This window comes from Viridibacillus sp. d25.2, from assembly GCF_055456015.2.
This window is the reverse complement of record NZ_CM196652.1, coordinates 4,324,945-4,382,615: the sequence shown is the minus strand read 5'-3', so window position 1 is coordinate 4,382,615 and position 57,671 is coordinate 4,324,945. Positions and strand designations below refer to the sequence as shown.

The window sequence follows — 57,671 nt, the reverse complement described above, 5'->3', positions numbered from 1 at the left end:
ATGTTTGTTTATCCAGCTGGTGTGTATTTGAATCCCGTTATTTATGAGGATTTAGGATTAAAAGTTCCTGAATTAATTACTAAAACTGCTGCTCAAGAAGAAATCTCAATTGAAACTTTGGCTGATATTAATCCTGATATTATTTTCTTGCAATTCGAGAAAAGTGAAAATGATGGAAAAACTGTTGCATTAGATGATGTATTAAAAAACCCTATCTTCAAGAGTACTAAAGCTGCTAAAAACGACAAAGTATTTGTGAATGTAGTAGAACCTATGGCACAAGGTGGTACAGCTTGGAGTAAAGAAAAATTCTTAAATGCAGCTGTTGAAAATCTATCGAAATAATGAGTAAATCTATGATTAATAAAATGAAGAAACCTAAATCTGTACCAATCCTAATCATGAGTACCGCACCTTTCTTCATCGTATTTACAATTGCATTATCGATCTTATATGGCACAAAGGATATTGATGTTACTACAATTTGGCTGGCGATTACACAATTTGATTCGGGAAATGTGGACCATAATATAATAATGCAATCCCGTTTGCCACGTGTCTTAGCTGCTCTACTTGTAGGGGCTTTTCTCGCAATATCAGGTGCTATTATGCAGGGGATGACAAGAAACTATCTTGCTTCCCCTTCTATTATGGGTGTAACGGATGGTTCAGCATTTGTAATAACAATTTGTATGATTTTTTATCCTGGCATGTCTAATTTTAATCTAATCATATTCTCTATGGTTGGTTCAGCTGTTGGAGCGGGGATTGTATTTGGTTTTGGTTCACTAATGAGAAATGGGCTATCTCCCGTAAGGTTGGCAATTATCGGTACAGTTATTGGAACCTTTTTAAGCAGTATATCAGCAGCACTTTCTACATACTTTCAAGTTTCACAAGATATGAGTTTTTGGTATAACGCCAAAATTCATAAGGTTGACCCCGATATACTTTTACTTGCTTTACCATTTGGTTTAGTTGGTCTTTTACTTGCATTATACATTGCTAAATCAATTACTATTTTATCAATTGGCGAGGATATTTCGATTAGTCTTGGTCAGCGTACAAAATGGGTTAAGGCTATTAGTATATTAATAGTCGTTTGTTTAACCGGGACTGCAGTGGCTCTTGTAGGGAAAATCGGTTTTGTAGGATTAATTATTCCACATATTACGAGATTTCTTGTAGGTGTTGATTATCGCTTTATCATCCCTTGTTCCGCAATTATCGGTGGTGTCTTTTTAGCGCTGTGCGACGTTGGTAGTCGATTTATTAATTATCCTTTTGAAACGCCAGTTGGTGTCGTTACATCCTTAATTGGTGTGCCTTTCTTTCTCTATTTAATTCGTACGAGAGGGGGAGAACATCGTGCATAAACAATATCGTACAAGCTTTATGATGAAGATTATTGTCGCGATCTCGTTTATTTTTATTGCTATGTACATCCATATTACAAATGGCACTTTCGATATGTCGATTAAAGATGTTGTCACAACATTGTTGCGAATTAATCCAAACAATGATTTTGATCTAGTTATCTTTCATTTCCGGCTTCCTCGAATTGTTATTGCCGCCCTTGTAGGTCTAGGGTTAGGAATTGCGGGTACAGTTATTCAAGGAATCACAAGAAATGGCTTAGCTGATCCAGGGATATTAGGTATCAACGCTGGCGCCGGTACTTCTATTGTAGTGTTCATGTTTCTTTTTCAGATGCAGTTAGTTGCATCTGGTAGCTCTAATTGGTTATCAATCTTATTGATGCCTTTGTTTGGGTTTGTTGGTGGGATAATTGCAGCAATTATTATATATAGTTTTTCGTGGAAGAATGGAAAGCTAGATACGCAACGTCTGATTTTGACGGGTATTGCCATCAGTTCAGGATTCGGAGCTCTTTCAATTTTTATCTCACTAAAAATGCGTGAAAGTGATTTTGAAATGGCGACGGTTTGGATGACTGGAAGTATCTATAATGCAAACTGGATTTTCATCGTTGCAATGCTACCTTGGCTTCTGATTTTGGTACCTATAATCTACAGAAAAGCTTATTTATTGGACTATTTACAGCTTGAAGAAGCAACAGTTAAAAGTCTAGGTATTGAAATTGAAAAAGAAAAATCGATATTGCTTTTATGTAGCATCGGTGTGATTAGCGCATGTGTTGCAGTATCAGGGAGTATATCCTTTATTGGATTAATGGCTCCTCATATTGCAAGACAACTTGTAGGTATACAACATCGGTATGTTATTCCTATGAGTGCTGCAGTAGGAATGCTACTAGTCATCTTCTCTGATTATATTGCAAAAACAGTATTCGCCCCTGCGGAAATTCCTGTAGGCATCATAGTAGCAATTTTAGGTGTGCCTTATTTTTTATATTTATTAGTTAAATCAAAAGCGTAAAAGGAGAACCGATAAATGGTGACAAGTGTTATTAGAGCGAAACAATTGACGGCAGGATATGAAAAAGTGACGGTTTTTTCAGATTTGAATACGACAATTAAAGAAGGACAAATAACAACAATTATCGGTCCAAATGGATGTGGTAAATCAACTTTATTAAAAACAATTGGACGAATCTTAAAACAACAAAGTGGTAATGTATTTTTACAAGAGCAAGACATGAAGACGATTTCGACAAAGGAGATTGCAAAGCAACTGGCACTCTTATCTCAAAATCCAGAAGCACCTTTACAATTAAAAGTAGAGGAGCTTATTTCTTACGGTCGCTTCCCGCATCGAAAAAATGTAGGTACTTTATCAAATAAAGATATTGAAGTGATTGAATGGGCTATGGATATAACGAAAACGACTTCTTTTCGTGATCGAGAAATCGCCCAACTTTCAGGTGGTCAACGCCAAAAAGTATGGCTAGCAATGGCTCTTGCACAAGAGACAAGTATTTTGCTGTTGGATGAACCAACGACTTATTTAGATCTTGCGCACCAACTTGAAGTACTGAAGATTGTAGAGCGTTTAAATAAAGAGCATCATTGTACCGTAATAATGGTATTACATGATATCAATCATGCTGCACGTTTTTCTCATGAAATCATCGCAATGAAGGATGGAGAAATTATTACTGTTGGTACGCCAAAGGAAATTTTAGAAAAGGACATTCTAAAGCAAGTGTTCAATATTGATGCACGCATAATGATTGATCCTGATAATGGGGCACCAGTGTGTTTTGGATATGATACTTTCTTAGAGCAGGAATAGGGGGAAACACCATGAAAGCAATAAATAAAGTTACGCAAGACAATACAGAACAATGGCTATACTATTCTGATGAAATGGATTATTCATATGATATAAAAGTATCATTACCTAGTTCACCCCCACCTGTCGATGGCTACCCTGTTATTTATATGTTAGATGGAAATTCATACTTCCAATTTGCTCAAGGTATTGTAAGTTTACAGTCTAGGAATGCCCCGAAAACTTTAGTAAATGAGGCCATTATAGTAGGTATTGGACATATAGATGAAGGTAAAGATACTTCCAAACGTAGATTTTACGACTTTACTGCACCAGCAGAAAAGTATGTTTATCCAGATCGCCTAAAGGATTTTGATGTTGGGATCCACGGAGGAGCACTTAAATTTCTTGATTTTGTCGAGTTAGAGTTAAAACCTAAAATAGAAAGACGCTATTCTATTAATAAGGAAAAGCAAGCTCTGTTTGGACATTCACTCAGTGGTCTTTTTACATTATGGACGCTTTTTACAAAACCAAAAGCCTTTCAAACTTATCTAGCTTTAAGTCCATCAATCTGGTGGAATGATCAAGAAATTTTAACATACATGGAACGATTTCTGAAACAATCGGAAGAGTATGGGAAGAAGAACCTTTACATTGCAGTAGGTGAGTGTGAAGGCTTTATGGTCGACGATGCAAAACAGTTGTTCAGCCAATTAAGCGTCGATCAACAAAATTATGTGGAATGTGAATTCTACTGTGCTCCAGAAGAAAATCATGCATCTGTTGTGCCTACAGTCATGAGTAGAGCAATTCGTTTTGCAAATAAATACTAGTAAAGACTTTGAATTAACTGCGATTTGGACATGAATTATTAACATTGGTCTGTAGCATGTCAGTTAAGTTAGGGTATTCTATTAGGGTGATTTTGGCGAAACCTCACCTTGGAATTCGTGTTTGAATGGTGGGTAAATCGAAGAAGTTTGCATACCTTGTCCTATTTTCAGTACTATGCGCATTGTGTAAAAATACAACTTTTCAATGGGGCTATCTCTAAGTCTATTTTTGACTTAGAGATAGCCCCATTTATTTTTTAAACGAAGATATCTCCGTGATTCTTGTCCATGTGTTTTTTAAAAGCATAAAATAAAATTAATGAACATTTTGAGTATTTTGAAATAGTATGAGAGATTAATGCAACACTAGTAATTCATTTTATAAATAAATACACTATTTTACATTTAGTCATATATAATTAATTCGTTGTTACATGTGCATATATAGTCGACTTATAAGAAATTGTAGGTGATTATGTTGTGAACAACGTCAAAGAATACAGAGAAGTGAAGCGATTAACACAATTAGAGTTGGCTAAAAAGGTGGGAGTTGCAGGACAAACAATTAATCTTATTGAGAATAATAAGTATAATCCGTCGTTAGTTTTATGTATTGAAATAGCAAAAGTCTTAAAAACAGATTTAAATACATTATTTTGGGAGATATAAAAATGGAAAAAGGAATAAAAAAGCAATTATATAATAATTTTATTGGAGCAATAGATGATCGAGATGAATATCAAAAACAAGAAATTAATAGGGAATTAGCAGTTGCTGGTATGGGGTTATTTTCCTTTGTTATAATATTTATGTTTATTTTATTGATAATAGATACAATTAATAATACTTTATCAGTTGGTACAATAGGTCTATTTGTAATTATATATTTATATTCACTATACATTATTATAAAGCTACGTAAAAATAAATTAAATGATACAGAATGTAGTAGTGAACAGAATTATAAATTAATGAAAAAATCTTTAAAAAAGCAAGGTGTAAAAGCCGGTTTTATGTGGGGTTTTTTCATGTTGGTAACAAATAGCTATTTATTACCTTTCTTAGATACAGGAAATTCAAATGCCTCTTGGTTTGATTTTATTTTATGGAGCGTAATGGGATCCCTTTTTGGAATTATTATGTACTTATTTGCTATTTCAAAATTACAAAAAGTTTATTGAATTTTTAAATTAGAGAGAATGCAGTTAGGGGTACTAACCAAATTGAGCATAAGGAATTTCTTAAATGTTAATTCAAAGTTAATTTTTAGTGATGAAAGATGAATGAAGTACTCAATAGAAGAACGAATACAAAAGAGTTATCCGCTAGTATGGCGGATAGCTCTTTTTAACTTCTTTCAGCGGGTGTCCAAACACTCGCTGAAAGAAGTTAAAGCCTCCGGCGGATGTCACGGAATCGGAAAGGAGTTCTTTGTGCAAGCACAAAGCCGATTCCGGACGCAATTATGCCGAGGCATAATTGATTTTTATGTGGTCTTTGTAAAAAAATTTCAAACATCTGCTTATTTTTTGTTATTTAATTTCATATCGTAATAACACGGAAAATCAAAAAAAATACAAGGGTGTTGTCATGATAGATGAGTATTTCAATCAAATAATTCAAAAAAAACTACTTCCAGGAGCAGTTATTAGTGTACATCAGGATTCGAAGCGATTAATGACTAAGAGTTACGGATATTACACAGGGAAGGATGCACAATTGTATGCAGTCACAGAAGATACCCTTTTTGATTTAGCATCTTTAACAAAGGTTGTTGCTACACTTCCAGCTACCTTATATTTACTTAGCAGAAATGAACTTCAATTAGATCGAAAGGTGTCGGAAATTATACCGGCATTTCGTTTTCGAGAAGTGACAATTCGACATTTATTACAGCATAGCTCAGGATTACCTGCAGGATTATTGCCAAAAGTAGAGAGACATCATAACAGGAATATAATGAGTGAAATAATGGCATCCAATTTAATTTATAGTCCAGGTCAAACTGTCGCTTATAGCGATCTAGGTATGATTTTATTAGGCAAAATAATAGAAATAGTGACGGGAGAATCGTTAAATCAATTTGTACAATGCCATCTATTTAATGCGTGGAATATGCCTAATACGCAATTTCTATTACCAAAAAGTCATACGCATAAAGTGGCATCTACTGAACTGGTAAGAGGGCAATATGTTCAAGGAGAGGTACATGATGAGAAGGCGCTTTTGCTAGGCGGTGTATCTGGAAGTGCAGGCTTATTTTCAAGTGTGAATGATTTAGTTTTGTATTCAGAGTATTGGTTAGGTATTCGACAACAGTCGGTTATTCCATTCAATTGGATGGAGTCAGCATATAAGAATACGTTTTTAGGAAGGGGTCTTGGGTTTGAAGTGCGGACTGATGATGAGTTCTCAGTATCCTTTGGAGAGAGGGTGAGCGTAGGGTCTTTCGGACATACAGGATTTACGGGCACTAGTATTTGCATGGATCATGAAAAAAAAACTTCTATCGTTTTATTAACAAATGCCGTGCATTATGGAAGAAATAATTCGATGAGAGAAATCAGAAGACAGATTCACGACCTGATCTATGAGGAATTATTTAACTAATTTTGGAGTGGAGGAACAGACGTGAAGTTATTGAATAAGTGGTTCTTTTTGTTTGTACTTTTGTTGACAATCATATTGGCTGGATGTAGCTCAAAAGATAAATCTGCTGACACTAGCAAGGGAGATAATGGTTTAGACTCATTAAAAGAAGTGTCACTAACAATCGGTAGCTGGCGTACAGAAGATGTAGCAAAATACGAAAAAGTAATCGCCTTATTCAACAAAGAACATTCAGATATTAAAGTAACATTCAGTCCTACAAAAAACACCGAATATAATACGGTATTAAATACGTCGTTACAAGCAGGAGAAGGCCCGGATATTATTCATTTACGCCCATATGCTGCCGGATTAAAATTAGCAGAATCAGGATTTATAGGAAAAATTAACGATTTGAATGGATTAAATGTATTTTCCGATGAAGCACTACAAGCTTCTCGAGATGCGGAAGGTAATCAGTATGGGGTACCAATTAATTTTAGTTCTACTCAATTCTTCTATAATAAGAAGATTTTCAAAGAACAAGGCTTAGAAGTACCGAATACATGGGATGAATTCATTCAATTAAATGACAAACTTCTAGCAAAAGGAATCACACCTATTGCGATGGGTACAAAGGAGAGTTGGTTATTATCTCTACTCCACGGCATTATCGGTCCAGGTGTATATGAAGGCAATGATTTCTATAAATCAGTTTTAGCTGGAGAAAGGGATTTCACAGATGCAAAGTTTAAAGAATCCATTCAAATTATGAATGATCTAAAGAAATACTTCCCTAAAAACTCGGAGGGCCTAGGGATGGATGATATCCGTACAGAGTTCGCATTAGAAAAAGCTGCCATGTTCCCATTAGGTAGCTGGGAAATCCCAGTTGTTTCTGAAATGAATCCAGATTTAGATTTCGGATTTTTCCCAATGCCATCTAAAGAAGGCAATAAGACTGTGACAACATGGGTTGATGGTTCATTTGCAATAAATGCCAATTCAAAAAATAAAGAGGAAGCAAAGGTATTTTTAGAATTTTTAACTACTAAAGAATTTGGAGAACTATTTGTAAAAGAATTCTCAATGATTAGTGCAATGCCTGGAATTTCTTCAGATCAAGCTTTATTGGGTGAACTTAGTAAAGCAGTGGAGTCTAATGCAACACCTTATTTGTGGGTGACTAATTTTACAGGAGGAGACCCAACAACAAAAACAGTACTTGAAACTGAACTCCAAGGAATGTATTTAGGTGATGTAAAAGTAGATGATGTGGCGAAAAAAGTGCAAGAAAATGCAAAGACGTGGTTTAAACCATTTCAATAAATAATAATAGCCCTCACTGAAAAGAGGTGAGGGTATATTGTTTCAATTAAAGGAGGCTTTGGTATATGACAAAAGCGACAGTTCCATCGATAAAAAAGAAACGGAGTTGGGCAAAGTGGACAATTCACTTATTCCCTATACCTGCATTAATCATTTATGGAATGTTTGTGTTATATCCAATAATGGCAGCCCTATCCTATAGTTTTTTTGAATTTAAAGGAATGAATAGAGGGAATTTTGTTGGCCTTCAAAACTTCGTTACACTTTTTACAAAAGAGCCTTACGGATCTATGTTTTGGAATGCGTTTAAGCATAATGGACTTTATTTTATTATACAGATGATTGTGATGAATGGACTTGCCTTCTTTTTAGCTTTTATCATCTATAAAAGAATTCGAGGTTCAGAGTTTTTCAAAGCTGCCTTCTTTTTACCAAGGGTACTCTCGGTTATTGTAGTCGGTTTTTTATGGAAACTTATTTTAAATCCGAATTATGGCACAGTTAATGTTTTGCTTGAAAAGCTTGGGCTAGAAAGTTTACAAAGAGCCTGGTTAGGCGATCCGGATACAGCCCTAATTGTTATTATTTTAGTGAATTGTTGGTTTGGTATTGGATTTGGTGTCCTGATTTTCTTAGCCGGCTTTCAAGGAATTTCAAGTGAACTTATTGAAGCAGCCAGATTAGATGGAGCAAAGGGCTTTAAGATGATGTCTAAAATCTATTTGCCATTAATGATTCCTTCCATTATGATCATGGGCGTTTTGACGTTCATCCAATCATTTGAAGCCTTTGAACTTATATACGCTATGCAGGGGTCGATGGGTGAACCCTATTATTCTACAGATACATTAGCAGTGTTCTTTTACAGACTAGCATTTGGTAGTTCAACTGCATCCGGTTCAACGTCTATTGGCTTAGGCTCAGCTTTAGCGACATGTTTATTCTGTTTCATTTTAATATGTACTACAGTTTTCTTACGCTTGATGAATAAAAAAGATGTTGAGATGTGAGAGGTGAGAAAATGAAGCAAGGCACTATTTGGACTAAACCCTTCTATTATATTGTCGTTTTTATTGCAGCGACAATTAGCTTGTATCCAATTTTGTTAATGATTCTTTCTTCATTCAAAACGAGTGCAGAAATTTTTAAAGATCCTTTAGGATTACCAACAAGTCTTAGCTTAGATACTTATCGGACGTTATTATCAAAAGTTCCTTTTACTACTTATTTTATGAATAGTGTCATAGTAAGTTTTGTATCCGTAGCGCTGATTGTCATTGTATGTTCTTTAGCAGCTTATTATATTGCACGTTTTAAATTTTCATGGACTAATGCCATATTCTTTATTTTCTTATTAGGGATGATGATTCCGATTAAGCTAGGTATTGTACCATTATTTATTTTGATGAGAGATTTAGGATTGATTAATTCGCTTTGGTCATTAATTTTCATGAATGTTGCAACAGGTATTCCGTTAACGATGCTTATTTTGACAGGCTTTTTCCGCACTATGCCAACAGAATTAGAGGAAGCCGCTCGAATGGATGGGGCGGGAAATATAAGAATACTCTGGTATGTGTTATTACCCATTATGCGACCAGCTTTAGGTACTGTAATTATCATTAATTTTATATCTGCATGGAATGATTTTTTCTTCCCTCTAATTTTTATAACTGAAAAAGCGAAAATGACTATTCCAGTAGGCATGATGTCATTATTTGGTGAACATTCAGCGGATTGGGGATCGCTTTTTGCAGGTTTAACTCTAGCGTCATTGCCAATGATTTTACTTTTTTTCATTGCTTCAAAGCAGTTTATGGAAGGACTGACGGCAGGTGCAATTAAATAATCGTTATATTATTGGAATAGATGGTGGCGGTACTAAAACTCAAGCAGTGATTGGCACTAGTGAGGGCGAAATTCTGGCTGTTGTAACTGGTGGCGGTTCGAATATAAAATCCATTCCAAAAGCGAAAGTAGAAGTTCAAATAGGTGTTTTATTAGAGCAATTGTTAAAAAAGGCAGCTATTCATAAAACAGAGGTCAATTCAATTTTTGTATGTACAGCAGGTGGTGATCGTGAAGAAGACATACTCTGCTGGAATAAATGGATACAAGATTTTTTTCAATCGTACCCTTGTAAAATTCAAGTTAAGAATGATGCAGTAGCAGCATTAGTGAGTGGCACATTTCAAGTTGACGGGTTAGTTTTAATAGCTGGCACCGGCTCTATTGCTTATTTAATGCAAGATAATGGTCGTAAAATTCATCGAGCAGGGGGATGGGGTTATCTCTTTGGTGATGAAGGAAGTGGTTATTATATGGGGATTCAAGCGTTACGTTATATTTCACAGCTTAACGACTTACAGGGAGAACTAGATGAATTTGCAGTGGAGGTTCTCAATTATCTTCAACTCAAGAATCCTGTAGAAATTATTACGAAAATATATGAACAAGATCAACCACGTTTGATTGTGGCATCTATTGCAATGCCTATTTTGGAACTAGCAGAGCGTGGTAATGATGTTGCTTGTCGAATTGTATTTGACGCTGTTAATCAATTGGTACACCTATTAGGAGTTATATACTCGAGAGAAGAAAGTGCTAAAACATTACCAATTGTTGTTTGTGGTGGATTATTTGAAAATGAGTATTTCTTTCAACAATTTGAGCAGACTTTAAGCTTGACCTCTAGTGATAATGTATTAATTAAACCGTCTGTGTCACCAGTAGTTGGTGCATTTATTTTAGCCCTTCTTGATATGTCCATCCCCATTACTAAGAAATTGAAAGTCGATTTGTTACAGACATGGATGAAAGTTGATCTTGAAAATAAGATTAGGAGGGATTGAACTTCTATGGAGCGAAATCCAAAACTTAAGACAGAAGCGCATCATAGGGAGACAACAAACTTAGATTTAATGTCTGTAGCTGAAATTATAAAATTAATGAACCAGGATGACCTTAAAATTCCACAAGCTATTGAAAGGGTACTACCTGAGATAGAAAAGACGATAAAGGTTGTCCATCATTCGTTAGAAAAAGGTGGTCGATTATTCTATGTTGGAGCTGGAACAAGCGGCCGAATTGGTTTGTTAGACGCGGTGGAATGTCCTCCTACATTTAGTACATCACCAGAAGTAGTACAGGCAATATTAGCAGGTGGGATTGATGCAGTTGTCTTAGCCATAGAAGGCGCAGAAGATGATGAACACTGGGGACAATCCAGTCTAAAAGAACATGGTTTAACAGAACATGATGTGGTAATCGGTATTGCGGCAAGCGGTAGTACCCCCTTTGTAAAAGGTGCTTTAGTATATGCACGCTCTATTGGTGCGAAAACAATGAGTTTAACGAGTAATCCAAAATCAATCATTAGTGAATATACTGATATCGCCATTGAGGTAGATACAGGTCCAGAGATCTTAACTGGATCCACAAGATTGAAGGCTGCATCTGCACATAAAATGGTATTAAACATGATTTCTACAGCTACTATGGTTCAATTAGGTAAAGTATATAAAAATTTAATGGTTGACTTGCATGCCAGTAATAACAAATTAAAAGAACGTGCAAAAAGAATTGTTTGTGAGGCTACTGAAGTCACATACGAACAAGCGGAGCAGGTATTAGTTAAAACAGGTTACGAAGTGAAACCTGCGATAGTTATGCTATTAACACAGTCAACTTTGAATGAGGCGAAACAATTTTTAGAAAAATCAAAAGGGCATGTTCGTGCAGCAATTCAACAGAAGGATCTCTAGTTAAAGGAAATAAAATAATGGATCTTCTTAAATATTGAATAGAGAAGCAGGGGGAATGACAATAGAGAAGATGAATTCTGGATTGCTAATACTTGCTGAAATGGAAGCTAGCTTGCCGCCTTCTGAGCGGAAAATTGCACAATATATTTTAAAGTACCCTGCTAAAGCAATTAAAATGACGGCTGTAGATATTGGCAAACAGAGTCATACTAGCAGTGCTGCAGTCATTCGCTTATGTAAATCATTAAATTTAAGTGGCATACAAGAATTGAAACTAAGAATTGCAGGTGATTTACAACGTGAAAAAATAGACATTCGTGATATTGAACCGAATGAACCGTTAGAGTTAACAATCGATAAAATTACAAAGCATAGTATGCAAATCTTGCATGAGACTGCAGATTTAATCGACCAAAAAGAGCTAATGCATGCTGCAGAAGCAATGTTAAATGCTAAGAGAATTTTCTTTTTTGGTGTTGGAGCATCAGCAATTGCCGCAATGGATGCGTATCAAAAGTTTTTACGTATCAATAAATACTGTATGTTTTTAACGGATTTACATTTGGGAGCTACAGCGGTTGTTAATGCTGATGAGGGAGATGTTGTTGTAGGCATTTCATTTTCAGGAGAAACGCATGAGGTAGCTAAAGTATTAGAGATTGCAAATAATGTAAATGCTACAACAATTAGTCTAACAAGATACGGAAATTCACTCGTCTCTAGTTTGGCAGATATTTGTTTATATACTTCACCTAAAGTGGAAGCCACATTAAGAAGTGGTGCTACTTCCTCACGTTTAGCTCAGCTGCATGTCTTAGATATATTATTTATGTGCGTGGCAACGAGTACATATAATGATACGATAGAGTATTTAGATCATACTAGAACAGCCATTAACAACTTGCATGAAAAAGTAGGTAAACGTAAAGATAGCTATTTGTAAAAAAGAAGTACTAGTTCATTAAACTGTAGCTGGCACTTCTTTTTTAATTCGAGCGAGGACAAGATGCAGGCTTTGGAAAAAGCGTTGCAAACGTTCTAAATTTATAGGAAATAACGAGGTGTTTAAAGAGCTACAGTTGTGGCTCTTTTTATTTTTGATAAATTAAAAATTTTACTTAATTTCTTCGAAATCTAGCCGATAGGACTAAAGAACCTTATGGGGTTTTGGTGTATATAGTTCAAAGATAACTTTTTATAGTATATTATAGATAATGTAAAGAAAAATTTTCCATTTTAAGAACAGAGGGGGAAGTTCAGAATGAAGGGAATGTCTAAGTTAAGCAATAAAGTTTTTGTGTTTGTTGTTATTGCTGTCGTATTAATAATTGCAGCTTTTTCAATAACTCTGTATTCAAATACAAATAAATCTGTTGAAGAGACGATAGGGAATCAGACTGTACACATTGGTGAAAATGTTGCAGCCCAGTTAGATGCTGAGAAATTTAAAGATATACTAGATCATCCAGAAGAATCGGAATTGTATTGGAAACTACGTGATGAATTAAATGATATTCGTGTAAAGAATGGTGTCCAGTATTTATATACTATGACAGTGGTAGAAAAAGGTGGAACAGCGAAAATGTTAGTTGACGGTTCGCCTAAAGATGTAGATGATTCGCCGATTGGTTCAGAAGCATCAACAATTAATGATGACATTATGAAGGCTATTAATAAGGATGGTTATTATCATTCGGGAATAGAAAATTTTGAGGGCTATGGTGATTTACTATCTGCAATTGTTCCTATGAAGAATGCCGATGGTAAGATAATCGGACTTATTGGTGTTGATGTTGATGCCGGTGATGTAAAAGAAGTAAAGTCGCAGATATTACGATCGATTTTGCCAATTGTAATAGGTATTACTTTAATAATCGGAGTGGTTTCAATATTCCTTATTCGCCGTTTTACAAATCTTACTCTTCAGCCATTGACTGTTTTACAGGAGGCAGCTGTACAGTTTGCTGATGGTGATATTGTTGGCGCTGAGCAGAAACTAGAATCTGTAAAATTTAAAGGAAACAATGAAATTACTCGTTTTGAAGTAGCGTTTTCAGAATCATTGACAAAGTTAAAGGGTACTTTTACAGAGGTGCTGCATACATCCGAAGAATTGAAAAATGTTATTGATCAAATTAGTGCATCTACACAAACGGTACATACGTCAAATAACGAAATTGCCGATAGCATTTTACATATTGCATCTGGAAGTGAACAGCAAAAGGTCAATAATGGTGAAGTGATGAATGCAATGGAAGAAATGGTTGTCGGGATTCAAAGAATGGCTGATTCCACATCAAATATTTCACAAGCATCCATTGACATGACCACTCTAGTTGAATCAGGAGTGAAGGAATCAGAAATGGTTGTTGAACAAATCAAAAATGTAGAGCAGTCAGTATTAGGAACAGCAGACCATGTCACAGAAATGGCCGAAAAATTCCGCTCAATTGAAGAAATGGTTGAAGTGATTACAAGTATCGCTGATCAAACAAATTTACTAGCTTTAAATGCCGCAATTGAAGCCGCAAGAGCAGGCGAGTCAGGTAAAGGCTTTGCAGTTGTAGCAGACGAAGTGCGTAAACTTGCTGAAATGTCTCGCAATTCTGCTGAGGATATTCGTGAACATCTCCAAAACTTTAGTAGCACGGCAGAAAGTGTAGTAAAAGAAATGAATGAGAGCTCACATGAAGTGAAAGAGGGTAGCGTAGCAGTCAGCTCAATAGGCAAAAAATTAAATGCTATTTTACAATCCGTACAGCATGTGAATGAAGAAATTCAAGAAGATTCCGCTGTCGTGGAACAAATGTCTGCAAGCTCAGAGGAGGTTCTTGCTTCTACTGAGCAAATGAATGGCATCGTAGTAAACAATGCAAAACGTGCTACAAGAGTCGCAAGTGCATCAGATCAGCAAGTACAAATCATCGAGGAGTTAAGCAATATTAGTGAATATTTGGCTAGTAATGCTGATGAAATGATGACATTGATCAAACAGTTTAAAGTGAAGTGAAAATAAGAGAAAGAGTCGTTAAATTTAGAGCACTGAAAAAGTCCATAAAATGAATTTTAGCCATGGTGGGAACGATTAATCGTTCCCACCATGGCTTTTTCTTCTATGCCGTTAATTTCCGTTTCGGCGGACGCTTTCCTAGGGCGAACCTTGAGCCTCCTCGTAGCTAACGCTCCTGCGGGGTCTCAAGATGTTCGCTGTTTCCCAAGGAGCCGCCGCCTGAACTCCAATCATCTAGTTTATCTTTTTTCTGAGTTTTCCATTCTTTCCGATTCACACCTAACTCTTTATAATGAAAGGACTAATTTAGGGGAAAGTATTTCAGTGAATTAAACAAAATATTTTAGAATAGAAGGTTAATTAAATCTAGGGGAAGTTCTTAGTGAAAAATAAAACCGCAGTCTGATGACTGCGGTTATAAATATTATTTATTTAGTTTTTTTATAAACACAACTTTTAAATAGTTGAACTCAGGGAAGTCGCGGTTTGCGCGGAAATCCTTTGGTAATGAGGATTGTTCAACAATTTTATAGCGAGTGTTTGAATCTTTAAATGCTTTATCGATAAATGTCTTGAACTTTTTCATACCGAAGCTTGCGTTGTTTGTTGAAGCGACAATAATACCATTTTTCTCCGTAATAGCAATTGCGTCCATTAGCAATTTTGGATAGTCTTTAGCTGTACTAAATGTCATTTTTTTCGAACGTGCAAAGCTAGGAGGATCAAGTACTACTAAATCATACTTCATGTTGTGGCGAACGGCATATTTGAAGTAATCAAATACATCCATTACTTTAATATTCTGCGCTTCATAATCGATACCATTAACGCTCAATTGTTCAATCGTTTTAGCTAAGCTACGTTTTGCAAGGTCAACACTTGTTGTTTCTTTAGCGCCACCAAGAGCAGCAGCAACTGAGAATGCACCAGTGTAAGAGAAAGTGTTCAGCATATTTGTATCTTCTGCGTAATAGTCACGGATTGTACGGCGTACATCGCGTTGATCAAGGAAAATCCCAGTCATAGCACCATCATTTAGATTTACTGCGAAATTCATACCATTTTCTTTAATAATGATAGGGAAATCCCCAGGTTCACCCATTACAAAATCATCTTGTTCAATATATTGACCTTTCGTATCAAAACGTTTTTTCTCATAAATAGCTTTGAATTCAACTAATTCGGCAAGTGCATCATAAATATATTGTTTGAAGCTATATATCCCATCACTATACCAACTAACCATATAATAGCCATCAAAATAATCGATTGTTAGACCGCCAATGCCGTCCCCTTCACCGTTAAATACACGGAATGCCGTTGTTTGGCTATCCTCGAAAAAGTCAGCACGGTGATCTAGTGCAGTTTTCAATTTAGTTTTGAAAAATGCCTCATCAATCTCTTCATGTTCTTTTGTCGTAAGGACCCAACCAATTCCTTTATTTTGATTACCATAATAGCCGGTTGCTAAATAGCGATTAGCGCGGTCTACAAGACGGATTAGTTCCCCTTCTTCACGTAGCATATCTGTATTAACTACAGCTTCTTTTAAAATTAATGGATAGCCTCTTTTTAAATCTGCAAGAAAGCTTTGATCCACTCTAAGTGTTATCATTTTTGTCATCATGTCATCCTTAATATTCGTTTTCATCATTATCGCATTTTTCGCCAAAAATTGCGAAATTAATGGGAAAGTTTAAGTTAAGTCCAATCAATAAAAGAGGCATTTTAGCAATAAAAGCAATCGTATCCCAATAATCTAAAAATTCATAGTAAAATAATAATAATGAGTACCAAGGGGGCAATGAAGATGCATTATGATGTGATTGTTGTTGGAGCAGGTTCCATGGGAATGGCTGCGGGCTATTTTCTTTCAAAGAGTGGGAAAAAGACTTTACTATTAGATGCATTTAATCCGCCGCATGATAAAGGAAGTCACCATGGTGAAACACGTATTATTCGTTACGCATATGGTGAAGGAGCGGAGTATGTACCACTCGCATTACGTGCACGTGATCTATGGCAAGATCTTGCACAGCAAACAGGCAAGGAGATTTTCCTTCAAACCGGCGTTATCAATGTTGGGAAAAAAAATATTCCTTTCATAAAAAACGTGATTGAGAGTGCTAAAAAATTTAATCTGCCACTCGAAGTCATGACGGCAACTGAAGTGAATGAAAAGTGGAAGGGTATGCAACTACCAATAAATTTCCTCGGTTGTTTTGAACCTACTTCAGGGGTACTGAGAGTAGAATCATGTGTAGAAGCTTATAAAGAATTAGCGATAAATGAAGGAGCAACTATTCGTACAAATAGCCGTGTTGTTAAAGTTGATCCACAACTTGAGAAAGTTATAATTTATACAGAAGATGGTGTAACGTTCACTGCAAACTCGGTAATAATTTCTGCTGGTGCTTGGGCTGGAGATTTATTAACTCAGCTGGATTTAGAACTTCCGTTAAATCCAATCCGCAAAACATTTGCTTGGTACGACGTAGACGAGAAATTCTACAATCAAAACGATTTTCCTGCTTTTACTTTCGAGCTTGAGGATAGTATTTACTATGGCTTTCCGAGTATCGATGGCGCAGGATTAAAAGTTGGCAGGCACGATGGAGGAGAGACTATTAATCCAGATGAGGACAAACTTGCATTCGGTGAGGTAACGGGGGATGCAAAAGATTTAACTGAGTTCCTAGATGAATTTATGCCGAGAGAACATGATTTGAAATTCGGCAAAACGTGTATGTACACAATGACGCCGGATGAAGATTTCATCATAGATGTCCATCCAAAACATCAAAATATCGCCATCGCAGCTGGTTTCTCTGGACATGGTTTCAAATTTGCTAGTGCTGTCGGGGAAGTATTGAGTGATCTTGTTACAAAAGGTTCAACAGAATTAGATATAGGACCGTTTTCTATTAAACGGTTTAAATAAATTAAAGCAACGAATTATGAATACTATTAGAGCTCCGCAGAGAATAGCTGCGGGGCTCTTTATATTTCAAAAGCGAAATGAACGTCTGTCTTCTTTACGCACATATTAAAAATATGATAAATTCCATGCATTTTGTTTTATTAGTAATAATTTGTAATGGCATTGTAAATGAAATACCGTTGTTTCTCCAGATTAATTACCCTAAAATTAATAACAGATTTAACAAATAAGTGACAATATCGAAGGATAAGAGATTAAATTATCATATAGATACTAAAACGAATCGGGAGGAATAACATTAATATGACTAAAAACAAAGCATGGAAAACCATAACAGTAAGTGTATTAACATTAACTATAGGAATAGGATCTCTAGTAGGTGGTCATTTCTCAGAACAACAAGAGGTAAAAAATGTTAACAATAAACAATTTGTTGGGGAAAATATTACATTAGTCTCTAGTGCAAAAGCAAAAAAAGTAAGTGGTACATATAAAACAAAAGCAGCACTAAATATGAGAAAAGGTGCATCAACTAAATATAAAAAAATAACAACAGTTAAAAAGGGTGCCAAAGTAAAAGCTAAATACAAGAAAAAAGTAGGAAGTACAACTTGGTATAAAGTGACCTATAAAGGAAAAAGCGGCTGGATGTCTGGGGCATATTTGAAAAAGTATAAAAAAACATCAAAAGTTTCTAATTCAAATTCTGCAATCCGTAACAAAGTTATTAGTGCGGGTAGTCAATATCTAGGGGTGCCTTATGTATGGGGAGGCATGTCGCCATCAGGGTTTGATTGCTCAGGTTTTACAGCTTATGCGTACAAAAAAGCCGGATACGGTACACTGCCACATAATAGTCGTTCTCAACGTTCTGTTACTAAAAACGTAAGTAGTCCAGAAGTGGGAGATTTAATCTTCTTCACTGCTTCGCCAGGAGGTAGCACGATTACACATGTTGGCCTATATGCAGGAAACAACAAAGTATTACATGCAGCAGGTGATAAAGTTCAATACCAAAGTGTTGCAAAAGGGAGTTATTGGGAACCTCGTATCGTAGGCTACGGTTCATTAGACTAATATTATAAACTTTAAAAGGCTCTAACTGGAGATTTGTAACTTCAGCTAGAGCCTTTCTTATTGAATAAAAGTTTAAGCTTGAGATGCTTCGATACGTGAAACGATTTCAGCAATTACAATTTGGCTACCAAGCATTGGAGATTCTTTTGGAGCTTCACCTGGTTTCGCCTCTGGACGTTTGTGAGATGCTTTGAATGCATCACTTTCGCGCCATGCTTTAAAGCCATCGAGTGTCTCCCAGTACATATTAACGCTCATTTCATCGTATTCCTCAAAATCTTTACATACAGCTACCTCAACTTTGACAAAACCTTCAAATGATTGAAGTGCACCTGGACGAGTGAAGTTAGGAGCCATTTTTTCAGCGAAGCCTTTTTTCGTTTTAATACGGTTTGTTACTACGAACATAAACAATCTCTCCTTTTTTAGAACATTGGCATATCAGAAACCTATGCCTTTTAAGAAATCGTATACCATGTTGAAACCTCAATGCAAATAAGAACCTATCTTTCTTTTGAAAACGATTAAAATAAGTTTCTCAATGCCAGGAAGGTTCATTCATATATGGTTAAAATATGCTTCTTTTAATAAGTATGTTTTAATATAAAAACAAAGCGCTTTGGAAATTGAGAGAAATTATGTAGTAATGAATATATAATTCACACTATAGTAATGTTATTATCAAATGATGATGATATAATATTCCTTGTCTAGAATGTAGCATAAGACCACTACTTTAAAAATAGAGGTGATTAAAATGGCACGGGAGAGAAAGTTTTCATCCGATGAAATATTTAATACAACCAAGATACTTTTATTAAAGTATGGATATGAAGGTTATACATTTAGCTTGCTAGCAGATGCTTTAAAGGTTTCAAGAGCAGCAATTTATAAATATTATCTAAATAAAGAAGAACTCATTTTTGATTATTTAGCTTCAGCATTGAAGAAAATACATATAGACTTAGAGTTAATTGATCAACAAGAGCCTTTCACAGAGCAGTTAGATGAATTAGTTTCGAAACTGTATAAATATAAAGATTTGCAACAAATTTTATTGAAATCAAAAGAAATACAGGAAAACGGTTCTGAAGTACTCATACATAAAAAGGAATTAATACAGCATTTACAATTAGGTATGTATACCATAATAAAAACAATAATAGAGAAAGGAAAAAAAGAGCATTTTCTGGATAAAGAAATGCCGAATGATATCATATTAATGTTTATTCTCCACAGTGTGGCTACTCCAAATAGTAATGGAATTGCTCAGGAATTGTGGTTTTTTTATATCAAGAAACTAATTTGCTGTGGAATTTCAGGCAAAAAAGTAATTGTAGATGTTTAATAATCACTTTCATTTAATTAATGATGAGAAGTAAACCACACATTCGTACACCTAAAGAGAAAATGATTGTAAATAGCCATAGACCACCTGAGTAAATCTCAACTCTGAAAGAAAATTAATGTTAACTAAGGCTCCTTTGATTCACTAAATAGGTGAATTTAAAGGAGCTTTTTATATGAAGTTAGTATTCCTAATAAGACAGAAATCGAGCTTTGATATGGTCCTAATTAGAATTTATATAAATTTTAGTGTATAATGATAGTAGGAACGAAAGAATATCATCGAAAAAAATATTGGAATTTCAAGAATGTCAGTACGAAGATTAAGGGGTTGATCGTATGTTGGACAAGTTATTGAGGTTTTTAGGTATTAAAATAGATGATGTAGATGAAGATTTTGACGATACTATACACTGTTTCGACAATGCAGATTCTATTTTCAACCATTCTAGAGATAAAGAGTAGTAAGGGAAATGCCTTACAAGTAATTTATATTAATAATTATATAATTTGGATAAATCGCAATTAGGTCAAAAGACCTAATTGCGTTTTTTTATTTTGTGTGAAAAGGTAATGAATTAAACATTAAATGGTAAATTAATGTGTTTTTAAAAAGTCTAATATGTTACCATTTTACTTAATGTATTGTATAGAGTTATTTGAGAGAAATAGGTAGGGGTATATGAAAAAAATTAAATTGAAATTACACCATTTAATTATTGGTGTAGCTGTTTTGGCATTTTTTTTAACAATTGCTAGTAGTTTGTGGAGTAGTTATCGAACGAATACACAATCTTTAAAAGAAAGGAAAGTACTCTTGAAACAAATCATGCGTATGCGCAAAAACTAGCAATGACGGCTAATGGTTATTTTAAAGAAACAATACAAATGCTTAATGTAAGTTCTGCGGAAATCTCAGCTATTTTTGATAATGAGGGTAAATTATTACATGAAGCAGATCGCGTAAAAAATCAGACAAATACTTTCAATTCTGTTGCGATTGTAGATGGATATGGAGAAGTACTTGCAACAGCTCCTCAATCGTTAGATTTAATAGGAAAGACATTAACTTCGGATGCTATAAAAGATGCGATAACTCAAAAAAAGCCATTAATATCAAAAGCTTATAAAGGAATAACAGATCGTTTGCTCATCTTCATTTCAGTTCCAGTTTTCGCTAAGGATAGTTCATATTTAGGACTTATAGGTGGAACTATTTATTTGAAAGAAAATAATGTATTAAACGAGGTTCTAGGGGAGCATTTTAATAAGGACGGCTCTTACGTGTATGTAGTAGATAACGATGGACGTATAATTTATCATCAGGATAAGTCACGTATTAATGATTTCGTATTTGACGATAAAGTTGTGAGCGAAATGCTTGAAAAACATAGTACCGGTGCAGCTCGTGTGATTAATTCTAAAGGTAAGGAAATGTTGGCAGGATATTCATATATTTCAATTGCCGATTGGGGAGTTGTGGCACAACGCTCAACTAAAATGGCTTTGAAGCCTGCAACAAACATGGTAAAGCAGATGTTGTATGTCGCATTACCTTTATTGCTCGTTTCACTTATTATCATTTTATGGGCTTCCCTTAAAATTGCACGTCCACTACAGCAATTAGCGACATTAACGGAAAGTAGTATGAAAGCTAACGAAGAAAAGAACCTTGCTCAAGTACCGGGCTGGTATTATGAAGTTATACAGCTAAAAAAAGCATTAATTCAAAGCCTGTCTTTTTTACATGGACAAGTAAGCTTCTTTATGGACCAGTCAGCGACAGATCCATTAACTGGACTGACAAACCGTCGTACATTAAATGAGCGTATGCAAAAATGGACAAATGAAAATACACGATATTCAATTATTATGATCGATATCGATCATTTCAAGTCAGTGAATGATACATATGGTCACGGTGTTGGGGATGAAGTTTTGAAATTTCTAACATTGAAAATGAAAAAGGTAACACGAGCACATGATTTATGTTGCCGTTATGGTGGAGAAGAGTTTATCATCTTGCTGCCAAATACATCTGCAACTGATGCTTGTCTAATAGCGGAGCAGTTACGCACAGATATAGAGCAAGCAGTAAGTCCTATTGGTAAAAGTATTACAATTTCAGGGGGGGTGCAGAATATCCCTTAATGGGAAATGAGCCTGGAGCAATAATTGGATTAGCAGATCAATGCCTATATGAGGCGAAAGAAAAAGGTAGAAATCGAGTTGTGGTGGCAAAAGAGATATCAATTGTTCTGTAATCCAATTCTGAATTGAAATTTCCCATTTTTCATTTAATAGTATAAAATTACACTAAAAGAAACAAGTGGGGTTGATGAGCTTGGATAAAGAACAAATCATTAGTATCACTACTGAGAAATTTAAGTTAGTACGTACAGAAAATAACTATACTCAGGATAAAATGGCTGAAGTACTAGGTATATCTAAAAAAACGCTTGTTCAAATAGAAAAGCAGAGAATACCATGCGGTTGGACAACAACAGTTGCACTATGTGCCCTTTTTAGGGAAAGTTCAATTTTGCAAAATGCAATGGGTGGCGATCCGATGGAAGTAGTAGAACTAACAGCACATGATGTCATTGCACGCTCAAAGGAAAAAACTATGGGTGGGTATATTTGGTGGCGTACAGTACAAGAGGATAAAGGATATCGTTTGCAACAAAATATTTTAAGCAACCATTATCGAATTTTAGATTCTGAATCTTATCGATGGTTTAGTACGATGGATGAAAAGGCAGTGCTAGAGGAATTTACTCGTATCTTAGAAGAAAGTCATTCTAAATAATTAATGAAAATGATAGTTCGGTTTCAGGCATTCACGTAATAAGTGAATGTCTTTTTTGAGATATGGTACATAAAAAATACATGATGTTGAATCTGCAGAATCTACTCAAACTGTGCTAATAATTTTACTTATAAATGTATTACAGTAACAGATGTAGTATATAGGCCATGCTTTAAATAAAAGTATAAAGAAAAATGAATTAAAACTGTTGTCTTAAATCAAAAAGCAACTTGTCTAAGTGGAGAGTTGTTGATTTGTGGATAACTGATTAATAAAAAAGGTACTATCCACAACGTACACAGAGTTATACACTAATTTTGTTGATAAGTATATAAAAAATTCAGAATAATTAAGTAAAATGTGGATAAGTGGTTAAAAAGCCTCGATTAGCATGAGTAGCTAAACGAGGCTTCGTTATATTAACGGTATTGAATTTCTTTGTTAACATCAATATCGTTGATGTCGATACCCATTGCTTTAGCAACACCTGTACCATAAGCTGGATCTGCTTTGTAGCAGTGAATGATGTGACGTTCTTTAATGAAGAACTCAACGCCTTCCATGTTACGAGCAGTATTTTCGAATAAACGTTGTTGCTCTTCTGAGCTCATGATGTTGAATAATTTACCTGGTTGCTCAAAGTAATTGTCATCATCTTCGCGGAAGTCATAGATATCAGCTGGTCCATCGAGCGTTAATGCAGGGTCTTTATATGATGGTTGTTCTTGCCATTGGCCGTAGCTGTTTGGCTCATAGTGTAATGTGCTTCCTAAGTTTCCATCTACACGCATTTGTCCATCGCGGTGGAAGTTGTGTACTGGGCATTTTGGTGCATTAACTGGGATAGATGTATTGTTTACACCTAAACGGTAACGAGCAGCATCCGCATAAGAGAATAAACGAGCTTGTAGCATACGGTCTGGTGAGAAGCTAATACCAGGTACTACGTTAGAAGGTGCAAAAGAAGCTTGTTCTACTTCAGCAAAATAGTTAGCCGGATTTCGGTTTAATTCAAATTCACCGACAGGGATTAATGGGAATTCAGATTTGTACCATACTTTTGTTAAATCAAATGGGTTGTAACGGTGGTTACGAGCTTCTTCTTCTGTCATCACTTGGATAGACATTTTCCAATTAGGGATGTCGCCTTTTTGGATTGATTCTAATAGGTCACGTTGTGATGATTCACGGTCGTGTGCAACTACGTTAGCAGCTTCTTGGTCTGTGTAGTTTTTAATACCCTGTTGTGAAGTGAAGTGGAATTTCACATATACGCGTTCGTTATCAGCGTTGATCATTGAATAAGTATGTGAACCGAATCCGTGCATATGACGGTAGTCAGTTGGGATACCACGGTCACCCATAACATAAGTTACTTGGTGCAACGATTCAGGTAAATTTGTCCAGAAGTCCCAGTTGTTATTGGCTGAACGCATGTTAGTATATGGGTCACGTTTAACAGCATGGTTTAAGTCAGGGAAGTGCATTGCATCACGGAAGAAGAACACCGGTGTGTTGTTACCAACTAAGTCCCAGTTACCTTGTTCTGTGTAGAATTTTAATGCGAATCCGCGGATATCACGTTCAGCATCAGCAGCGCCACGTTCACCAGCTACAGTTGAGAAACGAGCGAACATTTCTGTTTTTTTACCTACTTCAGAGAAGATTGCCGCTTTTGTATATTTAGTAATATCGTGAGTTACTGTAAAAGTCCCGAATGCACCAGAACCTTTAGCATGCATACGACGCTCCGGAATAACTTCACGGTTAAAGTTAGCTAATTTTTCAATCAACCATACGTCTTGCAGTAAAAGGGGTCCACGTTTACCTGCAGACATAGAGTTTGTATTACTAACGACTGGTGCGCCTGCAGCAGTTGTTAACTTTTTATTATTATCATTTGTCATAATGTTGTGCCTCCTATTTTTAAACTGAATCGTGCTCTTCAAAAACTAATATAACAGATTGATAGATGAAAGTAAATTATAATGATTATCTTTAAGGAATTCATATCTTAAAGTATATTGTATAAATAATGTCGATTAATTTATTAATTTAAAGTGTTTCAAAAGAATAATTCATTTTCTAAATAAATTATTAAAGGAATAAAAAAGGGGGGTGAAATAGCATTAATAGTACTGAATATATTAAAGAATCAAAGGGAATATGAATTAGACAAAATAAAGATCTTTTAAAGAACTTACTCATTAACTAAAATCAAGAATAAATTGTACATAATAATAATTATTATTATCATTTTGATGGATTAAATAAGAATAATTGATAATGTTTTAATGATATTTGGATCTTAGTTTTTATGATTAGTAGATTGGCTTTAAGAAAGGCGGGTCCGGAGTTTAAATTTTGCACAACTTTTTGCATTTATAAAATATACTAAAGTGAATGTTCTTGAAACTATTTAACAAATTAAGCATCTTGTGGTTTATTCATTTACAATAGATTTATAGGAATTGAAAAATAGAAATGAATTAATAATAGTTACTTACATACATTTTTAACTTGGCAAAGAGGTGTGTTATGAAGAGAAAGTTGTTCATCGCCGTTTGTATCGGTATTTTTTTGTTCACAATTATTAGTAGTTTCAATTATTTTAATATTTTCCAACCGAATGGACCGGATGCAAAAAATGGTGTATTAGATTTGAGTAATTGGGATTTTGAAAGAGATGGGAATGTAAATTTAAATGGTGAATGGCAATTTTACGCCGGAGATTTAATAACGCCTGACAATAACCCTCATACTTATGATGAATATACTCAAAAGCTGACAACTATTAATGTTCCAGGAAATTGGAATAACCAATATACAGAGCAATATGGTACATACCGTTTGCTTATTAAGTTGCCAAATAACGAGAAGTACGGATTCAAAATGGATACGATTCGATCTTCTAGCCGATTGTTTATAAATGGGGTAGAGGCTGGTGCAAAAGGCGACCCTTCAAAAAATATGAAAATACATCAGTTTAGTGATGAGAAGTATGTGGCGTATGGAACTGGTGAAGACCTAGAAATAGAGGTCGTCATTCAAGTAGCCAATCTAGATTACTATGTTGCTGGCATTATTTCTCCACTAAAATTTGGAGCTTCAAAGGACATTGAAATATCAAAAACAATGGATGTGATGTTGGAAACGGCTCTTTTTGCAGGTTATTTCTTATTGTTTATTATGTATTTAGTAACTTACTTGCAACGAAAACGAAATTTATATGAATTGTACTTTAGCTTATTTTGCTTCTTTCAGGGATTTTATATTACTACGTTAAATGAGCAGTTATTTTTTATAAAAATGCCGAATTTATCTTTGCTTGATAGGTCGTATTTCCAATTTTCATTTTTTCATCTAGCTGTTTTATTCTTTCTGTTATTTATATATGAATTTTTTAAACAATATACAAATAAAAAAGTTGTTATATTTTTATGTAGCTTATTAATTTTTGTGGTGTTTATAGAGGGAACGCCAAATCCTATATTGTTGTTAGTAGCTCCTCCTATTATGGTCGAGAAAGTAGTAATGGTTTTCATTTTAGGGTTAAGCTATGGATACGTCGTATATATATTACTAAAGGTTTTAATAAAAAAAGCAGAAGGTTCTGAGTATATATTAATGATAGTTACATCTTTTGCGTGTTATGGAACATTAATTGCATTAAACTTTTTATTTGAAATAAGAGTTAAATATGAGCCCGTTTTTCTGTTTTTAACAATGGTAATTGGCTTATCTTCTTTAATAGGTTTCCGTCAGCAGCGTGCTTTTACTGAAATAGAGCGTTTATCTAAAGAATTACTTCATTTTGATGAAATGAAGGACGAATTTTTAGTGAAAAGTTCTCACGAATTAAGAACACCTTTACACGGTATTATTAATTTATCTAAATCATTAATGGAAGGTAATGAGGGAGCATTAAAAAAAGAGCAACAGGAAGTTGTTGTTTTAATTCACACAGTGGGTAAGCGATTAGCAAGATTAGTAGAGGATTTATTATATGCTGGGAATATCAAGCGCGGCGAAATTAATATGGTTCCTACTTTAATCAATGTTCATATTGTAGAGGAGGTCATTGCTGAACTATTTTATCTAATACCAACTAAGTATAATTTAAAATTAGTCAATAATATCCCCACAAATCTACCACTTATTTATGTAGATGAGAACAAGTTAAAGCAAATTTTATTTAACCTTATTTATAATGCCATTAAGTATACTAAATTTGGTGAGATTACCGTTTCGGCGAAAGTACAGAATGGGGAGATGGCAATCTCTGTTGCCGATACAGGTGATGGTATTGGAAAAGAAAATCTAGATCGAATTTTTGCATCTTTCTATCAAGTGAATGGGGGGAAATCAGAGGGGCTAGGACTTGGTTTAAGTATCACGAAACAATTAGTAGAGGCGTCTGGTGGTAGAATTTGGGTCACTTCAGAAATGAACAAAGGATCTTGTTTTACATTTACACTACCACTAGCCACGGAATCTCAATTGAAGGGAAATTTAGGTGCTGAGTATGTACCGAAAGAAAGTGGTGAGCATTTAGCAACAAACGAGATAGATGATCCAATGCCATTCTTGCGAGTGCCCATGAAAATTGAAGGTAAACGCAATTCTACGATTTTGGTTGTAGATGATGAACATTCTAATTTAAAAATATTAATCAATTTCATCCGATTTTTGGAGTACACTGTGATTGCAGTAGATAACGGTGAAGATGCAATAGAAATTATGAAGAATCAATCAGTAGATTTAGTTTTATTAGATTTAATGATGCCGACAATGTCAGGCTTTGAAGTTTGTAAAATTATGAGGAAAGAACATAGTTTAAGTGAGTTGCCAATTGTAATTTTAACGGCTGCTGGGCAGTCATCAGATATGGTCGCATCCTTCAAAGAAGGAGCAAATGATTTTTTGCAAAAACCTATTAATCTTGAAGAATTACAAGTACGTATTGAATCATTATTATTAATGAAAGCATCTTCACAAGAGGCCATAGAAAATGAATTAAACTTTTTATCTGCACAAATTACACCACATTTTTTATACAATACGTTCAATACAATTATTGGATTAAGTTACAAGGATGAAGAGAAAACTCGTGAAGCGCTACACCATTTGTCCACGTATTTTCGTGCAAAGCTAGATTTTCAAGGTCAAAACAATTTAATTCCATTAGAAAATGAAATTGAATTAGTGCAAGCATATCTATCTATCGAAAAAATGCGTTTCGGTGATCGCTTAAATATTGAATATGATATAGATGAAACGTTAGAAATGTTCATTCCTGCTATGACCATTCAACCACTTGTAGAAAATGCAGTGCAGCATGGTATCGCGAAAAAACCTAATGGCGGAACGGTAAAAGTAGTAATAAAAGAAACATCACTAGGTGTGAAAATTATTGTTGAAGATGATGGATTAGGAATTCCCATCCAAAAGCAAAAAGAGTTGATGAATGAACGAAGTACACGAATTGGCTTTTTGAATCCAATGAAAAAAGTGAAACTTATTAAAAATGCTGAATTTTCATTGGAAAGTGAAGATGGAAAAGGTACAAAAATAACAATAACTTTACCAGGGGTAGATAATAATGAAAGTATTATTAATCGATGATGAAGAAATCGCTTTAGAAGTACTAGAAATCATGGTAAGTAAAATTGAAGGAATCGAAGTTGTTGGTAAATATACAAGTCCACTATTGGCATTTCAAAAATTGAATGAAATGCGAGTAGATGTTATTTTCCTTGATATGGAGATGCCGGGTATACATGGAATTGAATTCGCTGGAAAAATAAAGGAGGAATACAACCATATAGAAGTCCTCTTTGTAACGGCACATCCTAAGTTTGCGTTAGAAGCATTTGAAGTGAATGCGACAGATTATCTATTGAAACCCGTTGGCGCGTCGCGCTTAAGAAAGGCAGTTAAAAAAGTTGAAGAAAGAATTACTTTATATAAATCTAGAGAAGATCTTTCTGAGCAAACGCACAAAGTTTTGTATGCTCGCTTCATGAGTAGCTTTGCACTACTAGATTATCAACAAAATGAAGTGAAATGGCGTACGAGGAAAGTAAAGGAATTATTTATTTTCTTATGGCACAATAGAGAAACTCCGATCCATAAGGCGAATGTCGTTGAGGTATTATGGCCAGAAATGGACGCTGCAAAAGCTGTGACGTTATTACATACAACTGTTTACCAGTTGAGAAAAGCTATAAAAGATATTGGTGTGGAAAATTCCATTACATTAGTCAATGAGCATTATAAACTGTCCGTGCCCCTCACAAGTGATGTCCTTGAACTACTGCAAATAGTACAAACAGAGGACATGCACCCTTTAAAGGTAGAAAGGGTACTCGAACTTTATAGTGGAGATTATTTAGAGGGTGACGTTTACCCATGGTCAATCCAATACCAACAATGGATAAAACAGGCCGTTCTATTATATCTCGAAAAATTTATAACGAGTACAGAAAATAAAATAGATCAAAATGCATTAGTGGAAAAGTGTCTAGAAAAAATGCTGATTTTAGATATGTATAATGAAACGATTATGCACCAGTTGATGAAACATTATCAACAATCAAACAATACGCAAAAGATAAAAGCGCTTTACGAAACAATTACGAATAATCTCGTAGATGAATTAGGCATTAAAATACCTAGGGAAATTGTAGAATTATATAATGAATGTTTTTCTCATTAAGAGGGGCTGTCTCACAAGTCATTTTAGACTTGGAGACAGCTCTTTTATTATTGTGAAGAATTGTTTGGAAAGTGTTTCCTGGTTTTTTAGAAATATGTGGATTCATGATCAAAAACTAAATTTATACCTTTTTTCTGCTTAGTTAAATCCAATTAAATATTAAAATTTTTTCGTTTAAATCAATAATATGTTATATTAAATGTTTCTTTATAAAACTTAAGTCCTATTAATTTATTTAGTTCAGAATTTGTTCAGAATAAGGGGTTAAAATGGCATAGAACATTCCTAAATTAGAGAAATTCTACGAATTAGTCCTAAAAAGAACGAGTTAATAAGAAGTAAATTAGAGGTAGAAGGGGAGGAAGATGGATTATTCGGGAAATAGATAGTATAAATGCATGAAATATAAGGTAAGTTGAATACCTTTTTATTATCAGGTATACCCCTAACTCATTCTTGTCTAGTGAAAAAGGAATGTTAAACCCGAGCAGAAAGTTAGTTGAAACCTTTAGATGATAAGGTGATATCGGGAAAATTGAAATGGTGCAGAAAAATGATCAGGTTAAATAATAGGGAGGTAAGTATGAAAAAGATTAGTTTCATAACAATGATGATTCTATTACTCGTGAATAGTTTTTTAACTCCAATTGCTGCAACTGCAAATGGTAATAACGAGCAATTATTTATTTTAGGAACCCCAGAAATAATCAAAGGTTCAAAAGAAGAATCGACAGCGACGGTTAAGTATAATTGGCATTTTAATGCTGGCAATAATAAAGAGGCAGCGGTATACGATTTCCAATTACCTGAAGGGGTAAAGGTGGTGTCAACTCAAACAAATAAACTACTAATTGATGGGACAGAAATTGGCTCGTACACAGTTTCGGGTAGCCAAATTCAAGTGAAAATCTTACAGAACCAGACACAAAGTGGTTCTGGTACGATAGAAATCGTTGGCGAACAGGAAATCGCTGTTAATCAACCTGAAGCCGATTCAACAGAAGAGGCAGTGGAGAATAAAAAAGTTGCAAATGGAAAAAAGGTAGAATCACTTAAAGAAGTTGAGGGAATCCCTTCTGAAGAAGATGGAAAACCAACAGAAGAAGACAATGCGGATGATTCAAAAGGAAAAGAAGAAAGTACGGATGATTCAAAAGGAAAAGAAGAAAATAATAAAACGACAAACACAGATATACAAGAAAATATCTTAACGAGTGCAAATTTGACCTTTGAAAATAAGGTAGGTCAGGAAATAGGGAGGGTCGATCGCGAATCCATTATTACAGTAGATTACGAATATGTACTTCCAAATAAGCATGGCTACACAGATGGTGCAATATTTAAATTTAATTTGCCAGAAGAACTAAAAGTTTATGAAGAAGTGAAAGATGCACCACTTAGGTTCGATGGGGAAGTCATTGGGGTCTTTTCAGTTAATGTGGACGGGGAAGCTACTGTTACTTTCAATGAATTCATAGAAAACCATTCAGACATTAAGGGTACACTACAAGTATTATCAAGAATAAGTGAAACAGTAGTGGTTACTAATGAAAAAATAGTTACAGTAACACCTATTATTGGCGAAGCTTCCATTGATATCCCTATTGAATACAAACCAATAGGTTCTACTATTGATAAAAAGGGTACTCCAGATAAAAAATATAATGCAAATACGATTGTTTGGACGATTGACTTCAATAAAAATCTTGATTCTATTGAAAATGCTGTGCTTAGTGATCCAATCCAAGAAGGACAATTATTGCAAGTTGATTCTGTAAGGATAAATAAACTAATAACGCATTTAGATGGAAGTGTTGAGCTAGGGGAAGAAGTTACAACTGGAGATACCCTTGGAAAAACATTGGAAGGTAAAGATTTCCAATTAAAATTAGGGGACATCAAATCTGCTTATCGTGTAGTATACACAACGAAAATCATAGATTCTGATGGGACGAAGTATCAAAACAAAGCAACATTATCAGGTGACGAATTTAGTGAGCAACCGGCTAGTGCAACAGTAAGTGTTGGACGAGGGAAAACGTTAGAAAAAAAATCAATGGGGTACGACCCAGAAACACAAACAATCACGTGGGAAATCAAGTATAACTACAATGAAAAAACAATTCCTGCAGAGAAGGCAATTCTAACAGACTTTTTTAACGATACACAGGAGTTTGTAACAGATTCCCTTAAAGTTGAAAAAGTAACCATTGGTGAAGATGGTAATGAAAAAGGATCTGAAGCAGTATCAGATGGTTATAAATTTGCATTAGAATCTGAAAAGGGGAAAAATGGGTTTAAATTACAGTTTAATCAGGAAATAAATGCTGCATATAAAATTGTCTATAAAACAACAGCGAATAATCGTGTATATGATGGCGAGAAAATCACAAATGATGTGACAGCTGGTGGTGGTGAAAAAGGAACAGGAACACAGACCATTAACCAACAAATACTAGAAAAAAATTATGTAAATTCTAATTATAAAGATAAAACAGCAAAGTGGAAGATTTCCATAAACAAAGATAGTCATCTAATGAAAAACGTTAAACTTGTAGACTCGTTTACAAATAAAGGGTTAACGTTACTTCCAAAGACACTTATAATCACAACAGGTAAAACAGTTCTGATAGAAGATGTAGATTACAAATTAACCCACGATGGTAATGGCTTCACAATTGAATTTACAAAAGAAATTAATAAACCACATGTATTTGAATATGAGACAACATTTAACTACGAAAATCGTGAAAAAGAATCTTTGAACTATTTAGAAAATAAAGTCGTTCTTACATGGACTGCTGAAGATGGTGAAGATAAATCAAAAGAAGCAACGGATAAATTTACACCAGATACTTACACACAATCTAATGGTTTTAAAAACGGCTCGTACAATGCTGTAGACAAAGAAATAACATGGAATATTGGTGTTAATTACAACCTTAAAACACTATCAAAGGCTTATGTAGAAGATTTCATTTCAGACAATCAAAAACTTGTTGAAGATTCATTGAAAGTATATAAAATGTCTTTAACAGGTGGAGAAAATGGCACGAAAACAGAAGAGTTAGTGCTAGGTGAGGATTATACAGTTGAGTGGAATCCTGGTGATAAACAAGGTTTTAAAGTGATTTTTAATAAGGAAATTAATGAACCTTATTTAATTTCATATAAAACAAGTTTGAAAGATTCATTGATTGAAAAGGAATATAAGAACACTGCAACTCTATATAATGACGGGAAAAAAGTAACCGATCTTTCTGCAAGTGTATCCGTGCAACATGGAGGTGAATATACTAAAAAATCAGGAGCACAGAAAGGTAAAATTATTGATTGGAAGGTTAATATTAACTTCGGGCAATCAAGCATTTCGAATGTAAAATTAACGGATAATCCAAGTAGTAACCAATCTATACTTGAAAACTCCTTCCATCTATACACTACTACTGTTGATGGAAAAGGAAACGTTACTAAAGGAGAAGAATTAAAAAAAGATAAATACAATATTGAATTTAAAAAGGGAGAGAACGATAAGGAGTTCTTTGAGCTTACCTTTACCAATTCAATTGATACCCCATATATTCTAGAATATCAGTCACTTATTTTAGATAAAGTGGGAGCTAAGATTAGTAACGATATTACATTGACAGGCGATCAAATTTCAGAAACAACAACTAAATCTGAAGCATCTGTTATAGTTAAAAAAACAACAGGTTCGGGAACAGGGGAAGGTAAAGTTGGAAGTCTAGAAGTAAAGAAATTGGCTGCTGATGATAAAACAAAACCCCTTGGAGGAGCTGTATTCTCACTAATCGATGAGGACAGTGGTGTAGTCATCAAAACATTGACTACAGGGGAAGATGGTACGGTGAAGTTTGAAAAATTACTTTACGGAAACTATTTATTAAAAGAGGATCATGCCCCTGAAGGATATGTTGTAGGTATTAATGATACAAAAACAATAAAGATTGATGGCGATAACGAAGAACCTATTTACAATGAAAGAATCATTCAAGCTGTCGAGCTAATAAAAGTTGATAAGGAAAATCCCACCACGACACTGCAAGGTGCGATATTCGAACTTCAACAAAAGCAAGGTACTGAATACAAGACAATTGATACGCGTACAACGGATGAAAGTGGCAAAATTATTGTAAATAATCTTGAACCTGGTGAGTATCAATTTGTTGAAACAAAGGCACCTGAACATTATTTGCTAGACGAAGAGCCAGTTGAATTCAAGATTGTAAAAGATCAAACTAAAGTAGAAGTAGTAAAAAAAGCAAATGTTAGAGGTAAAGGTAAACTTTCAATTATTAAGGTGGACGCAGCAGATACTAGTAAAGTGTTAGCAGATGCAGTATTTGAACTTTACGACAGTAAAGAAGCATTAGTCGATACAAAAACTACTGATGAAAAAGGTAAGATAGTATTTGAAAACTTACCTTATGATAAATACACATTAAAAGAAATCACTGCTCCAAAAGAATATGCAATTGATGCGAAGGAAGGTAATGTGGTTGTTAATCTAAATCAATTAGATAAAGAAATAACAATTAAAAACAACAAAATTATTCGAGCATTTAAATTGAAAAAAGTAGATGCAAGTAATCCTAAAATCGTATTAAAAGATGCAGAATTTAAATTGATGTATAAAAAGCTAGAGACAGATGAGTATACTATTGTTGGTGGAAAAGAAAAACTAATAACAGATAAAAATGGTGAAATTTATGAAGAGAATCTTGATGAAGGATACTATCAACTCATTGAAACAAAGGCTCCAGCTGGTTATATACTAGATAGCAAGCCAATAGAATTTACTATCCAAAAAGAACAAATTGAAATACTGGACTTAACAAAAACAAATGTGCATATACCTCCAGTAATCGATCCAATTGATCCAACCAAACCAATTGATCCAACCAAACCAGTTGATCCAACTAAACCAGTTGACCCGAACAACCCGGGTAAACCAGGTAAACCAGGTGATTCAAACAATCCTGGAAAGCCAAACAAACCAAATAACCCTGGAGGACCAAATAATTCAGGTAATCCTAGCAAACCGGGAAAACCAAGTAATCCAAGTAATCCAGGAGAACCGAATAAATCTGGAAACAAGAAAAAAGAAGATATTCCAAGTGATTCAGATGGTTTAAAAGAAAGTAAATTGCTCCCTCAAACGGGTGAAGAGTATCTAGTAGGAACCCTATTTGCCGGTATCGTAGCTATCCTATTTGGTTTATGGATTCTATTTAACAGAAGAGGAACAAAGGTATAAAGAGAGAGGACTATTAAGTGGGTATTTCCCACTGATAGTCCTCTTTTATTTTTAGGTAGGATAAAAAGAAGGGGCATTTAATGAATCGAAGGTCCTTAATTTATATAATATTATTTTAAATTTAGGTATATAATTCTACATTCTGAATGCATTAAATAGGGGCTATATAACTAACGTAGGATGCTCATTTAGAATCATATTTGTTATAATGAAAGAAAAGATAAGGTTAGGACTGATATAGTTGAAACAGTTAATGAAGTTAATTATAGCAATTATATTAATGGTAAGTATCTTTCCTCTGCAAACCTTGGCAAAGAGCACTTTTTCAACAAAAAATTTAAGTAATGAAGAACAAAATGCATATAATAATATTCTCAAAAGTTTGCTAAATGTAGAAGCAAGTGCAAGCTTTAATTCTAAAGAATTAAGTATTGAAGAAATAGGGCCAATTATCAATAGGGTAGTTAAGGATCATCCGGAAATTTTTTATTATAATGGGGCAACTGCATTTTCAACCGGAAAGATCAATTTTAAATTCGATGATAGTAAACAAACAATTCTTAAAAAGAAAAATAAAATCGATACTGAAGTAAAACATATTTTAAAAGAAAATGTTAAGAAAAATATGAGTGATATAGAAAAAATAAAAGCAATTCATGATTATCTAGTTTTATCAGTAAAATATGATGCAATTTCCAAGGATTCTTATGAAGTTTATGGTGCTTTGATTAATAAGGTTGCTGTTTGTGATGGGTATTCAAAATCAATGCAACTACTATTAAATAAAGTAGGAGTGGACACAATCATTGTTACAGGGAGTAGCAAAGGCCAGAGTCACTCTTGGAACATGGTGAAAATTAATGGTGGGTACTATCATGTTGATACGACTTGGGATGATCCAATTCCAAATAAAACTGGAGTTGTCAATTATCATTATTTTTTACTAAGCAATGAGCAATTGAAAAAAGACCATAAATGGAAAGAAGAAGAGTTTCCGAATGCAAGTAGTGAAAAATACAGCTATTTTCATAGAATGAGCAATATGATTGAAAAAAATGGAGCGTTTTATTATTCAAATAACACAAATGATCTACTTTATAAAATGGATAAAAAAAGTAATAAGCATTTGAAAGTAGTCACAGATAGAGCACCTTTCTTAGCCATACATGGCCAATGGATCTACTATAGTAATTATTCTAATAGTGGCCATTTGTATAAAGTGAAGTTAAACGGTAAAGATAAAACAAAAATAAAATCTACTCATGTTATAGATCTATACGTTAAAGGCAAAGTACTTCATTATAAAGAAAGTAAATCAGGTAATAAGCGTCAATTATCTCTAGCAAATGCTAAATAAACATGATTCAGTAGCTGCAAGCTACTGTAACAAACCTTAATTTCTCTGGAAATTAGGGTTTTATTATTTCTTCGTATGTTGTTCAGAATTTGTTTGAAATTGATGGTAAATATTACCGAATAAATATTCAAAATTAGTGTCAATCTGAGCAATGATCTTAAATTGTATTCTTCATGAGTGTCGAAGAGATGAAGGATTATTGACATAAATGTGTTCATCTATCTATAGTTGTTTTTTGCAATTGTTACTATGAGATGTGGGTGTTGTTGAGTTTAGGGCTATGAAATAGATGGCTTTATTTTATATACACTTAAAGATAAATTATCAGCTTTCTTTTTTGTATTATATGTTAAAAAGAAACGTAAAATCATTATATTATAGCAAAATAGACATAAGCCACAAAATCAACACAAATTTTAAGTCTTTTATCTTGTTTGTTGGAAAACGTTTCTTCTATGATGGTAGATAGGAAGTCAAGTGGTGACAGGAGGAACTATGGCGATGCTGAATGAGGCAATTGAATTTATGAAGATGTATTATTCGGAAACAGGACAATCTGAAGAGGCGTTAGTGGGTCGCATAGCTGAAGTAGAGCATGAGATTCATGAGAATGGTTTTTATGAACATACATTAGATGAGCTGAAGTTTGGTGCACAAGTAGGTTGGCGCAATAGTAATAAGTGTATTGGTCGCTTATTTTGGCAAACGATGCAATTACTTGACCAGCGCAAATTAAGAGATGAGCAGGATATTTTCCACGCACTTTTAGAGCATATTGAATTTGCGACAAATGGTGGTCGTATTCGTCCAACGATTACGGTTTTCTCTCAACGTGATGTACGAGTTTGGAACCATCAATTAATTCGCTATGCTGGTTATGAAACAGTGGATGGTATTGTAGGTGATCCAGATTCAGTGGCGTTTACGAAAAAATGTGAGCAACTTGGCTGGCAAGGACAGGGTGGCCGTTTTGATGTGCTACCACTTGTTATTCAAGTAGAGGATAGAGCCCCACAAATATTCGATATTCCAGCTGAATATATATTAGAAGTACCGATTCGTCATCCAGAGTTTGAATGGTTTGAAGAGCTTGAGTTGAAATGGTATGCAGTGCCGATGATTTCGAATATGAAACTGGAAGTGGGTGGCATCACGTATGCAGCGGCTCCTTTTAACGGTTGGTATATGGGAACAGAAATTGGTGCGCGTAATTTAGCGGATGATTATCGTTATAATATGCTTCCAATAATTGCAGAGAAAATGGGTCTAAATACAGTATCTAATTCTACCTTATGGAAAGACCGCGCATTAGTTGAATTGAATGCAGCAGTTTTATATTCGTATAAAGAAGATGACGTGAGCATTGTAGATCACCATACAGCAGCACAACAATTCAAGCGCTTCGAAACTAATGAGCAAATTGCAGGGCGTGACGTAAAGGGAAATTGGACATGGCTTATTCCACCATTATCACCGGCTACAACTCATGTTTTCCATAAACCATATGACAATGAACGTAAAACGCCGAACTATTTTTATCAAAAAGCACCATATTAATTTAGAGAATCACAGGAAATATATTGCAATTCTTAATGGCTTGACGTATTATGATTTTTAAATACTACTAATTCAATAGGTTTTCTTATCGAGAGAGATGGAGGGACTGGCCCTGTGACATCTCAGCAACCGCTATTATAGCAAGGTGCTAATTCCTGCAAGTTGATTGAAAAGCTTGATAGATGAGGAGGGACTTATATACAAAGTCGATTTCTTGGAGTGAAATATAGAAGTCGGCTTTTTATTATCATGAAATAAACATGTAATACATATAATGAAAAGTTAAGAAAAAAATTTAGCTTTAATTCATAGTAAACTAATTTGAATTGAAGGGATAAATCGAATGGAGGAATATTGAGTGAGTGCGATTACGCAAAAAGAACTTTTAACTACAATTTATGAAGAAATAGATCAAGGCTTTGATGAAATTGTTGGATGGAGAAGATATTTGCATGAGCATCCTGAGCTATCTTTTGAAGAATATGAAACAGCAAAGTTTATTGCAGAAAAACTTGAGGGTTTTGGTTTAGAAGTGAAAAAAGGGATTGGTGGAAATGGTTTAATAGGTATCTTAAAAGGGGAGCAGTCTGGTAAGACAATTGCTTTAAGAGCCGATTTTGATGCACTACCAATTACAGATTTAAAAGAAGTTACTTATAAATCCAAAAAAGAAGGCGTCATGCATGCATGTGGACATGATGGGCATACAACCGCATTACTAGCGACAGCAAAAACGCTCAGTCATTACCGCAAGTATCTACATGGTAACATCATTTTCATCTTCCAGCATGCGGAGGAAAAACCACCAGGTGGTGCAAAATTCATGATTGCTGAAGATGTATTAAAAGATGTGGATTATGTTTTCGGTGCACATTTAGATTCAGGTGTTCCAGTTGGAAAAGTATCTGTTGGTGATGGCTATAGAATGGCAGCAGTAGATAAATTCGCGATTAAAGTTCAAGGGCTTGGTGGACACGGTGCAAAACCACAGCAATCCATCGATTCAATCGTAATCGGTAGTGAAATAGTAAGTTCATTACAGAAAATAGTCAGTCGTCGCTTAAACCCTTTTGATGCAGCGGTAGTGACAGTAGGGGTTTTCCATGCAGGTAGTGCTTTTAACATTATCGCAGATTCGGCGATTATTGAAGGAACAGTGCGTACAATGACAGAAGATGTTCGGAGTAAGGTGAAAGAGGAAATTTATGCAATTGTAAAAGGGACTACTGAATCAGCGCATGCAACATATGAAATTGATTATTTACGTGGCTACCCAGCGCTTTATAATCATCCAGTCGAAACTGCGCTTGTAAAAGAGTTATTTGAAAATGAGTTCGGTGTAGAATCTGTAATAGATATCGAGCCTTCAATGGGTGCAGAAGACTTTGCCTACTTTTTAAATGAAAAGCCAGGCACTTACTTCAAAGTAGGCTCTCAAAATGAAGATGAACGCACACAATTCCCGCATCATCATCCGAAATTTGATTTTGATGAAAGGGCGTTATTAACAATCGAGAAATCGTTTGTGAAAATCGTTTCACATTATCTATTTAAATAAGGGGACTTGAACATGACATTATCGTTTGATCATTTAGTACATTTTGTAGATGAACCAAAAGAAGTAATTAAGCCACTACAAAGTCAGGGGATCCATGCTGTTGAAGGTGGCGTACATGAAGGACGCGGAACATATAATGCACTTAGCTACTTTGATCTAAGCTATATCGAGTATCTCGGTACATACGACAGAGCTCTAGTAGCTGAGACAGAGCATTTACATCACAGTCTTATTGAAACAGTAGTAAATAATGATTTCAAAGAAGGCTTCGTAAGATTTGCAGCACGTACATCGGATATTGAGAGGGTAGCAGAGCGTTTGAAAGAGCAAGGTCTATCAGTAAATGGACCAGTGCCGATGTACAGAAAACGACCAGATGGCAGTATTATTAATTGGCAATTACTTTATGCTGGAGAAGAAAATAACGCACTTCAACTACCATTCATTATTCAATGGGATGATAATGACGATAAGCGTAGAAAGGAGCAAGTTGAAAAGGGCGTCATTGGAAATCAACCAGAAAAGTTGGACTTTGCAGGCGTTACTTTTGCAGTAATAGATGCTGAAAAAACGGCTAGAAAATGGTCTCGATATTTAGGGTTAGAGGTTGCAGAAGCGTATGTCGATCAAGAGTTGAACGCTATTGTCCAGGTTCTTACGTTAGCCGGCGGTGACTTATACTTTGCTAGTCCAATTGGAGATGGTGTTGTAGCAAAAGTAATAACAGAACGAGGCGAATGTCCGTTCCAAGTTAATTTCTCGGGAGCTAAGGAACCTGTCACACTCGAATTATTTAACGGTCGCTATCATTTTGAGAAATAATTTATTTAGATGGCACTTCTTTGTATGGCTTTAAGAAAATAGTAAATATAAAGACAGTGTAATTAAAAGCTATTATGTAGTGTTTGAAACTATGCACTGACCTAAAAATATGAGACAAATAAAAACACCTTTCGTTGAAAAAATGGGTATCCTACCTTTAAAAACCAACGCGGAGGTGTTTTTTCTATGGGGACAAGAGTCAGTTATCCAGTAGAAATTAAAATGAAGGCAATTGAGATGAGATTAGCTGGGATTCCTGTAAAGCAAGTATTAGAAGAGTTGAATATTCGTAATCACAGTCAATTAAAAACATGGTTGAAATGGTATCGAAATGGCGAATTACATCGGCTTGAACAGCCAGTGGGTAAACAATATACCTTTGGTAAAGGACCTGAATATGAAAGTGAAACCGCAAAGTTACAAGCTGAAAATCGTTATCTAAAACAACAGATTGAAGTATTAAAAAAGTACGTAGAATTGGAGAGGAAGTGGTTTCAAGAGTTGTAGTTCAATTAGTGGAGGAATTAAAAGGAAGTATGTCAATTAGTGAAATCTGTCTTCATTTAGGAGTTGGCCGTTCGTCTTACTATCGTTGGAAAGCAAAAGTTCATACGCAAACATCAAAGGAGCTTCGAGACAAACAAATTGGTAACTTGTGCAAGCTACACAAATTTAGATACGGTTATCGAAAAATCACAAAATTATTAACAGGTATTAGTGAGAAAACGGTGCAACGTGTTATGCAAAAATATAACTGGCAGTGCCGTGTAAAAGTAAAGAAACGTAAACGTACGGGCCAACCAGCCTACATCGCTCCAAATTTATTAGCTCGCGATTTTAGTGCAACAAAACCATTAGAGAAGCTCGTAACAGATATTACCTACTTGCCTTTTGGACAAACCATGATGTATCTTTCAAGTATATTAGATCTGTTTAATGGCGAGATTATTGCACAAACTATTGGGTCTAAGCAAGATACAGCCTTTGTTTTAGATACGCTCAATCAATTACCTAATTTACCAGAGGGCTGCATTCTGCATAGTGATCAAGGATCTGTATATACATCTTATGTATATCAAAAAACAATCAAAGAAAAGGGAATTACCATGAGCATGTCTTGTAAAGGCACGCCCGTTGATAATTCCCCAATCGAAACGTTTCACTCCTCGCTAAAGTCTGAAACGTTCTACCTCGACGAAATTTACCGCACGACAAATGCACGCGTAATAAATATGGTCGAAGAATACATTTATTATTATAACAATATCCGGATTAAAACGAAATTAAACAGCCAGTCGCCGGTACAATACCGTCAACTGGCTGCAAAATAAGGTGTTTTCTTATTGTCTCAAAAACGATACTCAGTGCCACTACATAATAGCTTTTTTCTATGACTCATTTTACTGGGAGTGCAAGATTACACATGCATAACTTCTATTATTAATACTAAAAAACTCCGAGCTATTTTAAGCTCGGAGTATACGCTATCTTTCGGGAGAAACATAACCTTCTTTTGCAGCATGCATACCAGCGGTCATTAATAACATAACTGTAATAATGAATAGGATGATAGCTGTTGTCCAGCTATTTGTAATATCGTGAACATAACCAAATAACACAGGACCTATTGCAGCTAATAAATAACCAAATGATTGAGCGGTACCCGATAATTCTGCCGCTTCATGAGCTGTACGCGTACGAAGTGAGAAAAACATCATTGCTAAACTAAATGATGCACCACCCGCAAGTCCAAGTAAAATCATCCATAACACTGTCAATGAAGTCCAGCCAGCTAAAATACCTCCGAAGCCTGCTAGATAAAGAACACCGTATACAACAACAAGAGGACGTTGGTCTTTTCTTCGTCCTGCAATAATCGGAATCACGAACGTTGCAGGCAATTGTGAAAACTGCATAAAGGAGAACATCCATCCAGCTGTATTAGCACTCATACCTTGTGACTGCAACATTTCTGGAATCCAAGCAGCAGTAGTATAGAAAATAAGAGATTGGAAACCCAGTGATAATGTAACTGTCCAAGTTATAGGTGATTTCCAAAGCGAGACATGTTCTTTATTAGTGTGGGAGCCATTATTCAATTCGGACTTAGGTTTACGAATTTGTGGGAGCCAAACAATTAGGGCGATAATTACTAAAACAAACCAAATACCAAGTGTAATTCTCCATCCGAGTTCTCCGCTAGCAAGAGGATAACTAATCCCAGCTGCTAAACTTGCAGAGAGATTCATAGAAACTGTGAAAATACCTGTTAATAATCCAACCTGTAATGGGAATTTCAACTTAATCAAACTTGGTAGCAATACATTTCCAAAAGCAATTGCCACACCGATTAGCGATGTACCTAATAACAGAGTAAAGGTTGTACCGAAAGATCGAGTAAGAATTCCAACTGCAAGTAATGCTGTTGAGAATAGTAATGTACGTTCTATACCAAAACGCTTTGAAAATTTTGGAGCTATAGGAGAAATAATAGCAAAGGCAAGTAAGGGAATTGTTGTGATAAATCCTGCCAATACATTTGAAATGTGTAAGCCTTCGCGAATAAATGAGATGATTGGACCTACAGCTGTTAGAGGTGAACGTAATGTAGAAGCGATGAAAACAATTCCAATTACAAGTAACCAAGCGTCGCGGTTCCATTTAAGCTTTTTGCTATTTTGAACAGCTGGATTTGTTGCCAATTGTAGCGCCTCCTATATATATTCATGAATTTCCTGGTTTTACAAACCCACTATTTGACAAAGGTTAATTATATCAAAGAAAATGGATATAATTAAGAGGACTCAAAATAAATTTATCGAATTGAAATGGAGGAATTGGTGATGAGAACAGCGCAACAAATGATGGATTTAATCATAAATGTAGCGAATAATGATGAACGTGTTCGAGCCGTTTGTATGAATGGTTCGAGAACAAATATAAATGTGAAAGAAGACCCTTTTCAAGATTTTGATATTGTCTATATTGTTACTGATATTAAATCATTTACTAACAATCCTCATTGGGTAGATATTTTTGGAGAGAGAATCATTATGCAAACACCAGAGGATATGGTGTTATTTCCTCCGGAGCTTGGTGGACGCTATACATACTTAATGCAATTTTCGGATGGAAACCGAATTGATTTGATGCTTATCTCTATTGAAGAACAAGAAGCATATTGTAAAGAGGATAGTTTAACTACAATCTTGTTAGATAAAGATCGATCACTTCCAAAACTCACTAAACCGACAGATGTCGACTATTGGGTGCAATGCCCAACAGAAGAACATTATAAGGATTGTTGTAATGAATTTTGGTGGGTTGCTACATATATAGCGAAAGGCTTATGGAGAAAAGAAATGCTCTATGTACAAGAACATTTTAATAATACACGCAACATGCTTATTCAAATGCTTTCATGGCATGTTGGAGTAAAAACAGACTTTTCTAGAAGCGTTGGTAAAAATGGTAAGGACCTAGAGTATCTATTATCAAAAGAAGTGTGGGAGCAGTTACTCGCAACATATAATAACGCTAGTTATGATTCTGCGTGGCAAGCGCTATTTACTATGTGTAATTTATTCCAAAGTTCAGCAACAAATGTTGCTAGTCTTCTTTCATTCCGCAGTTATGAAGAAAGTACTAAAGTGCTTGGTTATTTAAAGCATATTCATACGCTTCCGAGGGATGCTAAAGCGATATTTTGAAGAATTATTTAGAATTAAACTCAAATTGTTTTAATATTCAAGAAAATTTACATCTTGAATATACAATTCTCTTGTATTATAATTGGGGCATATTAAATTAATATATTGCAATGCCTCATCCATTCGATGAGGTAGAGGTCGCGGTGTTAAAAAGTAAAATGGATGAGGCGAAAAGCGTCAGTGATTCTATTTGAAAGGGAATATCGCCGAAGTGTTTATAAGCTTCTTCTTATAAATATTGGGGCTGTTGCCGAAAGGTGCAGAACTGTCACGTCTTAGCAGGCGTGTTGAGCTATCTTTATCAAGGTTGATGGGCATGTTTTGATACCATCGCATATTCCTTGTGATGGTATTTTTTATGACATCAAGTTAACCTTCTTGCAATGAAAAATGGAAAGAGGAGATTCTTAATGAGTAATAAAAATAATGGCCAAGGCGTTGAAACGCAAGGTCTTAATAGAGGATTGAATAGTCGTCATGTGACGATGATTTCACTTGGAGGAACAATTGGTACCGGGTTGTTCTTAGCAAGTGGTGGAGCCATCCATGAGGCTGGTCCAGGCGGAGCACTATTAGCATATTCTCTAATTGGTATTATGGTGTTTTTCTTAATGACAAGTTTAGGTGAGATGGCTGCGTTTATGCCTGTATCTGGTTCATTTAGTACTTACGCATCTAAATTCGTTGACCCAGCATTAGGTTTTGCTCTAGGTTGGAACTATTGGTATAACTGGGCAATTACGATTGCAGCTGAAATCGCAGCTGTATCATTAATCATGAAATTTTGGTTCCCGGATGTATCGTCATTCTACTGGACAGCAGGGTTTTTAGTCATCATCTTCACATTAAATATCTTATCAATTAAAAGCTTTGGTGAAAGCGAATATTGGTTTTCTCTTATAAAAGTCGTAACAATTATTGTCTTTATCATTGTTAGTTTCTTGATGGTATTTGGTTTGATGGGTGGACAAGACCCAGTAGGATTCAAAAACTTCTTCATTGAAGATGGTCCATTCCATGGTGGTTTCTTCGCAATGTTCGGTATTTTCCTAGCTGCAGGTTTCTCGTTCCAAGGTACAGAACTACTAGGGATTACTGCTGGTGAAACAGATGATCCAGGAAAAAATATTCCGAAAGCTGTTCGTCAAGTTTTCTGGCGTATTTTGTTATTTTACATTTTAGCAATTTTAGCGATTGGTTTATTAATCCCATTCACAGATACACGTTTAGCAAGTAGCGATATTACAGTAAGCCCGTTTACATTAGTATTTGAAAATGCAGGAATTGCGTTTGCTGCGTCAGTAATGAATGCGATTATTTTAACAGCGATTTTATCTTCAGGTAACTCTGGATTATATGCATCATCACGTATGCTTTGGGAGCTTGCAAAAGACGGTAAAGCACCTAAAATGTTCACTAAATTAAACAAACGTGGTATTCCGGTGGCTGCATTAGTAGCAACTTGTTTAGTTGCTTGTGTATCATTTATTGCATCATTCTTCGGTGATGGTGTTGTCTACATTTGGTTGTTAAATGCTTCAGGTATGTGTGGATTTATAGCTTGGCTTGGAATTGCAGTAAGTCATTACCGATTCCGTAAAGCTTATATTGTTCAAGGTCGTGATTTAAACGAATTGCCTTATAAAGCAAAATGGTTCCCATTCGGTCCAATCTTTGCCTTCGTACTTTGTGCAATTGTCGTTGTTGGTCAAAACTATACAGCATTCACAGGTGAACATATCGACTGGTATGGTATGCTTGTTTCATACATCGGATTGCCAATTTTCTTAGCGATCTGGTTTGGATACAAAATCGTTCATAAAACAAAAATCGTAAAATTAAAAGACTGTGACTTTGATAGTCACCGTTAACTTAAAAAACTACCTAGCTATTGAGCTAATAGTTTCAGGCTGTAGACAAACTCGAAGAAATTCGGTTTATCTACAGTCTTTTTTATTTTAAAATACCCTCGAAGCGGCTTGGCAACTGCCTCGGAAATCGTTCATCGTAGAAGAAAACAACGGTCATATCAGTAGGATCTAAAATAACCATGTTATCTAAAAATAACAAAAGACATTCAGTGTGTGACCATTCTGAATGCTTTTTGTTAAATTAATTCATATACATTTACATAAAACTATAAATTTAGTTAAGTTATCTGAATGAGTTATTCTAAAATTTTTGGCTCAGAAACATAGAGGGATTCAATATATCCACAATTATTACAGTACTCAGCCGATACAGGTGAAGATTTGCCTTTGGGTTTATTCGCTGAAACCATTTGAAGCATTACAGCGCCACTGTGAAGTAACCCCTTTCTCATAACGTTAGCTTTCATACATTTAGGACATTTAATCATTCCCCATCCACAACTCCTTGAAATTGTATTTTATGTAAAACATTAAGAATAATTATAGCATAAGCTCTACTTTTGTAGAGTAAATGAAAAGAGGTTGTTTAAATAGAAGGAACTAGTTAAATACCACATAGTCCCTTTTGTTTTAGGTCATTAAAAATGTAAAAAAGATTGAATAGTCTATCATTATTAGTAAGGATTGAAATTCAAAATTTCAGTGCTATAATAGGAACATTCTATAACGAAAATCTTAATAGCATTCACTCATATAATAGCGAGAATAAGGCTCGTAAGTTTCTACCGGTTTGCCGTAAACAAACTGACTATGAGAGGCAATGATGTAGAAAAAGTAAATGTCTAATGACATTATTTTTCTATACCCAAGAACATTTAGCTCTAGGGACTTTGCTCCACTCGTAGTATGAATGGATGCATGGTTTCTGGGCTTTTTTATTATATTCTAGTTGATATAAACAAAAATATTAATAATTAATATAGTACAAAATTTAGAGACCTTAAGAAAAGAAGGGAGCGCCTAAACTTGAAGGCACTGCAGGACAAAATCGTACGCGACGGTAAAGTATTATCAGACACAGTATTAAAGGTAGATTCTTTTTTGAATCACCAAATTGATCCGCAACTTATGCAAGAAATTGGTCAAGAGTTTGCGAATCGCTATAAAGATGCAGGTTTAACAAAAATCGTTACAATCGAATCTTCAGGTATTGCACCAGCTACTATGGCCGGCCTTATTTTAGGTATACCCGTAGTATTCGCTCGTAAACGTAAATCTTTAACTTTAGCAGGAAATTTATATTCATCAAAAGTACATTCATTTACAAAAAATGAAACGAATGAAATTTCTGTATCAAGAGATTTCTTGAAATCAGATGATGTTGTATTAATTATAGACGATTTCTTAGCAAATGGAGAAGCTGTGAAGGGCTTACTTGATATTGTTAAACAAGCAGGTGCAACTGCTAGTGGCGTTGGTATTGTCATTGAAAAAGGCTTCCAAGATGGTGGTAAGTTACTTCGTGAAAAAGGCATTCGTATTGATTCTTTAGCAATCATTTCGTCTTTGGAAAACGGTAAAGTTGAATTTGCCGAAGGAGAATCAGGTCGATGAAAAACCTGAAATTAGTGACACTTGGGATTCAGCATTTATTAGCAATGTATGCAGGCGCTATTTTAGTGCCTTTAATCATTGGTAAAGCTTTAGGATTTGATTCAACACAATTAACGTATTTAGTTTCAATTGATATTATGATGTGCGGTATCGCGACACTGTTACAAGTTGTACGCGGTAAAGTATTTGGTATAGGTTTACCAATCGTTTTAGGTTGTACCTTTACAGCTGTAGCACCAATTATCGCAATTGGTAAAGAATTCGGCTTATCCGCAATCTATGGCTCTGTTATTGCTTCAGGTATTATTGTAGTATTGATTGCAAGCTTCTTTGGTAAGTTAGTACGTTTTTTCCCACCAGTTGTCACTGGTTCAGTTGTAACAATTATAGGAATCACATTAATACCAGTTGCTATTAACAATATGGGTGGTGGTGTAGGAGCTAAGGACTTCGGTTCTGCTACTAACATCGCTTTAGCATTTGGTACATTGATTACTATTGTTTTAATTTACCGATTCACAAAAGGATTTGCTCGTGCAATTTCTATTTTAATAGGTTTAGTATTCGGAACAATTGCTGCAATATTCATGGGTAAAGTTGACTTTACTCCCGTAATTGAAGCTGACTTTTTGCAAATGGTTCAGCCATTCTATTTTGGTACACCGACATTCCATTGGGAACCAATCGTTACGATGACACTTGTTGCATTAGTTTCTTTAGTAGAGTCAACAGGTTCTTACTTTGCACTTAGTGATATTTGTAAGCAACCTGTGACAGAAAAAGATTTAGCACGTGGTTATCGTTCAGAAGGTTTAGCTTCTATTATCGGTGGTCTTTTCAACTCATTCCCATATACAGCATTCTCTCAAAATGTAGGGTTACTACAAATGACAGGTGTACGTACACGTAATGTTATTTTCATCACAGGTGGTTTCCTAGTAACTTTAGGATTCTTACCTAAAGTAGCAGCATTAACGACTATCATTCCCACTCCAGTACTAGGTGGTGCTATGATTGCAATGTTCGGGATGGTTATCGCTCAAGGTATTAAAATGCTAAGTACAACGATCAATCAATCAGAAGGTAATTCAATGATTATCGCTTGTGCAATAGGCATGGGTCTTGGCGTCACAGTTGTTCCTGATATCTTCAATATCTTACCCTCTAGCCTTAAAATTCTAACAAGTAACGGTATCGTTGCAGGAAGTATAACTGCTATTGTATTAAATATAATATTTAATATGATTCCATGGAGAAAAGAAGGAACAAATGAAGAATTAGAAGATCAGAAAGCTTAATATTTTTTTAAGGTACATCACTTATTTATAGTGGTGTATCTTTTTTTATTGCTTCTGATTATAATAGGATTATCGAGTTTGGTAATATATTGAAATTTTAGAGTTCTGGAATATTTACAGAAAGTAGGATGATCCATATGGAAAATAAAACTGTAATAGAATTATGGGGGAATTATAAGAAATTAAATCCAGATGCACCGAATAATTATGACGTTTGGGCATTTGGTGATTCAAATGAAATGGCAGATGAACTTGTAGAACTGGTAATGGCAGGAACTAAGACCGCAACAGCATCTTGTTATCTTTTATATGAAATGGAGAATGAGCCATTACCATTGGTTGGGCTTTATAATGTTATTCTAGATGGAAAAGACGAAGCTGTAGCTATCATTAAAACGGTTTCCGTAGAAGTTTGTCCTTTTGACGAGGTTACCGAAGAACAGGCGTATTTAGAAGGAGAAGGGGATCGTACGTTAAAGTATTGGCGTAACGTTCATGAAGCTTTCTTTAGAAGAGAATTAGAAGATAAAAAGCGAGAGTTCCATGATAAATTACTAGTTGTATGTGAAAGATTTGAATTAGTTTATAAGAAAGCAAGTGCTTGATAAAGAAAATGTAGGAATAGTGCGGAAGAGGGTAGATAAAGCAGATGATAACTGCTTTATCTATCCTGTTCTTTTACCAATATGATGCGTAACAGAAAGCACTAATCCCAATCTTTCATCTGTTCTTCCTCTGCAACAACCTGTAAATCATAGGCGTTAATGTTGAGGATCGTGTAATCATGCTTGTCGGCATACAGTTCGGCAAGCTTTTTTATATATTTAGGAGAACCATCGTTTTCTTCATCATAGATAATGAGAATACCGTCTGAATTTTTTATAAGGAATTTATTTTTTTCGATAAATTGCCAAGGGGCTTCATAAGGGCGCTTCGTTAAACTTGTCACAAAGTCTGCTTTTGTCGCAATCATATCATATTTCTCTTGTTTTTGTTCATTCCAATTCTTTTGCTGATCAAGAAATGGCGTGATAATCGCATATTTTAGCTCTGAATATTCAATTTGCAGTTCTTGTACAACTTCTGCTGCCCAAGTTTCTACCCCGAGTTGACCACTTAAAATAACCCATTCCAATCCGTCGTTGATTAAGGTTAGCAATTGATTATGTAATGCCTTCTTTATAATCGATATACCGGGGTGCTTATCATTAAAAATACCAAGCTCATGGGCTTTATAGCCAGTGATGACTAATCGTTTTAGCATGAGGCACCTCCTTTGTAGATAATAAATTATATATAATATTCTACACGTATAAAGAAGGAATAGAAAAGAATCTACAACTTCTAAAGTAGAGCAATTCAATTTTGGATAATTAACGGAGGGCAGTATCTGAAGGTGAAATATAAAATTACCGTATATAGATAAAAAGAACCTATTTGAAAGTATATTTCCAAATAGATTCTGTAATTAATATGGAAGCCCTTATACGATTCTTTTTCGGATTGAACTTGAAATCAGATCAATAATTGTGACCATCACAATAATTCCTAACAAAATAATGCCCACTCGACTCCAGTTACGAGATTGAATGGCGAATATTAAAGGTGTTCCAATACCACCTGCACCAATAATACCCAACACACTGGCAGAGCGAAGGTTAATTTCGAATCGATACAATGTATAAGATATAAAACCCGGGATCACTTGTGGTAAAACCGCAAACCACAACATTTGGATTGGATTTGCTCCAGTTGCTTTTAAAGCTTCGGTTGGTCCAAGGTCAATATTTTCAACTTCTTCAGCAAATAATTTCCCAAGCATCCCTATAGAGTGAAGACCTAAAGCAAGTACACCTGCAAATGACCCTGGACCGACTACTTTAATGAAAATTAGTGCCATAACTAGTTCAGGAAACGTTCGGATAAAGCTAAGCATGAATTTGCCTGATTGGGTCAGTAGTTTGCCCTTTGACATATTGTTAGCTGCCCAAAATGCAAACGGAACACATAAGAAAGCAGAGACGAAAGTTCCTAAAATCGCTATCGCTAATGTATCAAGTAACCCGCGAAGTAAATCCTCACCCTCTGGTAAGTAAACATAATCCCAATCTGGTGCGAAAAGACCATTAATAATCGCCTTTGTAATCTGACCAGCTGTTTCTTTAAATCCTTCTAAGGGAACGCCAGACAGTGCCCAAACGTATACCAATAACAACGCAATATAGATTGACCAGAGTTTCCATCTCGAACGTTTTGGTTTTAAAGGATAAGCTGTATTGTTCATAATAATTTCTCCCGTAGCTTCATACTTACGTAATCGATTGCTAAAACAACAAGAAGTGTGCAAAGGATTATAGTACTTACTTTATCGTATTCTAAAAACCCAAGAGTTTTATCATAATATTCTCCTATACCGCCTGCACCTACTAGTCCTAAAATGGCTGCTGCTCTTACATTAATCTCAAGAGCATAAAGCACAAAGGAAATGTAGTAAGGTGTTACTTGCGGTACTACTGAATAGGCAATCCACTGTATCTTATTTGCCCCAACAGCTGTCATTGCTTCTAATGGACCAGGATCAATTCCTTCTGTAGCTTCATATGTAAGTTTTGCAATAATACCCATTGAGAAAATTCCTAAAGCAAAAATACCAGGTAATGGACCTAACCCTAGAATCGCTACAAAAATCGCAGCTAGTAAAAGCTCTGGAATGGTACGGATAAGATTCAATATGAAACGTATAGGATAATAGAGACCTTTATTTGTAAAGACATTACTTGCTGAAAGCAAAGCAAATGGAATGGCAAGTATTGCTCCAATTGTAGTCCCTAATAATGCCATTCGAATGGTATCTAGCATAGGCGGGATTACGTTATCGAAATAGGCCCAATTCGGTGGAATCATTTGTACTAATAAATCGAACATATTCGAGAAACCATGAATGAAATCGAAAAGAGACGATTCCGTCTGCCATATACTCCATGCAAATAACAGTATTAAAAATAGAATTGTCCATACGTGTTTTTTCTTACGCATACTCATACTTGAAAGCTCAATGTGAGATGGGTAAGTTAACGGTTTCCTCATTATTTTTCACCTCAAACGGTTGGCCATAAATTTCTTTAAAGCGTTCATCTGTTGCCTGTTCTACAGCACCATCAAATACCACACGTCCATCTTGTAAGCCTACAATTCGTGTAGCATATTGTCTGGCTAATTCAATTGAATGTAAATTCACTACCAAAGTAATGCCAAGCTCTACATTAATAGTTTTTAAATCTTCTAAAACTTGTACTGTTGTTAACGGATCTAATGAAGCAACGGGCTCATCCGCTAATATAATTTTTGCTTCTTGTGCTAGTGCACGTGCAATAGAGACACGCTGCTGCTGACCACCTGATAATTGGTCGGATCTTGTATAAGCCTTATCGATAATATTGACACGTTCAAGTGCACGCATCGCTAACTCTTTATCTTCTGGTGGGAATAGACCTAATAGGGTACGCATTGTGGAATGATATCCTACACGCCCTGCAAGTACATTTCGGATTACAGTAGATCGTTTTACTAAATTGAAGCTTTGAAAGATCATTCCTATGTCCCGACGAATCTTAAGAAGTTGTTTTCCTTTTGCTTGTGTTATGGAAGTATTGTCTATGATAATCTCACCTGAAGTGATCTCGTGCAGGCGATTGATTGAACGAAGAAAAGTAGATTTTCCAGCGCCAGATAAACCAACGATTACGACAAATTCACCTTTCTCAATCTTTAAATTAATATTATCAAGTCCGACAACGCCATTTGGGTAAATTTTAGATACTTGTTTAAATTCAATCACGTAATTTCCACAACCTCCCTTATGAAACTTCAATCTAATGATGAATAAGGGGATGTATCAAGTGGAATATATCCCGTAATACAGCCCCTACAAAAATTATTCTGTTTTCACTTTTTCTGCATATTCACGAACGATATCAAACTTACTATCATCGGATTTGACATAACCTTCATGTGTATAAATTTCCTTAATAATTTCATGACCCTTTGGATCTTTACCGATATTGATAAATGCTTCAGTAATTTTATCTTCCCATTTTTTATTCATATCTGAACGAACTGCAATCGTATCATTAGGAATCATCTCAGTAAATTCGATTACTTTCGTATCATCAAAAACAGTTGGATAATCTTTCATTACAGTATTACGTGCATCTTGAAATACAACGGCAGCATCCACATCTCCATTAAGAACAGAAATAATGCCTTGGTCATGGCCTTTGACTGTAACGCCAGTAACATCTTTTAATGGATCAATCCCATTAGCTATTAATGTTGCAGCAGGCCATACATAACCAGCAGAAGAAGTAACGTCTTGGAAAGCAATTTTTTTGCCTTTCAAATCTTTAACACTATTAATTTTAGAATCCGCTTTTACGACAAAAAGAGATTTGTAACCATCAACTAATTTATCTGTTGGTTGCCCTGTTTCATCGTTAACTCCGTAACGTTGAGATTGTAAAATGACTTTTGCCGCCCCTTTTTCTTTTGCTAACACATAAGCACTAGGAGGCAAAAAACCTACGTCAACCTTTTTAGAATCCATTGCTTCAATAATTGTGTTGTAGTTTGTTGATACACTTACTTTGACCGGGATACCAAGCTCATCGCTAAGCAGCTTTTCTAATGGTTTTGCCTTTGCTTCAAGTGTATCTGCTGTTTGAGAAGGTACAAATTGAACTGATAATTCTTTTGGTACATAGCCTTCTTCTTTACTACTATTCTTATCTTCATCACTACACCCAACTAAAAGTCCTGTAGTCAACGCCAACATGGCAGTAAATATACCTAGTCTTTTAAACATAAACTGAAAACCTCCTAATGTAAGTTTATTGAAAATGATCACATCCGAAATATAACATTCTATTGTTAACCATATGTCAACTCTGTGTAAATATTACCAATTATAGTCATAGGGTTTTGAAGTTTTTGCTAATATATTAATAGAAGTAAAGTCAGTAAATAGATTTTCTTAAAAGGAGGTTCCTTATGAAAAAAACAAAAATTCACCTGCTAGCAACAAGTGATATACATGGTTATGTTTATCCAACACTTTATCGTGATAAAAAAGAAGAACCAATTGGGTTAGCAAAAGTGGCTACCATTATTAAACAAAAAAGAAGAGATGGGAAAGTTATTTTGATTGATAATGGAGATTTAATACAAGGTAGCCCACTAACATATTTTCACTCTAAATTTCATTCGGAAGTGGATAATCCAATCATTCAAGTAGCAAATTACTTACAGTATGATGCTGCTATTTTAGGTAATCATGAATTTAACTTTGGATTAAAAACACTATCAAATGTAATAGAGCAGTCTCAATTTCCATGGTTAGGTGCCAATGTTGTTCGTAAAGGTAGCGACAATCCATATTTCTTGAAACCATATATTATAAAAGAAATAGAAGGCATTCGCCTTGCGATTCTCGGAGTTACGACACATTTCGTACCACTATGGGAAGAAGCGGATCATATCGAAGGTTTACGATTTGAAGATGCTTTACAATCAACCGAATATTGGTGCAATCACATACATCAAGAAGAAAAAGTAGATGTATTAATTGTTTCTTATCATGGTGGATTTGAGAGAGATTTAAAGACGGGAGAATATACTGAGCAAGATACAGGGGAGAATCAGGGTTACGCTATATGTGAAAAGATTACTAACATTGATATTCTCATTACAGGTCATCAACATCGTTTGTTAGCTGATAAATTAAATGGAGTTTCTATAGTACAACCAGGCACACAAGGAGAGGCAATTGCTGAAATCATTCTTTCTATTACTCGTAATTCTGATGAGAAGGTAGTAAGTGTTGAGTATGAAGCGGGGCTCATTACAATTGATGAAAGTGTCCCAACGGATGTGAATGTACTTGAAGCTATTGAGACAATTCAAGATGAAACGGAGAAATGGCTAGACCAAAGAATTGGTGCAATCAAAGGGAATATGCAAATTACAGATGCGTTTCAAATACGTTTGGCAGATCATCCATATGTAGAATTTATAAATAAACTTCAAATGAAAGTTTCAGGAGCCATTATTTCAAATACAGCATTATTTAATAATGAAGCACGCGGATTTAGCAATTCCGTCACAATGCGTGATATTGTTACAAATTATATTTATCCAAATACATTAAAAGTACTTCAATTGACGGGGCAAGATATAAAAGATGCACTAGAACAATGCGCCACTTATTTTAGTGAAAAGAATGGAGAGATTATTGTAAATCCATTATTTGTTGAACCAAAAACCCAACATTATAACTACGATATGTGGGAAGGTATTGAATATGAATTGAAAATCTCCAATCCTGTAGGGGAACGTGTTACAAAACTATTATTCGAAGGCTTACCAATAGATAAGGAAAGGCAATTTAAAGTCGTGATGAATAGCTATCGCGCAAGCGGAGCAGGTAATTTTGATATGTTCAAAGGAAAGCCTATTGTAAAAGAAATTCAGACAGACATGACAGAACTCATTGCAAACGAATTACTAGAGATGAAAGAAATTACAGCGACATGTAATAGTAATTGGCGGGTCGTGTTATAGCGCTTATTAATCATTCAGTATATAAATTAACGAAATGCATGTTAGATAGACACATGCGTTTCAGATTGAAGACAAAAGGCAGTTGGATTGAGCCCATCCAATTGCCTTTAAAATTTTTCTCATAAATCTCTATTATTATTGAGGAAAGCGAGCAGAAAGCTTCGGAAAAAGGATTTGTTATATTAGGATTCCCATCTAATCAGTTTTATCAAGATGTAGCTGTGAACTGTTGTCTTACATATGGGGGCACATTTCCAATGCATGAAGTTGTTAATCTAAATGGAAAGGATGCACATCCAGTATTTCAATTTTTAGTGGATTCAGAAGGAGAAATTGTACAACGTTTTGGACTAAAGGGTAAACAAATATAGTTTTGAAGAGGAAATTCTAAAACTTTTATAGAATTAAAGATATACATAAGTACAATATTTAAAATGTATCTCATTAAATAATCTTGGCTAGACCACAGCACCTGCATATTGGAATGTGAAAAACAAATCTTTTCAAGCAACTTAGATGTGCTTTTTCCATGCTTAAAAAAGCAAGAAAGAAAGACATTAGGTAATATTGATAGGAACAACAAAATAAGAGGGGTTAAGAATATGAATAAATTGGAAAATCAAGTAACGGACGAACTTGTAGTAAAAGCCATTGAAAATAATTTAGCTATTATACGATTTGATTTGAATAGAAAAGTGGCATACGTAAATAATCTTTTTGCTCAAACTTTAGGTTATAGTGTGGGAGAAATGTATGGGAAGAATCATAAAGAATTTTGCTTTCCAGCCTTCATAAATAGTTCATCTTATGAAAGATTTTGGAGAAATTTACTCTCAGGCAAGAGCTTTCAAGATAAAATTGAGCGGATGGATGCAATGGGAAATCGAGTATGGCTGGAAGCGACCTACATGCCCATTTTTGCTGAAGATAGCAGTAAAGTAGTTGGCGTATCGAAAATAGCTACTAATATAACAGAGCGTCAGAATATGATTGTGGAAGTAGCTGACGATTTAAAGGGTATGTCCAAACAGTTACATAATCGTTCAGAAGCCGGAATAATGAGAAGTCAGGAATTGCGAGAGACGATTAATCGAATCGCAAGAGAATCAGAGGAAAATACGGTTAATTTAGTGAATTTACAAAGCCAAGCCGATTCTATTAAAGGTATTGTGAAAACCATTCGGGAGATTGCTTCCCAAACAAATCTATTAGCATTAAATGCAGCAATTGAAGCTGCCAGGGCAGGAGAACATGGGCGCGGCTTTGATGTTGTTGCAAAGGAAGTGAGAAAACTGTCTGTGAGGGTAGAGCAATCAATTTCCGAAGTGAGGGACAATATTGAAGGGATTACTCTGGAAATTGAAAAAGTTACAGGAAGTATAAACCGTGTATCTCAAAGTGTGGAAGAAACGAATGAGCAAATCAATGTAGCAATACAAGACTTTGTAGAAATATCATCTTCAGCAGAAGCATTGGATGAAAAGGCGCAGAATTTCACAGAAATTATTTGATGGCATTATAAATAAAAAAACTGAAACCCAAAAAGTGTACAAGAAATATAAAGTAACATTTTTGGGTTTTTTGTTATGTAGATTGCATGTGCCGTGAAAAAGATTATAGATAAATATAAAAGTTTGGATTGCATGTGATAGATTACATTATTCTCATTCATAGTTTTACCTATATTTAAGGTCGTTATAGCAATAAATGATATCAATTGACTTTTATTTGGAGATGGCAGTAGGATGGGATTGTAATAGGAAAGCTAGTGCATCAACAAATAATTTAATGTAAGAATCCTTAAGGAGGAGTTAAAATGAATTACAAAAATATTACTGTTGCCGGTAGTGGCGTTCTAGGAAGTCAAATTGCTTATCAAACTGCTTTTAAAGGATTTAATGTTATTGTATATGATATTAATGAAGCGGCATTAAAAAATGCACAAGATCGTATTACAAAATTAAAACCAATTTACATACAAGATTTAGGTGTTACACAAGAAGAAGTAGATGCTGCATATGCTCGTCTAACATTTAAAACTGACTTAGCGGAAGCTGTTTCGAATGCAGACCTTGTAATTGAAGCGATTCCTGAAGTATTAAAAATCAAAACTGAATTTTACACTAACCTTGGTAAAGTTGCTCCAGAGAAAACAATTTTCGTAACAAATTCTTCTACATTATTACCGAGCCAATTTGCTGAAGCTACTGGTCGCTCTGAAAAGTTCTTAGCGTTACATTTTGCTAATTCAATTTGGAAAAACAACACAGCTGAAATTATGAAACACCCAGGTACAGATATGAATGTATTCGATGAGATCGTTGAATTTGCAAGAGCAATAGGCATGGTGCCTTTAACATTGTATAAAGAACAACC

Annotated in this window: 48 protein-coding genes and 3 riboswitches (2 of these 51 only partly in view); of the genes, 39 read left to right on the top strand and 9 right to left on the bottom strand. The window is 34.9% G+C overall.

What is annotated here, in order from left to right; translation table 11 throughout:
* The 15 genes from ACZLO7_RS21375 to ACZLO7_RS21305 all read left to right on the top strand — a co-directional run.
* Positions 1-345, top strand: the 3' end of a protein-coding gene (locus ACZLO7_RS21375) for an ABC transporter substrate-binding protein (RefSeq protein WP_464938557.1). Its footprint begins 615 nt before the window's first position; only the last 345 of its 960 coding nucleotides appear in the window; its start codon lies beyond the left edge, outside the window; its stop codon occupies positions 343-345.
* Positions 346-368: 23 nt separating this feature from the next.
* On the top strand, positions 369-1,376 hold the full coding sequence (locus tag ACZLO7_RS21370) for a FecCD family ABC transporter permease (RefSeq protein ID WP_464938585.1): 1,008 nt from the start codon (positions 369-371) through the stop codon (positions 1,374-1,376).
* A gap of 19 nt (positions 1,377-1,395) precedes the next feature.
* The gene (locus tag ACZLO7_RS21365; RefSeq protein ID WP_464938586.1) at positions 1,396-2,400 is read left to right on the top strand and encodes a FecCD family ABC transporter permease; all 1,005 of its coding nucleotides are present in this window, start codon (positions 1,396-1,398) and stop codon (positions 2,398-2,400) included.
* Positions 2,401-2,415: 15 nt separating this feature from the next.
* Complete coding sequence (locus tag ACZLO7_RS21360; RefSeq protein WP_464938558.1) at positions 2,416-3,216, top strand: ABC transporter ATP-binding protein; 801 nt, start codon at positions 2,416-2,418, stop codon at positions 3,214-3,216.
* A gap of 11 nt (positions 3,217-3,227) precedes the next feature.
* Positions 3,228-4,031, top strand: a complete 804-nt coding sequence (locus ACZLO7_RS21355) for an alpha/beta hydrolase (RefSeq protein WP_464938559.1) — start codon at positions 3,228-3,230, stop codon at positions 4,029-4,031.
* Between the two features lie 480 nt (positions 4,032-4,511).
* The gene (locus tag ACZLO7_RS21350; protein ID WP_464938560.1) at positions 4,512-4,700 is read left to right on the top strand and encodes a helix-turn-helix transcriptional regulator; all 189 of its coding nucleotides are present in this window, start codon (positions 4,512-4,514) and stop codon (positions 4,698-4,700) included.
* Between the two features lie 2 nt (positions 4,701-4,702).
* Positions 4,703-5,212, top strand: coding sequence for a DUF3278 domain-containing protein (locus tag ACZLO7_RS21345; protein ID WP_464938561.1), 510 nt, complete (start codon positions 4,703-4,705; stop codon positions 5,210-5,212).
* A gap of 409 nt (positions 5,213-5,621) precedes the next feature.
* Positions 5,622-6,641 (top strand): serine hydrolase domain-containing protein, encoded by a 1,020-nt coding sequence (locus ACZLO7_RS21340; RefSeq protein WP_464938562.1) that lies wholly within the window; start codon positions 5,622-5,624, stop codon positions 6,639-6,641.
* 21 nt (positions 6,642-6,662) lie between these two features.
* A complete protein-coding gene (locus tag ACZLO7_RS21335) occupies positions 6,663-7,949 on the top strand; it encodes an ABC transporter substrate-binding protein (protein ID WP_464938563.1) in 1,287 nt (428 codons plus the stop codon).
* Between the two features lie 65 nt (positions 7,950-8,014).
* Positions 8,015-8,959, top strand: coding sequence for a carbohydrate ABC transporter permease (locus ACZLO7_RS21330; protein ID WP_464938564.1), 945 nt, complete (start codon positions 8,015-8,017; stop codon positions 8,957-8,959).
* A gap of 11 nt (positions 8,960-8,970) precedes the next feature.
* On the top strand, positions 8,971-9,798 hold the full coding sequence (locus ACZLO7_RS21325; protein ID WP_464938565.1) for a carbohydrate ABC transporter permease: 828 nt from the start codon (positions 8,971-8,973) through the stop codon (positions 9,796-9,798).
* Positions 9,785-10,801: an N-acetylglucosamine kinase gene (locus ACZLO7_RS21320; RefSeq protein ID WP_464938566.1), complete on the top strand. Its 1,017-nt coding sequence runs from the start codon at positions 9,785-9,787 to the stop codon at positions 10,799-10,801. Before ACZLO7_RS21325 ends, ACZLO7_RS21320 begins: the two co-directional genes overlap by 14 nt.
* Positions 10,802-10,807: 6 nt before the next feature.
* Complete coding sequence (gene murQ, locus ACZLO7_RS21315; RefSeq protein WP_464938567.1) at positions 10,808-11,713, top strand: N-acetylmuramic acid 6-phosphate etherase; 906 nt, start codon at positions 10,808-10,810, stop codon at positions 11,711-11,713.
* Positions 11,714-11,774: 61 nt separating this feature from the next.
* Positions 11,775-12,656, top strand: a complete 882-nt coding sequence (locus tag ACZLO7_RS21310) for a MurR/RpiR family transcriptional regulator (RefSeq protein ID WP_511261427.1) — start codon at positions 11,775-11,777, stop codon at positions 12,654-12,656.
* 318 nt (positions 12,657-12,974) lie between these two features.
* The gene (locus ACZLO7_RS21305; RefSeq protein ID WP_464938568.1) at positions 12,975-14,723 is read left to right on the top strand and encodes a methyl-accepting chemotaxis protein; all 1,749 of its coding nucleotides are present in this window, start codon (positions 12,975-12,977) and stop codon (positions 14,721-14,723) included.
* A gap of 424 nt (positions 14,724-15,147) precedes the next feature.
* On the opposite strand, the gene ACZLO7_RS21300 is transcribed toward ACZLO7_RS21305, so the two are convergent.
* Positions 15,148-16,347: a class I SAM-dependent rRNA methyltransferase gene (locus ACZLO7_RS21300; protein WP_464938588.1), complete on the bottom strand. Its 1,200-nt coding sequence runs from the start codon at positions 16,345-16,347 to the stop codon at positions 15,148-15,150.
* Between the two features lie 186 nt (positions 16,348-16,533).
* Here ACZLO7_RS21300 and solA point away from each other — a divergent pair, with 186 nt between their 5' ends.
* Entirely contained in the window at positions 16,534-17,664 is a 1,131-nt protein-coding gene (gene solA / locus ACZLO7_RS21295) for an N-methyl-L-tryptophan oxidase (protein ID WP_464938569.1), read from the top strand.
* A gap of 303 nt (positions 17,665-17,967) precedes the next feature.
* Positions 17,968-18,741 carry a C40 family peptidase gene (locus ACZLO7_RS21290; protein WP_464938570.1) on the top strand — a complete coding sequence of 258 codons (774 nt, stop codon included), beginning with the start codon at positions 17,968-17,970 and terminating at the stop codon, positions 18,739-18,741.
* A gap of 72 nt (positions 18,742-18,813) precedes the next feature.
* On the opposite strand, the gene ACZLO7_RS21285 is transcribed toward ACZLO7_RS21290, so the two are convergent.
* Positions 18,814-19,149, bottom strand: a complete 336-nt coding sequence (locus ACZLO7_RS21285) for a heme oxygenase (RefSeq protein ID WP_427733801.1) — start codon at positions 19,147-19,149, stop codon at positions 18,814-18,816.
* 349 nt (positions 19,150-19,498) lie between these two features.
* On the opposite strand from ACZLO7_RS21285, the gene ACZLO7_RS21280 reads away from it, so the two are divergent.
* The 5 genes from ACZLO7_RS21280 to ACZLO7_RS21260 all read left to right on the top strand — a co-directional run bounded on the left by ACZLO7_RS21280 (position 19,499) and on the right by ACZLO7_RS21260 (position 22,897).
* Positions 19,499-20,089, top strand: coding sequence for a TetR/AcrR family transcriptional regulator (locus tag ACZLO7_RS21280; protein ID WP_464938571.1), 591 nt, complete (start codon positions 19,499-19,501; stop codon positions 20,087-20,089).
* A 338-nt stretch (positions 20,090-20,427) separates the two neighbouring features.
* On the top strand, positions 20,428-20,553 hold the full coding sequence (locus ACZLO7_RS21275; protein ID WP_427752384.1) for a hypothetical protein: 126 nt from the start codon (positions 20,428-20,430) through the stop codon (positions 20,551-20,553).
* A gap of 217 nt (positions 20,554-20,770) precedes the next feature.
* A complete protein-coding gene (locus tag ACZLO7_RS21270; protein ID WP_464938572.1) occupies positions 20,771-20,938 on the top strand; it encodes a hypothetical protein in 168 nt (55 codons plus the stop codon).
* 2 nt (positions 20,939-20,940) lie between these two features.
* The gene (locus ACZLO7_RS21265; protein ID WP_464938573.1) at positions 20,941-22,239 is read left to right on the top strand and encodes a sensor domain-containing diguanylate cyclase; all 1,299 of its coding nucleotides are present in this window, start codon (positions 20,941-20,943) and stop codon (positions 22,237-22,239) included.
* A 193-nt stretch (positions 22,240-22,432) separates the two neighbouring features.
* The gene (locus tag ACZLO7_RS21260) at positions 22,433-22,897 is read left to right on the top strand and encodes a helix-turn-helix transcriptional regulator (RefSeq protein WP_464938574.1); all 465 of its coding nucleotides are present in this window, start codon (positions 22,433-22,435) and stop codon (positions 22,895-22,897) included.
* A 419-nt stretch (positions 22,898-23,316) separates the two neighbouring features.
* Here ACZLO7_RS21260 and ACZLO7_RS21255 read toward each other — a convergent pair whose 3' ends face one another.
* Positions 23,317-24,804 (bottom strand): catalase, encoded by a 1,488-nt coding sequence (locus ACZLO7_RS21255; RefSeq protein WP_464938575.1) that lies wholly within the window; start codon positions 24,802-24,804, stop codon positions 23,317-23,319.
* Between the two features lie 631 nt (positions 24,805-25,435).
* Here ACZLO7_RS21255 and ACZLO7_RS21250 point away from each other — a divergent pair.
* From ACZLO7_RS21250 to ACZLO7_RS21215, 8 genes are all read left to right on the top strand, one after another.
* On the top strand, positions 25,436-28,522 hold the full coding sequence (locus tag ACZLO7_RS21250; RefSeq protein ID WP_464938576.1) for an ATP-binding protein: 3,087 nt from the start codon (positions 25,436-25,438) through the stop codon (positions 28,520-28,522).
* Positions 28,500-29,615 (top strand): response regulator, encoded by a 1,116-nt coding sequence (locus ACZLO7_RS21245; RefSeq protein ID WP_464938577.1) that lies wholly within the window; start codon positions 28,500-28,502, stop codon positions 29,613-29,615. The genes ACZLO7_RS21250 and ACZLO7_RS21245 overlap by 23 nt, the downstream gene beginning before the upstream one ends.
* A gap of 583 nt (positions 29,616-30,198) precedes the next feature.
* The gene (locus ACZLO7_RS21240; protein WP_464938578.1) at positions 30,199-34,893 is read left to right on the top strand and encodes a collagen binding domain-containing protein; all 4,695 of its coding nucleotides are present in this window, start codon (positions 30,199-30,201) and stop codon (positions 34,891-34,893) included.
* Between the two features lie 241 nt (positions 34,894-35,134).
* On the top strand, positions 35,135-36,250 hold the full coding sequence (locus ACZLO7_RS21235; protein WP_464938579.1) for a transglutaminase domain-containing protein: 1,116 nt from the start codon (positions 35,135-35,137) through the stop codon (positions 36,248-36,250).
* Positions 36,251-36,745: 495 nt separating this feature from the next.
* Positions 36,746-37,807, top strand: coding sequence for a nitric oxide synthase oxygenase (locus ACZLO7_RS21230; protein ID WP_464938589.1), 1,062 nt, complete (start codon positions 36,746-36,748; stop codon positions 37,805-37,807).
* An 82-nt stretch (positions 37,808-37,889) separates the two neighbouring features.
* Positions 37,890-37,996: riboswitch (SAM riboswitch) on the top strand.
* A 169-nt stretch (positions 37,997-38,165) separates the two neighbouring features.
* Positions 38,166-39,365: a M20 metallopeptidase family protein gene (locus ACZLO7_RS21225; protein WP_464938580.1), complete on the top strand. Its 1,200-nt coding sequence runs from the start codon at positions 38,166-38,168 to the stop codon at positions 39,363-39,365.
* Between the two features lie 12 nt (positions 39,366-39,377).
* Positions 39,378-40,187, top strand: a complete 810-nt coding sequence (locus ACZLO7_RS21220) for a VOC family protein (RefSeq protein ID WP_464938581.1) — start codon at positions 39,378-39,380, stop codon at positions 40,185-40,187.
* Between the two features lie 186 nt (positions 40,188-40,373).
* Positions 40,374-41,518, top strand: a protein-coding gene (locus ACZLO7_RS21215) for an IS3 family transposase (RefSeq protein ID WP_511261373.1) whose coding sequence is annotated in 2 segments (ribosomal slippage) — positions 40,374-40,647 and positions 40,647-41,518 — 1,146 coding nt in all. Because the reading frame shifts where the segments join, the coding sequence is not laid out codon by codon here.
* Positions 41,519-41,671: 153 nt separating this feature from the next.
* Here ACZLO7_RS21215 and ACZLO7_RS21210 read toward each other — a convergent pair.
* Positions 41,672-42,889 (bottom strand): CynX/NimT family MFS transporter, encoded by a 1,218-nt coding sequence (locus tag ACZLO7_RS21210; RefSeq protein WP_464941281.1) that lies wholly within the window; start codon positions 42,887-42,889, stop codon positions 41,672-41,674.
* A 141-nt stretch (positions 42,890-43,030) separates the two neighbouring features.
* Here ACZLO7_RS21210 and ACZLO7_RS21205 point away from each other — a divergent pair, with 141 nt between their 5' ends.
* The 5 genes from ACZLO7_RS21205 to ACZLO7_RS21185 all read left to right on the top strand — a co-directional run bounded on the left by ACZLO7_RS21205 (position 43,031) and on the right by ACZLO7_RS21185 (position 49,285).
* Entirely contained in the window at positions 43,031-43,897 is an 867-nt protein-coding gene (locus ACZLO7_RS21205) for an aminoglycoside 6-adenylyltransferase (RefSeq protein ID WP_464941282.1), read from the top strand.
* Positions 43,898-44,021: 124 nt separating this feature from the next.
* A riboswitch (Lysine riboswitch) is annotated at positions 44,022-44,200 on the top strand.
* 107 nt (positions 44,201-44,307) lie between these two features.
* On the top strand, positions 44,308-45,768 hold the full coding sequence (locus tag ACZLO7_RS21200) for an amino acid permease (RefSeq protein WP_464941283.1): 1,461 nt from the start codon (positions 44,308-44,310) through the stop codon (positions 45,766-45,768).
* A gap of 729 nt (positions 45,769-46,497) precedes the next feature.
* A riboswitch (purine riboswitch) is annotated at positions 46,498-46,599 on the top strand.
* 195 nt (positions 46,600-46,794) lie between these two features.
* Positions 46,795-47,382, top strand: coding sequence for a xanthine phosphoribosyltransferase (locus ACZLO7_RS21195; RefSeq protein ID WP_464941285.1), 588 nt, complete (start codon positions 46,795-46,797; stop codon positions 47,380-47,382).
* Positions 47,379-48,680, top strand: coding sequence for a nucleobase:cation symporter-2 family protein (locus ACZLO7_RS21190; RefSeq protein WP_464941286.1), 1,302 nt, complete (start codon positions 47,379-47,381; stop codon positions 48,678-48,680). The genes ACZLO7_RS21195 and ACZLO7_RS21190 overlap by 4 nt, the downstream gene beginning before the upstream one ends.
* Positions 48,681-48,817: 137 nt before the next feature.
* The gene (locus ACZLO7_RS21185) at positions 48,818-49,285 is read left to right on the top strand and encodes an ASCH domain-containing protein (protein ID WP_464941287.1); all 468 of its coding nucleotides are present in this window, start codon (positions 48,818-48,820) and stop codon (positions 49,283-49,285) included.
* Between the two features lie 101 nt (positions 49,286-49,386).
* On the opposite strand, the gene ACZLO7_RS21180 is transcribed toward ACZLO7_RS21185, so the two are convergent.
* The 5 genes from ACZLO7_RS21180 to ACZLO7_RS21160 form a co-directional block, all read right to left on the bottom strand.
* Positions 49,387-49,944: an SLOG family protein gene (locus ACZLO7_RS21180; RefSeq protein WP_464941288.1), complete on the bottom strand. Its 558-nt coding sequence runs from the start codon at positions 49,942-49,944 to the stop codon at positions 49,387-49,389.
* 219 nt (positions 49,945-50,163) lie between these two features.
* The gene (gene phnE / locus ACZLO7_RS21175) at positions 50,164-50,964 is read right to left on the bottom strand and encodes a phosphonate ABC transporter, permease protein PhnE (RefSeq protein WP_464941289.1); all 801 of its coding nucleotides are present in this window, start codon (positions 50,962-50,964) and stop codon (positions 50,164-50,166) included.
* On the bottom strand, positions 50,961-51,767 hold the full coding sequence (gene phnE / locus ACZLO7_RS21170; protein ID WP_464941290.1) for a phosphonate ABC transporter, permease protein PhnE: 807 nt from the start codon (positions 51,765-51,767) through the stop codon (positions 50,961-50,963). Before phnE (ACZLO7_RS21170) ends, phnE (ACZLO7_RS21175) begins: the two co-directional genes overlap by 4 nt.
* Positions 51,733-52,518: a phosphonate ABC transporter ATP-binding protein gene (gene phnC / locus ACZLO7_RS21165; protein WP_464941291.1), complete on the bottom strand. Its 786-nt coding sequence runs from the start codon at positions 52,516-52,518 to the stop codon at positions 51,733-51,735. The genes phnE (ACZLO7_RS21170) and phnC overlap by 35 nt, the downstream gene beginning before the upstream one ends.
* 96 nt (positions 52,519-52,614) lie before the next feature.
* Positions 52,615-53,541, bottom strand: coding sequence for a phosphate/phosphite/phosphonate ABC transporter substrate-binding protein (locus tag ACZLO7_RS21160; protein WP_464941292.1), 927 nt, complete (start codon positions 53,539-53,541; stop codon positions 52,615-52,617).
* Between the two features lie 185 nt (positions 53,542-53,726).
* On the opposite strand from ACZLO7_RS21160, the gene ACZLO7_RS21155 reads away from it, so the two are divergent.
* The 4 genes from ACZLO7_RS21155 to ACZLO7_RS21140 all read left to right on the top strand — a co-directional run.
* Positions 53,727-55,295 (top strand): bifunctional metallophosphatase/5'-nucleotidase, encoded by a 1,569-nt coding sequence (locus ACZLO7_RS21155; protein ID WP_464941293.1) that lies wholly within the window; start codon positions 53,727-53,729, stop codon positions 55,293-55,295.
* Positions 55,296-55,420: 125 nt separating this feature from the next.
* Positions 55,421-55,666 (top strand): hypothetical protein, encoded by a 246-nt coding sequence (locus tag ACZLO7_RS21150; protein ID WP_511261426.1) that lies wholly within the window; start codon positions 55,421-55,423, stop codon positions 55,664-55,666.
* Between the two features lie 231 nt (positions 55,667-55,897).
* Entirely contained in the window at positions 55,898-56,806 is a 909-nt protein-coding gene (locus ACZLO7_RS21145) for a methyl-accepting chemotaxis protein (protein ID WP_464941294.1), read from the top strand.
* A 305-nt stretch (positions 56,807-57,111) separates the two neighbouring features.
* Positions 57,112-57,671, top strand: partial view of a 3-hydroxyacyl-CoA dehydrogenase gene (locus tag ACZLO7_RS21140; RefSeq protein WP_464941295.1) — the 5' portion only. Its footprint extends 337 nt past the window's final position; 560 of the gene's 897 nt are visible here — the first part of the coding sequence; the start codon lies at positions 57,112-57,114; the stop codon falls past the right edge of the window.

What these genes read in the sequence shown, in the direction of transcription:
- ACZLO7_RS21145 (WP_464941294.1), top strand. Translation starts at nt 55,898, where the DNA reads ATGAATAAATTGGAAAATCAAGTAACGGACGAACTTGTAGTAAAAGCC.
- ACZLO7_RS21355 (WP_464938559.1), top strand. Translation starts at nt 3,228, where the DNA reads ATGAAAGCAATAAATAAAGTTACGCAAGACAATACAGAACAATGGCTA.
- ACZLO7_RS21155 (WP_464941293.1), top strand. Translation starts at nt 53,727, where the DNA reads ATGAAAAAAACAAAAATTCACCTGCTAGCAACAAGTGATATACATGGT.
- phnE (WP_464941290.1), bottom strand. Translation starts at nt 51,767, where the DNA reads ATGAGGAAACCGTTAACTTACCCATCTCACATTGAGCTTTCAAGTATG.
- ACZLO7_RS21270 (WP_464938572.1), top strand. Translation starts at nt 20,771, where the DNA reads ATGAAAAAAATTAAATTGAAATTACACCATTTAATTATTGGTGTAGCT.
- ACZLO7_RS21285 (WP_427733801.1), bottom strand. Translation starts at nt 19,149, where the DNA reads ATGTTCGTAGTAACAAACCGTATTAAAACGAAAAAAGGCTTCGCTGAA.
- ACZLO7_RS21185 (WP_464941287.1), top strand. Translation starts at nt 48,818, where the DNA reads ATGGAAAATAAAACTGTAATAGAATTATGGGGGAATTATAAGAAATTA.
- ACZLO7_RS21360 (WP_464938558.1), top strand. Translation starts at nt 2,416, where the DNA reads ATGGTGACAAGTGTTATTAGAGCGAAACAATTGACGGCAGGATATGAA.
- ACZLO7_RS21280 (WP_464938571.1), top strand. Translation starts at nt 19,499, where the DNA reads ATGGCACGGGAGAGAAAGTTTTCATCCGATGAAATATTTAATACAACC.
- phnE (WP_464941289.1), bottom strand. Translation starts at nt 50,964, where the DNA reads ATGAACAATACAGCTTATCCTTTAAAACCAAAACGTTCGAGATGGAAA.
- ACZLO7_RS21290 (WP_464938570.1), top strand. Translation starts at nt 17,968, where the DNA reads ATGACTAAAAACAAAGCATGGAAAACCATAACAGTAAGTGTATTAACA.
- ACZLO7_RS21250 (WP_464938576.1), top strand. Translation starts at nt 25,436, where the DNA reads ATGAAGAGAAAGTTGTTCATCGCCGTTTGTATCGGTATTTTTTTGTTC.
- ACZLO7_RS21160 (WP_464941292.1), bottom strand. Translation starts at nt 53,541, where the DNA reads ATGTTTAAAAGACTAGGTATATTTACTGCCATGTTGGCGTTGACTACA.
- ACZLO7_RS21345 (WP_464938561.1), top strand. Translation starts at nt 4,703, where the DNA reads ATGGAAAAAGGAATAAAAAAGCAATTATATAATAATTTTATTGGAGCA.
- ACZLO7_RS21305 (WP_464938568.1), top strand. Translation starts at nt 12,975, where the DNA reads ATGAAGGGAATGTCTAAGTTAAGCAATAAAGTTTTTGTGTTTGTTGTT.
- murQ (WP_464938567.1), top strand. Translation starts at nt 10,808, where the DNA reads ATGGAGCGAAATCCAAAACTTAAGACAGAAGCGCATCATAGGGAGACA.
- ACZLO7_RS21255 (WP_464938575.1), bottom strand. Translation starts at nt 24,804, where the DNA reads ATGACAAATGATAATAATAAAAAGTTAACAACTGCTGCAGGCGCACCA.
- ACZLO7_RS21220 (WP_464938581.1), top strand. Translation starts at nt 39,378, where the DNA reads ATGACATTATCGTTTGATCATTTAGTACATTTTGTAGATGAACCAAAA.
- ACZLO7_RS21230 (WP_464938589.1), top strand. Translation starts at nt 36,746, where the DNA reads ATGGCGATGCTGAATGAGGCAATTGAATTTATGAAGATGTATTATTCG.
- ACZLO7_RS21330 (WP_464938564.1), top strand. Translation starts at nt 8,015, where the DNA reads ATGACAAAAGCGACAGTTCCATCGATAAAAAAGAAACGGAGTTGGGCA.
- ACZLO7_RS21245 (WP_464938577.1), top strand. Translation starts at nt 28,500, where the DNA reads ATGAAAGTATTATTAATCGATGATGAAGAAATCGCTTTAGAAGTACTA.
- ACZLO7_RS21325 (WP_464938565.1), top strand. Translation starts at nt 8,971, where the DNA reads ATGAAGCAAGGCACTATTTGGACTAAACCCTTCTATTATATTGTCGTT.
- ACZLO7_RS21365 (WP_464938586.1), top strand. Translation starts at nt 1,396, where the DNA reads ATGATGAAGATTATTGTCGCGATCTCGTTTATTTTTATTGCTATGTAC.
- ACZLO7_RS21200 (WP_464941283.1), top strand. Translation starts at nt 44,308, where the DNA reads ATGAGTAATAAAAATAATGGCCAAGGCGTTGAAACGCAAGGTCTTAAT.
- ACZLO7_RS21370 (WP_464938585.1), top strand. Translation starts at nt 369, where the DNA reads ATGAAGAAACCTAAATCTGTACCAATCCTAATCATGAGTACCGCACCT.
- ACZLO7_RS21265 (WP_464938573.1), top strand. Translation starts at nt 20,941, where the DNA reads ATGACGGCTAATGGTTATTTTAAAGAAACAATACAAATGCTTAATGTA.
- ACZLO7_RS21240 (WP_464938578.1), top strand. Translation starts at nt 30,199, where the DNA reads ATGAAAAAGATTAGTTTCATAACAATGATGATTCTATTACTCGTGAAT.
- ACZLO7_RS21190 (WP_464941286.1), top strand. Translation starts at nt 47,379, where the DNA reads ATGAAAAACCTGAAATTAGTGACACTTGGGATTCAGCATTTATTAGCA.
- ACZLO7_RS21340 (WP_464938562.1), top strand. Translation starts at nt 5,622, where the DNA reads ATGATAGATGAGTATTTCAATCAAATAATTCAAAAAAAACTACTTCCA.
- ACZLO7_RS21180 (WP_464941288.1), bottom strand. Translation starts at nt 49,944, where the DNA reads ATGCTAAAACGATTAGTCATCACTGGCTATAAAGCCCATGAGCTTGGT.
- ACZLO7_RS21300 (WP_464938588.1), bottom strand. Translation starts at nt 16,347, where the DNA reads ATGACAAAAATGATAACACTTAGAGTGGATCAAAGCTTTCTTGCAGAT.
- solA (WP_464938569.1), top strand. Translation starts at nt 16,534, where the DNA reads ATGCATTATGATGTGATTGTTGTTGGAGCAGGTTCCATGGGAATGGCT.
- ACZLO7_RS21275 (WP_427752384.1), top strand. Translation starts at nt 20,428, where the DNA reads ATGTTGGACAAGTTATTGAGGTTTTTAGGTATTAAAATAGATGATGTA.
- ACZLO7_RS21205 (WP_464941282.1), top strand. Translation starts at nt 43,031, where the DNA reads ATGAGAACAGCGCAACAAATGATGGATTTAATCATAAATGTAGCGAAT.